The sequence below is a fragment of the Streptomyces sp. NPDC059828 genome (assembly GCF_042731955.1).
Taxonomy (GTDB): Bacteria; Actinomycetota; Actinomycetes; order Streptomycetales; family Streptomycetaceae; genus Streptomyces.
Window position 1 is genome coordinate 1 of the sequence record NZ_JBHWIW010000028.1, and the last position, 57671, is coordinate 57671.

The 57671-nt window shown below is 70.2% G+C and carries 46 protein-coding genes (1 of these 46 running past the window's edge); 20 read left to right on the forward strand and 26 right to left on the reverse strand.

Annotation, left to right across the window (positions count from 1 at the left end; genetic code table 11):
- Positions 1–283 precede the first annotated feature (283 nt).
- Entirely contained in the window at positions 284–1747 is a 1464-nt protein-coding gene (locus ACFV6V_RS18260; protein WP_385566066.1) for an alpha/beta fold hydrolase, read from the reverse strand.
- A gap of 78 nt (positions 1748–1825) precedes the next feature.
- Entirely contained in the window at positions 1826–3298 is a 1473-nt protein-coding gene (locus ACFV6V_RS18265) for an MFS transporter (RefSeq protein ID WP_385565872.1), read from the reverse strand.
- Positions 3299–3470: 172 nt separating this feature from the next.
- On the opposite strand from ACFV6V_RS18265, the gene ACFV6V_RS18270 reads away from it, so the two are divergent.
- The 5 genes from ACFV6V_RS18270 to ACFV6V_RS18290 all read left to right on the forward strand — a co-directional run bounded on the left by ACFV6V_RS18270 (position 3471) and on the right by ACFV6V_RS18290 (position 6845).
- Positions 3471–3794, forward strand: a complete 324-nt coding sequence (locus tag ACFV6V_RS18270; RefSeq protein ID WP_361279712.1) for a 2Fe-2S iron-sulfur cluster-binding protein — start codon at positions 3471–3473, stop codon at positions 3792–3794.
- Positions 3794–5059: an NAD(P)/FAD-dependent oxidoreductase gene (locus ACFV6V_RS18275; RefSeq protein WP_385565875.1), complete on the forward strand. Its 1266-nt coding sequence runs from the start codon at positions 3794–3796 to the stop codon at positions 5057–5059. The genes ACFV6V_RS18270 and ACFV6V_RS18275 overlap by 1 nt, the downstream gene beginning before the upstream one ends.
- Positions 5056–5421: a hypothetical protein gene (locus tag ACFV6V_RS18280; protein ID WP_385565877.1), complete on the forward strand. Its 366-nt coding sequence runs from the start codon at positions 5056–5058 to the stop codon at positions 5419–5421. The genes ACFV6V_RS18275 and ACFV6V_RS18280 overlap by 4 nt, the downstream gene beginning before the upstream one ends.
- A gap of 11 nt (positions 5422–5432) precedes the next feature.
- Complete coding sequence (locus tag ACFV6V_RS18285; protein ID WP_385565880.1) at positions 5433–5810, forward strand: VOC family protein; 378 nt, start codon at positions 5433–5435, stop codon at positions 5808–5810.
- 294 nt (positions 5811–6104) lie between these two features.
- A complete protein-coding gene (locus ACFV6V_RS18290; RefSeq protein ID WP_385565883.1) occupies positions 6105–6845 on the forward strand; it encodes a VOC family protein in 741 nt (246 codons plus the stop codon).
- Positions 6846–7079: 234 nt separating this feature from the next.
- Here ACFV6V_RS18290 and ACFV6V_RS18295 read toward each other — a convergent pair whose 3' ends face one another.
- From ACFV6V_RS18295 to ACFV6V_RS18310, 4 genes are all read right to left on the reverse strand, one after another.
- Positions 7080–8105: a zinc-binding dehydrogenase gene (locus ACFV6V_RS18295; RefSeq protein WP_385565886.1), complete on the reverse strand. Its 1026-nt coding sequence runs from the start codon at positions 8103–8105 to the stop codon at positions 7080–7082.
- A 51-nt stretch (positions 8106–8156) separates the two neighbouring features.
- Positions 8157–9389 (reverse strand): cytochrome P450, encoded by a 1233-nt coding sequence (locus ACFV6V_RS18300; protein WP_385565890.1) that lies wholly within the window; start codon positions 9387–9389, stop codon positions 8157–8159.
- A gap of 80 nt (positions 9390–9469) precedes the next feature.
- Positions 9470–10591 carry a hydrolase gene (locus ACFV6V_RS18305; RefSeq protein ID WP_385565893.1) on the reverse strand — a complete coding sequence of 374 codons (1122 nt, stop codon included), beginning with the start codon at positions 10589–10591 and terminating at the stop codon, positions 9470–9472.
- A 353-nt stretch (positions 10592–10944) separates the two neighbouring features.
- Positions 10945–11412: an SRPBCC domain-containing protein gene (locus ACFV6V_RS18310; protein ID WP_385565895.1), complete on the reverse strand. Its 468-nt coding sequence runs from the start codon at positions 11410–11412 to the stop codon at positions 10945–10947.
- Positions 11413–11580: 168 nt separating this feature from the next.
- Here ACFV6V_RS18310 and ACFV6V_RS18315 point away from each other — a divergent pair, with 168 nt between their 5' ends.
- Genes ACFV6V_RS18315 through ACFV6V_RS18330 form a run of 4 tightly spaced genes read left to right on the forward strand, consistent with a single transcriptional unit; the run spans position 11581 to position 14155 of the window.
- Positions 11581–12366, forward strand: a complete 786-nt coding sequence (locus tag ACFV6V_RS18315; protein WP_385565898.1) for an SDR family NAD(P)-dependent oxidoreductase — start codon at positions 11581–11583, stop codon at positions 12364–12366.
- Between the two features lie 26 nt (positions 12367–12392).
- Complete coding sequence (locus tag ACFV6V_RS18320; RefSeq protein WP_385565900.1) at positions 12393–12980, forward strand: flavin reductase family protein; 588 nt, start codon at positions 12393–12395, stop codon at positions 12978–12980.
- Positions 12977–13906 (forward strand): MBL fold metallo-hydrolase, encoded by a 930-nt coding sequence (locus ACFV6V_RS18325; protein WP_385565903.1) that lies wholly within the window; start codon positions 12977–12979, stop codon positions 13904–13906. Before ACFV6V_RS18320 ends, ACFV6V_RS18325 begins: the two co-directional genes overlap by 4 nt.
- 24 nt (positions 13907–13930) lie before the next feature.
- A complete protein-coding gene (locus ACFV6V_RS18330; RefSeq protein ID WP_385565906.1) occupies positions 13931–14155 on the forward strand; it encodes a hypothetical protein in 225 nt (74 codons plus the stop codon).
- Positions 14156–14289: 134 nt separating this feature from the next.
- Here ACFV6V_RS18330 and ACFV6V_RS18335 read toward each other — a convergent pair whose 3' ends face one another.
- Positions 14290–14745: a nuclear transport factor 2 family protein gene (locus ACFV6V_RS18335; protein ID WP_385565908.1), complete on the reverse strand. Its 456-nt coding sequence runs from the start codon at positions 14743–14745 to the stop codon at positions 14290–14292.
- Between the two features lie 118 nt (positions 14746–14863).
- Positions 14864–16534, reverse strand: a complete 1671-nt coding sequence (locus ACFV6V_RS18340; RefSeq protein WP_385565911.1) for a penicillin-binding transpeptidase domain-containing protein — start codon at positions 16532–16534, stop codon at positions 14864–14866.
- A gap of 182 nt (positions 16535–16716) precedes the next feature.
- Between ACFV6V_RS18340 and ACFV6V_RS18345 the strand changes: the two genes are divergently transcribed.
- Positions 16717–17217, forward strand: coding sequence for an AraC family ligand binding domain-containing protein (locus tag ACFV6V_RS18345; RefSeq protein WP_385565913.1), 501 nt, complete (start codon positions 16717–16719; stop codon positions 17215–17217).
- Positions 17218–17305: 88 nt separating this feature from the next.
- Here the strand turns inward: ACFV6V_RS18345 and ACFV6V_RS18350 are convergent, their stop codons facing one another.
- Positions 17306–17767 carry a DUF1772 domain-containing protein gene (locus ACFV6V_RS18350; RefSeq protein WP_385565916.1) on the reverse strand — a complete coding sequence of 154 codons (462 nt, stop codon included), beginning with the start codon at positions 17765–17767 and terminating at the stop codon, positions 17306–17308.
- 185 nt (positions 17768–17952) lie between these two features.
- The gene (locus tag ACFV6V_RS18355) at positions 17953–19485 is read right to left on the reverse strand and encodes a von Willebrand factor type A domain-containing protein (RefSeq protein ID WP_385565919.1); all 1533 of its coding nucleotides are present in this window, start codon (positions 19483–19485) and stop codon (positions 17953–17955) included.
- Positions 19486–20030: 545 nt separating this feature from the next.
- Between ACFV6V_RS18355 and ACFV6V_RS18360 the strand changes: the two genes are divergently transcribed.
- Positions 20031–20732 carry a DNA-binding response regulator gene (locus ACFV6V_RS18360; protein ID WP_385565921.1) on the forward strand — a complete coding sequence of 234 codons (702 nt, stop codon included), beginning with the start codon at positions 20031–20033 and terminating at the stop codon, positions 20730–20732.
- A gap of 51 nt (positions 20733–20783) precedes the next feature.
- On the opposite strand, the gene ACFV6V_RS18365 is transcribed toward ACFV6V_RS18360, so the two are convergent.
- Together ACFV6V_RS18365 and ACFV6V_RS18370 are read right to left on the reverse strand one after the other, a co-directional pair.
- A complete protein-coding gene (locus tag ACFV6V_RS18365; protein WP_385565924.1) occupies positions 20784–21674 on the reverse strand; it encodes an ABC transporter permease in 891 nt (296 codons plus the stop codon).
- Complete coding sequence (locus ACFV6V_RS18370; RefSeq protein WP_385565927.1) at positions 21671–24388, reverse strand: alpha/beta fold hydrolase; 2718 nt, start codon at positions 24386–24388, stop codon at positions 21671–21673. The genes ACFV6V_RS18365 and ACFV6V_RS18370 overlap by 4 nt, the downstream gene beginning before the upstream one ends.
- Before the next feature lie 333 nt (positions 24389–24721).
- Here ACFV6V_RS18370 and ACFV6V_RS18375 point away from each other — a divergent pair, with 333 nt between their 5' ends.
- Entirely contained in the window at positions 24722–25921 is a 1200-nt protein-coding gene (locus ACFV6V_RS18375) for a S8 family peptidase (protein ID WP_385565929.1), read from the forward strand.
- Positions 25922–25923: 2 nt separating this feature from the next.
- Here ACFV6V_RS18375 and ACFV6V_RS18380 read toward each other — a convergent pair whose 3' ends face one another.
- The 5 genes from ACFV6V_RS18380 to iolC form a co-directional block, all read right to left on the reverse strand.
- The gene (locus ACFV6V_RS18380) at positions 25924–26526 is read right to left on the reverse strand and encodes a DUF4291 domain-containing protein (protein ID WP_385565932.1); all 603 of its coding nucleotides are present in this window, start codon (positions 26524–26526) and stop codon (positions 25924–25926) included.
- A 141-nt stretch (positions 26527–26667) separates the two neighbouring features.
- Positions 26668–28170: a CoA-acylating methylmalonate-semialdehyde dehydrogenase gene (mmsA, locus tag ACFV6V_RS18385; RefSeq protein WP_385565935.1), complete on the reverse strand. Its 1503-nt coding sequence runs from the start codon at positions 28168–28170 to the stop codon at positions 26668–26670.
- 23 nt (positions 28171–28193) lie between these two features.
- Positions 28194–30116, reverse strand: a complete 1923-nt coding sequence (gene iolD / locus ACFV6V_RS18390; protein ID WP_385565937.1) for a 3D-(3,5/4)-trihydroxycyclohexane-1,2-dione acylhydrolase (decyclizing) — start codon at positions 30114–30116, stop codon at positions 28194–28196.
- The gene (gene iolB / locus ACFV6V_RS18395) at positions 30113–30943 is read right to left on the reverse strand and encodes a 5-deoxy-glucuronate isomerase (RefSeq protein WP_385565939.1); all 831 of its coding nucleotides are present in this window, start codon (positions 30941–30943) and stop codon (positions 30113–30115) included. The genes iolD and iolB overlap by 4 nt, the downstream gene beginning before the upstream one ends.
- Positions 30940–31941, reverse strand: coding sequence for a 5-dehydro-2-deoxygluconokinase (gene iolC / locus ACFV6V_RS18400; protein WP_385566069.1), 1002 nt, complete (start codon positions 31939–31941; stop codon positions 30940–30942). Before iolC ends, iolB begins: the two co-directional genes overlap by 4 nt.
- Before the next feature lie 201 nt (positions 31942–32142).
- Between iolC and ACFV6V_RS18405 the strand changes: the two genes are divergently transcribed.
- On the forward strand, positions 32143–33054 hold the full coding sequence (locus tag ACFV6V_RS18405) for a sugar phosphate isomerase/epimerase family protein (RefSeq protein ID WP_385565942.1): 912 nt from the start codon (positions 32143–32145) through the stop codon (positions 33052–33054).
- Positions 33055–33330: 276 nt separating this feature from the next.
- Positions 33331–33528 carry a MerR family transcriptional regulator gene (locus ACFV6V_RS18410; protein WP_361286742.1) on the forward strand — a complete coding sequence of 66 codons (198 nt, stop codon included), beginning with the start codon at positions 33331–33333 and terminating at the stop codon, positions 33526–33528.
- A gap of 62 nt (positions 33529–33590) precedes the next feature.
- On the opposite strand, the gene ACFV6V_RS18415 is transcribed toward ACFV6V_RS18410, so the two are convergent.
- On the reverse strand, positions 33591–35840 hold the full coding sequence (locus ACFV6V_RS18415) for an MMPL family transporter (RefSeq protein ID WP_385565945.1): 2250 nt from the start codon (positions 35838–35840) through the stop codon (positions 33591–33593).
- Between the two features lie 175 nt (positions 35841–36015).
- Between ACFV6V_RS18415 and ACFV6V_RS18420 the strand changes: the two genes are divergently transcribed.
- The 3 genes from ACFV6V_RS18420 to ACFV6V_RS18430 all read left to right on the forward strand — a co-directional run bounded on the left by ACFV6V_RS18420 (position 36016) and on the right by ACFV6V_RS18430 (position 39718).
- Positions 36016–36756, forward strand: a complete 741-nt coding sequence (locus tag ACFV6V_RS18420) for a TetR family transcriptional regulator (protein WP_385565947.1) — start codon at positions 36016–36018, stop codon at positions 36754–36756.
- A gap of 175 nt (positions 36757–36931) precedes the next feature.
- Positions 36932–37243 (forward strand): heavy-metal-associated domain-containing protein, encoded by a 312-nt coding sequence (locus ACFV6V_RS18425; RefSeq protein ID WP_385565950.1) that lies wholly within the window; start codon positions 36932–36934, stop codon positions 37241–37243.
- A gap of 78 nt (positions 37244–37321) precedes the next feature.
- Positions 37322–39718, forward strand: coding sequence for a heavy metal translocating P-type ATPase (locus ACFV6V_RS18430; protein WP_385565952.1), 2397 nt, complete (start codon positions 37322–37324; stop codon positions 39716–39718).
- Positions 39719–40100: 382 nt separating this feature from the next.
- Here ACFV6V_RS18430 and ACFV6V_RS18435 read toward each other — a convergent pair whose 3' ends face one another.
- Both ACFV6V_RS18435 and ACFV6V_RS18440 read right to left on the reverse strand, forming a co-directional pair.
- Complete coding sequence (locus ACFV6V_RS18435) at positions 40101–41390, reverse strand: citrate synthase (RefSeq protein WP_385565955.1); 1290 nt, start codon at positions 41388–41390, stop codon at positions 40101–40103.
- Positions 41391–41557: 167 nt separating this feature from the next.
- Positions 41558–43786: an ATP-dependent RecD-like DNA helicase gene (locus ACFV6V_RS18440; RefSeq protein ID WP_385565958.1), complete on the reverse strand. Its 2229-nt coding sequence runs from the start codon at positions 43784–43786 to the stop codon at positions 41558–41560.
- A 279-nt stretch (positions 43787–44065) separates the two neighbouring features.
- Here ACFV6V_RS18440 and ACFV6V_RS18445 point away from each other — a divergent pair, with 279 nt between their 5' ends.
- From ACFV6V_RS18445 to ACFV6V_RS18455, 3 genes are all read left to right on the forward strand, one after another.
- The gene (locus ACFV6V_RS18445; protein ID WP_385565961.1) at positions 44066–45136 is read left to right on the forward strand and encodes a LacI family DNA-binding transcriptional regulator; all 1071 of its coding nucleotides are present in this window, start codon (positions 44066–44068) and stop codon (positions 45134–45136) included.
- A 113-nt stretch (positions 45137–45249) separates the two neighbouring features.
- The gene (locus ACFV6V_RS18450; RefSeq protein ID WP_385565964.1) at positions 45250–46194 is read left to right on the forward strand and encodes a GNAT family N-acetyltransferase; all 945 of its coding nucleotides are present in this window, start codon (positions 45250–45252) and stop codon (positions 46192–46194) included.
- A 390-nt stretch (positions 46195–46584) separates the two neighbouring features.
- A complete protein-coding gene (locus ACFV6V_RS18455) occupies positions 46585–48414 on the forward strand; it encodes a glycoside hydrolase family 3 protein (protein ID WP_385565966.1) in 1830 nt (609 codons plus the stop codon).
- 96 nt (positions 48415–48510) lie between these two features.
- On the opposite strand, the gene ACFV6V_RS18460 is transcribed toward ACFV6V_RS18455, so the two are convergent.
- The 6 genes from ACFV6V_RS18460 to speB form a co-directional block, all read right to left on the reverse strand.
- Entirely contained in the window at positions 48511–49962 is a 1452-nt protein-coding gene (locus ACFV6V_RS18460; protein WP_385565969.1) for a S28 family serine protease, read from the reverse strand.
- A 110-nt stretch (positions 49963–50072) separates the two neighbouring features.
- Positions 50073–50453 (reverse strand): hypothetical protein, encoded by a 381-nt coding sequence (locus tag ACFV6V_RS18465; RefSeq protein ID WP_385565972.1) that lies wholly within the window; start codon positions 50451–50453, stop codon positions 50073–50075.
- A gap of 135 nt (positions 50454–50588) precedes the next feature.
- Positions 50589–54413 (reverse strand): ABC transporter ATP-binding protein, encoded by a 3825-nt coding sequence (locus ACFV6V_RS18470; RefSeq protein ID WP_385565975.1) that lies wholly within the window; start codon positions 54411–54413, stop codon positions 50589–50591.
- A gap of 162 nt (positions 54414–54575) precedes the next feature.
- Complete coding sequence (locus ACFV6V_RS18475; RefSeq protein ID WP_385565978.1) at positions 54576–55556, reverse strand: serine hydrolase; 981 nt, start codon at positions 55554–55556, stop codon at positions 54576–54578.
- A gap of 247 nt (positions 55557–55803) precedes the next feature.
- Positions 55804–57537: a thiamine pyrophosphate-binding protein gene (locus ACFV6V_RS18480; RefSeq protein ID WP_385565981.1), complete on the reverse strand. Its 1734-nt coding sequence runs from the start codon at positions 57535–57537 to the stop codon at positions 55804–55806.
- Positions 57538–57598: 61 nt separating this feature from the next.
- A protein-coding gene (gene speB, locus ACFV6V_RS18485; protein ID WP_385565983.1) for an agmatinase crosses the window boundary here: on the reverse strand, positions 57599–57671 show its final stretch. Its footprint extends 920 nt past the window's final position; 73 of the gene's 993 nt are visible here — the last part of the coding sequence; its start codon lies off the right edge, out of view; its stop codon occupies positions 57599–57601.

Below are 57671 nucleotides of genomic sequence, written 5' to 3' on the forward strand. Positions count from 1 at the left end.
CCCTTCAGGGCGGGGCCCGCTTCGTGCGCGGCAGGCGCCGTAGCCGGCGTCGAGGGCCCGGGAAATCCCCCGGAGAGGACCCTGGGCTGTGTGTGAGAACTCGCGTCGTCCGCCCGGAGGGCGGGGCTCGCGGCGTCTGGTGCGCGCAACGCAAGGCGGTGGGGGTTCCCCCGCCGGAGGCAGGGGGAGGTCGTCCTCGCACGGGGCGTACTCGGACGATTCAGCAACGCAGCGAGTGTGCGTGCCAGACGCCGCGAGCCAGGCGGGAGTTCTCACACACGGCCTAGTCGTCGGTCGGGACGTCCGGCCTCTGTGTGGTGCCCGGGACGCTCACCCGTGACGGCGGCAGCGTCCCGTCCACCAGGTAGCGGTCGACCAGGGCGTCCACTTCCGGGTTGCCCAGCAGACGGTAGACCTCGTGGTCCCCCGAGTCGGCCACGGTGATCAGATGGTGTCCCAGGCGCTCCGCCATGGCGACGCCGCCCGCGTAGTGGTCCAGCGGGTCGCCGTCGGCCTGGACGACCAGGCCCACCGGGTAGCCGTCGCGTGCGATGGCGGTCGGCGGCTCGGCGGGCGTGAAGGTGCGGAAGGCGCCCACCCAGGGCTGGGCGCGCAGCACGCCGTAGCCGTACGGGAAGCGGGTACGGAACTCGCGCATGTCCCGGTAGTAGACCTCGAGGTCGTCGGGCCAGGCGTGTTCCAGGGTGATGGCCTCCAGCACTCCGGTGCGCAGCTCCCCCTCGTTGTCCTGGGGCCGCCAGGTGCCCTGCTCGGCCAGGAGCCCGTGGGCCGCCTCCGCGTCACCGGCGGTGCCTGCGTCCGCCAGCCGCGCGACGAGGGTGCCGAGGTCGGCCCAGAGGGACCGGTCGGTGGCACGGGTGCCGACGGCACCGTCGAACAGCGTGCGCAACTGGGGGCCGTCGTCGAGCTTCTCGAGCCGGACGACGACCTCCTCCACCCGGGCCAGCACCTGACGCTCATCCCGGCCGAGCCCGAATCGTCCGTGCCGGTCGGCGGTCCAGTGGGCCCACTGCTCCACGTTCCGCTGGACCGCGTCGCCCTGCCACAGGAACTGCTCGCGCCAGGTCCAGTCGGGGTTGACGCAGGAGTCGAGCACGCTGCGGTCGAGCCGCTCGGGGAACATACTGCCGAACACCGCTCCCACGTAGGCCCCGTAGGCGTAGCCCACGAAGCTGAGCCGCTCCTCGCCGAGCACGGAGCGGATGATGTCCATGTCGCGTGCGGTGTTGCGGGTGCTGATGTGGGGGCGCAGGGTGCCGCCGCCCCGCTCACAGCCCAGCTCCCGCTGCCGCATGTCCTCGGCGAGCGCATCGAACGCGGAGTCCGGGGGGCGTGAGTCGAACGGCGCCCTGGGAACCGTCACTTCGGCGTGCAGCGGGGTGGACGCACCGGTGCCGCGCGGGTCGAAGCCGATGAGGTCGTACACCTCGTGCACCGGGGTGTCCGCGTAAGCGGCGGCGAGCTTCCGGCCCCGGCCCCAGTCGCCACCGGGCCCGCCGTTGACGGACAGCAGGATCCCGCGCCGGCGCCCGGGGTCGGCCGCCCGATGGCGGCTGAGGGCGATCGTGAGGCGCTCCCCGCCGGGCCTGGCGTAGTCGGCGGGCACCTCGATGGTCGTGTGCTCGACCGTGCCGCCGCCGCCGTCGTCGGATGTGTTCGTGGTCCACCGCGGCTGCTGGGCGCGGAACTCGCTCAGCGCGTCGGGCGGTGTCGTCGCGGACCGCATGGTTGCCACCGCAGAACCTCCAATTCGCGTCAGGCGGCCAGCGTCTCGTCAGCGCCTTGAGAGGTCCTGGATCCTGGATCAGCTCCGGACCGGGTGGGGTGTGGAGGGTACGCGACCGGGCACGGCGAGCGCGGCGAGCAGTCCGGCGAGGCAGAACACAGCAGCTCCACCGAGGGCCAGGCCGTATCCGGAGACCAGGGCCTCCGGCAGTGCCCGCCCGCCGCCGAGGGCCGTCTCGGCCCGGGCGGCGGACACGGCCGCCAGGGTCACCAGACCGATGGCGCTGCCGAGCTGCCGCGTGGTGTTGAGCAGGCCCGAGGCCAAACCGGCCTGGCGCGGCGGGAGTCCGGCGGTGGCGGCGTTGGTGGTGGCGTTCAGTACGCCGCCCATCCCGAAGCCGAGCAGCAGGGCCGGGCCGAGTACGTCGGCGGTGTAGCCGGAGTGCGCGTCGATCCCGGACAGCCACAGAAGGCCGGCCGCGGCGAGGGCGAGCCCGGTGACCAGCACGGGCCGCGGGCCGGTGCGGGGCACCAGCCGGGAGACGCCCCACCCGCCGAGTGCGATCCCGAGCGACAGGGGCAGATAGCTGAGCCCGGTCCGCAGGGGACTGTAGCCCAGCACCTGCTGGAGGGTGAGGGTGAAGAAGTAGAAGGTGCTGAAGAGCGCGGCGATGCTGAAGAAGGCGACGAGGTTGGCGCTGCTCACCGACCGGTTGCGGAAGATGGCGAGTGGTACGAGCGGCGAAGTGGCGAACTTCGCCTGGACCAGCACGAACAGCACCAGCAGCACGGCGCCCGTGCCGAGCGCACCCAGCACGCGGGCCGAACCCCAGCCGTAGGTGTGGGACTCCGCGATTCCGTACGCCAGGGCCATCAGCCCGGCCGTGACGGTGACCGCGCCCGGTACGTCGAGGGCGCGCCGTCCGGCGCCGCGGCCGGGGGTCTCGGGTACCACCCAGCGCACCAGGGCGAGCAGCAGCAGCCCGATGGGCACGTTCACCAGCAGGATCCAGCGCCAGGAGAACCACTCGGTGATCAGCCCGCCCGCCAGCACACCGACCGCGCCCGCGGCGCCCGACACCACGCTCCACATCCCGAACGCCCTGGCGCGTGCGCCGGGTGCGGTGAAGGTGGTGCCGAGCACGGTGAGGGTGGCGGGCGCCATGACGGCGGCGCCGAGGCCCTGGAAGGCGCGGGCGAGCACCAGGGTCGCCGGGTCGTCGGCCATCCCGCCCACGCTGCTGGCGAGGGTGAAGAGGGCGACCCCGGCGAGGAACACCCTGCGCTGCCCGAAGATGTCGGCGAGCCGCCCGCCGAGCAGCAGGAAGCCGCAGACGGCGATGGTGTAGGCGTTGTTCACCCAGTTCAGCCTGGTGGGAGCGAAGCCCAGCTCGGCGCCGATCGACGGCAGGGCCACGTTCACGACCGAGGCGTCGAGCACGTTCATGAACTGGCCCAGGCAGCATGCGAGAAGGATCAGGCGGAGGCGACGACCGCCGCCTGCCTCGGTGGGGGCGGCATCGGATGTACGCAGGCTCTCAGCGGTGGTCATACCAGGACGCTGGGCCCGGTGGATCGACGCCCGCTCGGGCCCTGGTCGACCGGGGACGGGTTCCTCCTGTGTTCGAGGGGACTTCAAGGCGCCCCCCAGCCTCCGTTGTCACAGTCGCGTGCCGCATGGGCGTACCGGGCGTACAAGCGGACGGATCCCACGAGGAGGCGCCATGGCCAAGATCAGGTACACACATCCGGACGGCAGCGAGACCGTGCTCGATGTCCCCGAGCCCAACACCGTCATGCGGGGCGCGAAGCTCAACAACGTGAACGGCATCGAGGCGCAGTGCGGGGGTTCCGCACAGTGCGGGACCTGCCATGTGTACATCGACGAGGCCAACACCCTCCCGCTGCCGCCGATGGACGATGTCGAGGACGACGTGCTGTACGGCACGGCCAGCCCACGCCGGGAGAGCAGCAGGCTCAGCTGCCAGCTTCCCGTCTCGGACGCCATCGACGGCCTGGTGGTGCACCTGCCGGAGAGGCAGAGCTGATGGCCGGGCGTCAGGTGGTCGTCGTGGGTGCCGGGCAGGCGGGCTCGGACACGGCCGCCGCCCTGCGCGCGCGGGGCTACGACGGCCATGTCGTGCTGGTGGGCGACGAGTTGCCCGTCCCTTACCAGCGTCCCCCGCTGTCCAAGGCGTATCTCGCGGGCAAGGCCGGCCCCGGCGAACTGGAGCTGCGTCCCGAGGACTTCTACGCCGCGCAGGACATCGAGCGGGTGAGCGGCGACCGGGTGACCTCCCTCGACAGGGAAGCGTCCCGGGTGGTCCTCGCCTCCGGGCGCACGCTTCCCTACGACCGCCTGGTGCTGGCCACCGGCGCCCGCCCGCGCCCGCTGCCCGTCCCGGGCACGGGCCTGGCCGGTGTGCTGTCCCTGCGCAGCCTCGCAGACGCGGACGTGCTGCGCCGTGAACTGTCCGGGGCGGCCAACCTGGTGGTCGTCGGGGCCGGTTTCATCGGCATGGAGCTCGCGGCCACGGCGACAGGACTGGGCGTCCGCACCACGGTCGTCGAGGCGGGCACCCGGATCATGGGCCGCGCGGTGACCCCTGCCGTCTCGGACTTCCTCGCCGCCGAACACGCGGAGCGGGGGGTACGGATCCTGCTCGGCACCGAGGTGACCGGCCTCGACGGCGACCGTGAAGGCCATGTCCGGGTCGTGGAGTTGAACGACGGCCGGCGCATCGCCGCCGATGTGGTCGTGGTGGGCATCGGTGTGCTGCCCGCGGTGGACCTCGCAGCGGACGCGGGCCTCGACGTGGGCGACGGCGTGATCGTGGACACGTCCCTGCGTACCAGCGACCCCGCCGTGTACGCCATCGGCGACTGCGCCCGCTTCCCCACCCCGTATGCCCCTCCCACGTCGCGCCTGCTGCGTCTGGAGTCCGTCCAGAACGCCTCCGACCAGGCCCGCTGCGTGGCGGCCGCGCTGTGCGGCGAGCCCGTCCCGTACACCGCCGTCCCGTGGTTCTGGACGGAGCAGTACGACCTGCGCGTCCAGATGGCGGGCATCACCGGCGGCCATGACCGCACGGTCACCGTCGGCGACCCGGCCGGGCGGCGGTTCTCGGTGCTCTGTTTCCGCGGGGACCGACTGGTGGGCACCGAGTCGGTGAACCGCCCGGCCGACCACATGATCACGCGCCGCCTGCTGGCCTCGGACACCCCGGGCCCGTCCCCGGACGAGGCGGCCCGGCCGGACTTCGACTTCAAGACCTGGCAGGCGAACGCGGCTGCGACGCGGACGGCGGCGTGAGGACCTCGCCTCCGGTGGACTCCGGCACGCTGACACCGGCCGGGGCCTGGGCGGTCCAGGTGGCCCGGCCCAGCGGCACCTACCCGGGCGTCCTGCACTTCACGGTGGACGGCCGGGTGTTCCTGGCGTCGGGCGGCGCGGGGAGCTGGCGTGCCACGGGTGGTGCCGGCGCCTTCGCCTTCCGGGTCGCCGAGCCGGTCTTCGACGACTCGGGCGCGTGCACCGGCTGGGTGGACATCGTGCAGCGGGCCACGCTGAACGGCGACACCTTCAGCAGCACGGGCACCTCGGTAGTGCACGACCACACGGGCGGCCCGAGCCGCCGGGCCCGGGTCGGGATATCGGCGCAACGCCCGTCGTGAGACGCTGCCTCATGATCGCCAAGCTCCAGTGCGTGGTGTTGGACTGTGCCGATGCCGATGAACTGGCCCGGTTCTACCAGTCGCTGCTCGGCGGCACGGTGAACCAGCCGGATCCCCGGTGGTCGCTCGACGACAGCTGGGCGACACTCCACACCGAGGGCGGGTTGGTGCTGGCTTTCCAGCGCGTGGCGGACCACCGGCCGCCGCGGTGGCCGGACCCCGCACGTCCCCAGCGGTTCCCTCTCGATCCGGCGGTCGAGGACCTGGACCGTGCTCAGGAGGAAGCGCTCGGCAGGGGCGCCACACTGCTCGACGCGGGCGACGGGAAGCGGAGTTGGCGGGTCTTCTCGGATCCTGCGGGCCATCCGTTCTGCCTCGTCCGGGACTGACGGAACCCGACCGGGAATTTCGCCCCGGAATTCCCATCCGCCACACGCGTTTCAGAGCTCGGCGATCCGGCCCAGCCTCGTCGCCCGCGGGCGGCCCCGACTCGGCCGGCTCGCCCGGTTTCCGGATCAGATGAACTCATGGGTGACTCAGCGCTTCATACGGCGAGTGAGCAGTCCACCCGACGGGGCTGAACGCTCTCGTCGGCGGACTGACCGGCACGGCTGGTGAGCGCGTTGATCTCTGTCGGTGACAGTACGGATGTCGTTGCGGAGCGGGTGCATAGGATCGCCGGCATGGCACTGCGACCGGCTCAGGTGAACCTCAAGGCTCTTGACGACTCGGCGGTCGGCCGGTTCTGGGCGGAAGCGCTCGGCTGGAGTGTCTACAGACCCGGCGTGACCGCCTACGTCGGACCCGTCGGCGGCTTCGTCTGGCCGGACCCGGTCGCCATCGGTATCAACGTCATCACCGTCCCGGAACCCAGGACGACGGCGAAGAACCGTGTGCACCTCGATCTCGCCACCACCTCCGCGGCCCATCAGGCGGAGTTGGTCGCGCGCCTGAAGGCTCTCGGTGCGACGCCCGCCGACGTGGGCCAGGGCGAAGTGCCGTGGACGGTCCTCGCCGACCCGGAGGGCAACGAGTTCTGCGTGCTGGAGCCTCGGGAGGTCTACCGGGACACCGGGCCGATCGCCGCGGTGGTGGTCGACTGTGCGGATCCGCGGGCCATGGCCCGGTTCTGGGACGAGGCTCTGGACTGGACCCTGCACGAGGTGGCCGACGATCACGCGGTGCTGCGCTCCGCCAAGGGTGCCGGCCCGTATCTCGAGTTCCTCCGCACGCCCGGCGTGAAGACCGTGCCGGACCGCGTCCATCTCGACCTGCTGCCGTACCCCGGTGACGACAAAGCGGCGGAGGTGGCCCGTCTGCGCGCCCTTGGCGCCGCCGACCTCGACCTGGGCCAGGGCGACGTCCCGTGGACGTGCCTGACCGACCCGGAGGGCCACGAGTTCTGTGTCCTCGCCCCGTCCTGACCCGGAGCCTTGACGACACACTGATCACGGGGAGGGAAGATCGGCCGACGGGCCTGAGCACCCGGCTCACGGGCTGCTGGAATTCCGTGGTCACCGCCCCCGTGAGAACGTCGGTGACGACGTCCAGCCTGCCGGCAGTTCCTCGACCAGCGGGACACGCACGACGAGCTCGTGAACGCCCGGGGGGTGTTCACGAGCTCGTCGCACCGGCCGAGGGCAGGTGGCGGTCGCTCCTTACAGGGGGATCGACACATTGCCCCGGTAGGCGCCCTTCAGACACGCCATCAGCGCCTCCGGGGCCGCTTCGATGCCCCCCTCGACCACGGTCTGCGGGAACACGAACCGTCCCTCGCCCAGCCAGGTCGCGAAGTGCTGGACCCAGGCGCCGATCTGCTCCGGGGTGTGGTAGCAGGCGAACGGGCGCAGCTCCAGATGCCGGGTGATCGCCGTCATCAGGTCAAGTCGGGGCAGGCCGTCCTCGCCGGCGCCGTTCTGCACGGACAGGGCGCCGCACAGGGCGAACCTGGCGTACGGGGCGGCGACCTGGATCGCGGCCTCGAACTGCTCGCCGCCGACGTTGTCGAAGAACACGTCGACGCCGTCGGGGGCGAGCTCCCGCAGCCGCTCGACCACCGGCCCGTCGTGGTAGTCGAAGGCGGCGTCGTAGCCCAGCTCCTCCACCAGGTACGCCACCTTCTCCGCGCTGCCCGCGCTGCCGATGACCCGGGCCGCGCCCCGGCGCTTGGCGATCTGCCCGGCGAGCGAGCCGACGCCCCCGGCCGCTCCGGAGACGAAGACCACGTCGCCCTCGCCGACCCGGGCGATGTCGGCCATGCCGTAGTACGCCGTGGGCCCCTGGCACAGGAAGTAGGAGGTGTCGGGGAAGACGCCCTGCGGCAGTTTGAAGAACGTGTGGGCGGGTCCGACGGCGTACTCGCACCAGCCGGTCATGGACTGCACGAGGTCGCCGACGGCGAGATCCGGGCTGTTGGACTTCACGACGGTACCGGTCTCCCCGCCGCCGATCCGCCCGCCCACCTGGTACGGGGGCAGCGGGAGCTGGCAGTCCGCACGCATCCGGTCCTGGTACGCGGCGGCGACGCCGAGGTGGTCCATCCGTACGACGACCTCGCCAGGGGCGGGGAGCGGGACCTCGACCTCGACGAGCTCGAAGTGGTCGAGGGTGAGGTCGCCCTCCAGGTGCTTGGCCAGCCGTATCTCACGGGCCTTGTCCGGGGCCGTCGCTGCTCCCGATGTCATGATCACTGTCCTCCGTACCAGGTGGGATGGTTGTGGGCCCCGGTGAGGCCCTCAGGGGGCTTTCCAGACCACCGGCAGGCTGGTCAGGGTGTGATTGATCTCGCCGGTGTGCCAGGGCAGTTCCTCCTGCGGCACGGCGAGCCTGAGGCCGGGGAAGCGACGGATGAGGCCGTCGATGGCGATCTCCATCTCCATCCGGCCGAGGTGCTTGCCCAGGCAGTAGTGCACCCCGTGGCCGAAGGAGATGTGGGGGTTGTGGGCGCGGGCCAGGTCGAGCCGGTCGGGGTCGTCGAAGACCTCTCCGTCGCGGTTGGCGGACGCCAGGCACAGCAGCACCGCGTCGCCCTTGCGGATGGTCACCCCACCGACCTCGATGTCGTCGGCGGCGATCCGAGGGAAGCCCGAGGTGTCGGTGGCGAACAGGTTGACGTGCCGCAGCAGTTCCTCGACGGCCACCGGGATGCGGTCGCGGTCCTCGGCGAGCCACTGCCACTGCTCGGGGTGGTCGGCGATCAGCGCGAGCACCGAATTGGCAAGCTGGTTGGCGGTGGTGTCGAAGCCGGCGCCGATCAGGGTGAAGCCGAAGGTCACCAGCTCCTGCTCGCTGAGCCGGTCGTCGTTGTCGCGGGCCGCGATCAGGTCGGAGAGCATGTCGTCCGTGGGACTGGCGCGCTTCTCGGCGACCAACCCGACGATGTACTCGCTCAGTTTGGCCAGCCCGGCCAGGGACTCCTCACCGCCCGCGCGGTCGTCGACCGTCGCGAAGGCCCTGGCCCACTTCTCGAAGTCCCGCAGATCCTTGGCGGGCACGCCGAGCAGCTCGCCGATGACCGTGAGCGGCAGCGGCAGGCAGAGCTGCTGCACCAGGTCGACCGGGCCCTCCTTGGCCATCATGTCGTCGAGGAGCTCGTCGGCGACCTTCTGCACTCCGGCCCGCATCCGCTCGACGCGGCGCAGGGTGAAGGCACCGGCCACCAGCTTGCGCAGCCTGGAGTGTTCGGGCGAGTCCAGGGAGATGATCATCTCGGGGGTCGTGTGCATGGTGCCGCCGATACGCGGGGCGCCCTCCCCGCAGGCCAGCGCGCGGCTGAGGCGGGGGTCGGCCGACAGTGCCCGTACGTCCTCGTACCGGGTGATGAGCCAGGTGTCGACGCCGCCCGCGGTGGGGACGCGTACCACGGGCTGTTCGGTGCGCAGGTCGGCGTACCGCGGGGCGGGGCCGCGGTAGCTCGACCCGGGGAAGGGGTAGACGTCCGACACATCGGACACGGGGCAGGCGGACATCGGATACCTCCGCGAGGTGGGGTCTGTCGTGGGTGGTCGGGGCGGCGGCGTGGGTGCTGGTCGGTGCGGCTTCGGGCCGGTCACTCCTCTTCGGGACCGAGCAGCACGGCCGAGTAGTTCTTGCGGGCCGCCGTGTCGTACTGGAGCGCGACATGGCTCGTGGCGGAGGTGATGTCACGCCAGAACCGCTGCAAGGGGTGTGCCTCGCCGAGTCCGCCGGTGCCCGCGCCGCGGACCAGCAGGCCCGCCGCCTCCTGGAGGAGCTCGGCGGCGAAGGTCGCGTTGCGCTCGTTCCTGGCCATCAGCTCCGGTGTGAAGAGCTGCTCGTCGATGACCGCGGCGTTCTGGTCGACGAGGTGGCGGGCGGCGTCGATCCGCCCCGACGCACGCACCAGGATCAGCTCACCCGCGTGGTTGCGGCGCCGTCCGGTCATGGTTCCCGCGCAGGCGGCAAGGGCACCGGTGGCCGCGCCCACCACGGGGGCGATGAAGGTCAGCCCGCCGACCGCCTGGAACGGCACCCGGTGGCAGGGCGCGGCGGAGGTCTCGTTGTGCCCGGTGAGCATGTCGGCGCGGTCGAAGGACAGATGCGCCGGTACGGTCACGTCCTCCAGCACCACGGTGTGGCTGGCGGTGGCTCGCATACCGACGCTGTCCCAGGTCTCCTGCACCGTCCACGTCCCGCGGGGCAGCGCGAAGAAGCGCAGCTGCGGCGGCCCTTCGGCACCGGTGGCGGCTGCGGCGCAGACGAGGATCCAGTCGGCGAAGTCCACCCCGCTGACGTAGCTCCACCGTCCGCTGAGCCGCCAGCCGCCGTCCACCGCCCTGGCCCGTCCTGCGGGCATCAGCCCGGTGGCGATCACGGTGTCGGGGCTTTCGCTCCAGATGGCGCGGTGCCCCTCTTCCGGCAGGTGCGAGGCGAACCGCGCCGAATAGGCGGCCAGTGAGGCGCACCAGGCGGTCGCCGCGCAGGACTCGCCGACGGCGACGACGGCACGGGTCAGCTCACCGAAGCTGCCTTCCGTACCACCCCAGCGGGAGGCCACGAAGTGCCGGGCGAAGCCGGACTGCCGGATCGACTCCGTGACCTCGGGAGCGATCCGGCGGGTGCTGTCCGCGTCGGCGGCGTGCTCGGCCGCGAGGGCGCGCAGCTTGTCGGCGGCCTCGGCCAGCCCGGTGTCCCCTTGTATGACGGCAGCCATCCTCGTGACCTCCTGTGGTGAACGCTTCGCGGTGCGCGGTCCGGTGGCTCACCCTGCCCGGGGCACCTCGAAACCGGGTGCAACGCGGCTAGGGGGCGCTTCTGCCCCTGCCGTTGCTGCGATGCGCGTCGTTCCCGCGGTGCGTGTCGTTTCTGCGGTGCGTGTCGTTCCTGCGGTGCGTGTCGTTCCTGCGGTGCGCGTCGCGGCCATACGCGCCGTACCGGCCGTACGCACGCCGTGTCCGCCGTGCCGGCCCCGTCCCGCCGTACCGGCCGTACCTTCCCCGGACATGCCTCGGGCCCCGGTCCTCGTCGACCGGGGCCCGAGGCCGCCTTCCGCGGTAACGGCCGGGCTCAGAAGAGCTTGGCGAACCGCTCCAGGGTCTCCCCCGGGCTCGGACCGTCGAGTGCCTGGAAGATCCGCTCGGCACCCGCTCCGTGCTTGTGCAGCTTGATGTGCGCCAGCTCCACGATGGTGCCGCCACCGGGGGCCGGAGCGAAGGTCACCTCGATCTCACTGGCCCGCTCGTCGTCCGGGATCGACTGCCAATTGCCGTCGAGCCGCCAGGTCATCGCCAGCCGGCGCCCCGGCTCCCACTCCAGGATGCGGCCCCAGGTGATCTCGTTGCCCTCCACATCCCACTCGTAGTAGCGCCCATCCACTCCGCCCTCGAAGGCAAGGCCCACGCGCTCCTTCTTGAGCAGGACATGGGACGGGGGCCACCAGTCCTTGGGTCGCTCGGTGAAGATCTTGAAGCTCTCGTCGGGCGATGCCGGCACCGTCACCGACTTCCGTACGTCCGGAATCGTCTGCTCCGACACGGACCCCTCCTCGCTCGCGTCACATCGATCGGTCCGGTCACCTTCCCGCCCGCCGCTCAACCCCTCGTCGACCGGGACTCGAACGGCCCCGCCTCGAGCCGGATTCGAGAACCGCGCAAGGCCCCGGCGCCACGGTCGGTCCACTTGGACGAGCGACGGGAGAGCACGATGACAGATACGGCACGACGGGTCGCCTTCGTCACCGGCGCGACCAGCGGAATCGGCCTCGCGGTGACCGAGCTGCTGGCCGGGCAGGGCATAGCCGTGTTCGGTGTGGCCCGGGGCGACGAAGACATACGCGCGCTGGTGAAGCGACTGCGGGCGGAGGGCCACGAGGTCTCCGGCACGGTCTGCGACGTCACCTCGCCGGAAGCGATCCGTACCGCGGTGCGGACGGCCGTCGACACCTACGGCCGGATCGACATCCTCGTCAACAACGCGGGACGCGGCGGCGGCGGAGTGACCGCCGAGATCGAGGACTCCCTCTGGGACGACGTGATCGAGACCAACCTCAACGGCACCTTCCGTGTCACCCGCGAAGTGCTGAGCACCGGACGGATGGGGGACGGCGGCTGGGGCCGCATCGTCAACGTCGCCTCCACCGGGGGCAAGCAAGGCGTCGAGCTGGCCGCTCCGTACTCCGCGTCCAAGCACGGCGTCATCGGCTTCACCAAGGCAGTCGGCAAAGAGCTGGCCAAGAGCGGTATCACGGTCAACGCCGTGTGCCCCGGCTATGTGGAGACGCCGATGGCACAGCGGGTGCGCCAGGGCTACGCCGGTCACTACGGCGTGAGCGAGGAGGACATCCTCGAGAAGTTCAACGCGAAGATCCCGCTGGGCCGCTATTCGACGCCGGAGGAAGTGGCGGGACTTGTCGGCTATCTGATCTCCGATGTGGCGGCTTCGATCACGGCGCAGGCGCTCAATGTCTGCGGCGGGCTGGGCAACTACTGATGCGAACCGAGACGGAAGTCCTCACCATGGCCAAGGTTTCCCCGCTCTCCCAACCGACTGAGTCCGCGCCCTCCTCGCCGTCCGCGACAGCCGTGCTGGCACCGCCCGAGATGGCCGCGTTCCGGGCGGCCATGGGCCGCTTCCCCACCGGTGTCACCCTGCTCACCCAGGGCAGCGGCGACAGCACGAGCGTGATCACCCTGAACAGCCTCACCTCCGTATCGCTGGATCCCCTGCTGATCCTGGTCTCCATCAAGGCGGACGGCCGGATGCGCCCCCGGGTCGCCGAGGCCGGCAGCTTCGCCGTCAATGTGCTGGGCAGCCATCAGCAGGAACTGGCCCAGGAGTTCTGCCGCCCGGACCGCCCGGCGGGCCTGGCGGCGATGCGCAGGCTCGGCGCGGTCGAGGGGATCACCGGGAACGCCGTACTGCCCCTGGCGGAGACGTCGTTCGAGTGCGTACTCGACGCCGAGCACGAGGCCGGGGACCACACCCTGCTGATCGGCCGGGTGGTGGCCCTGGCCACCGCTGAGGCCGGCTCCGATCCGCTCGTCTTCCACCAGGGACGCTTCACCCGCCTGCCCGTCGCCGCTGCGACGGAGGCGGCGGCATGACAGCGGTGTCCGACGTGTCCGCCACGGCGCCGCCCTCCCTGCGGCCCGTGGCGGACGGGGTGTATGCCTTCGTCCAGCCGGACGGGGGCTGGTGTCTCAACAACGCAGGTCTCGTCGTCGGTTCGGAACGCAGTGTGCTCGTCGACACCGCGGCCACCGAGGCACGTGCCCGGCGGCTGCGCGAGGAGACCGAGCGGCTGGCCCCGGGCGGAGTCGACTTCGTCGTCAACACGCACTTCCACGGTGATCACACCTTCGGCAACGGGCAGTTCGCCCCCCGCTCGGTGATCGTGGCGCACGAGGGCTGCCGCTCCGACAGCGCCGAGGCCGGGCTCGGGCTGCGGAGCCTGTGGCCGGACGTGGAATGGGGCGAGACCCCGCTGGTCCTGCCGTCACTCACGTTCCGCGACTCGCTCACCGTGCACGCGGGGGATGTGCGTGTCGAGCTGCTCTCGGTGGGGCCCGCCCACACTCCCGACGATGTGGTGGTGTGGATACCGGAGCGTTCGGTGCTCTTCACGGGCGACGTGGTGTGGTCGGGCGTCACACCGTACGTCCTGATGGGGTCGATCACGGGCTCGCTGCGCGCCCTGGGGCGGTTGCGGGAGCTCGGAGCCGCGACGGTGGTACCTGGCCATGGGCCGGTCGGCGGCGGCGAGCTGATCGATGAGACGGAGGCGTATCTCCATTGGGTCCAGCGGCTGGCGCAAGAGGGTCTGCGCCGGGGCATCGGCCCGCTGCGCGCGGCCGAGGAGGCGGACACCGGCGCGTTCGCCGGGCTCGTGGACTCCGAGCGGCTGGTGGGCAATCTGCACCGCGCGTACGCGGAGCTCGAAGGGCTCGCGCCCGGGGCGCGTATCGATGTACTGGCGTCCTTCAAGGAGATGGTCGCCTACCACGGCGGACTGCCCGCCTGCCATGCCTGAACTACACGCTGAGAGGAGCCGTCGATGACGATCCTGCTGGAACGGACCGTGCGAGAGGTTCTGCCCCCGCTGGAGCTGACGGTGGGACACACTCTGCCCCCGCTGCCTCCGCTGACGACACTGGCGCCGACGGTGGCACCACCGCGGAACCCGGCGCCCCGTACCACGCCGGCCTGGGTGCCCCTGCTGCTGGCGGGTGATCCGGACGACGACGGCAGCGAACCACATATCTGCCGTGGCATCGACTGACTGGATGACGTGCGCAGACGGGCGAGCACCCCGGTACCTCGGTACTCGGTACGGGGTGCTCACCCGTTTCTGCCGCTCTTGTTGATCTTGCTTCTCTCGCTTCTCTTGCTTCTACTCTTGCTTCTACGGCTTCGTCACGTTGAGGACGCGGCCGGTTCGTCGCGGTGGATCACCCGCGAGCGGGTCAGCAGCCTGCCATCCACCCGGACGAGGACATCGTCGACGGTGAACGTGGGCTGGAAGCTGACGTTGCCCTCGCGGTTGGTCTGGGTGACGAGGGTGTAGTACGAGACGCGCAGGAGGTCCGCGTCCGCCTGGTCGACCTCGATCAACAGATGGTCGAACCAGTGGCGGACCGCGATGTCCTGGTAGCGCGGGAGGTTCGCCTTCATTCCGGCGATCATCTCCTCGCGGCCCTGCTGACGGTGGCCGCCCGCGTGGACGACCTCTCCGTCATCGGTGAAGGTGTCCGCGAACCCCTCGATGTCGAGGGCGTCGACCCGGCGCATCTGGTGGGCGTAGAAGGTCTGGACCTCGGCGTAGACATCTCCGGTGACCTGGTGCCGGAGTGTCCCGACCGGCTGAGGCATGGCAACTCCTCTCGAGACGCTGCCCTCATGGCCGCGCGACTGCGCCCAGGCTGCCGAACGCGCCTTCAGCACCAGTGGAGACCGGCTCGGAACCGCAGGTCCCGGGGTTCTCGCCTCATCAGCCGACCGCCTTCAGGAACCGGGCGGCGATGGGCCCGGCATCGGCGCCCCCCGAGCCGCCGTCCTCCACGAGCACCGCCCAGGCCAGGTTCCGGCCGCCCTGGTAACCGATCATCCAGGCATGGGTGTGCGGAGGGGTCTGGTCCCCGTACTCCGCCGTACCGGTCTTGGCATACGCCTCGCCCGGTACGTCCCCCAGTACCCGGGCTGTGCCCTCGGTGACCGTGGCGCGCATCATGGTGCGCAGGGCGGACAGAACGGCCGGGCCGAGTCGCTCCGTCGCGTGGTGCGGCTTCTTCACCGCGGCGGGCACGAGCACCGGCTGACGGAAGGTGCCATCCTTCACGGTCGCCGCGATCGAGGCCATCACCAGGGGTGACGCCTGGACCCGGGCCTGCCCGATGGTGGCCGCGGCCTTGTCGTTGTCGCTACTGGCGATGGGGACGCTGCCGTCGTAGGTGGCCACTCCCACGTCCCAGGTGGCGCCGATTCCGAAGGCCTGCGCCGTGTCGTGCAGCGAGGCCTTCTCCAACTTGGTGCGGGCGTTGACGAAGAAGGTGTTGCAGGACCTGGCGAACGCGTCCGCGAACGTGGCACCGCCCGGCATGCTGAACTGGTCGTGGTTCTCGAACCGCTGCCCGTTGACATGGGCGAACACCGGGCAGTCGACGGGGTCGGCCGGGCTCATGCCGGCCTTCAGCAGAGCGGCCGCGGTGACGACCTTGAAGGTGGAGCCGGGTGGGTAGCGTCCTTCCAGTGCACGGTTCATGCCACCGGGTCGGTTGGCGGCGGCGAGGATGCGACCGGTCGCCGGATCGATGGCCACGATGGCCGCGTTCTTCCGTACGCCGTCCAGGGCTTCGGCGGCGGCTTCCTGAATCCTCGGGTCGATGGTGGTCCGCACCGGCACTCCGCCCTTGGCGCCGCCGCCGTTGCCGTTGCCGTTGCCGTTACCGAGCCTCTTCACGGCACGCCCGGAGGCACGGTCCACGATCACGACGGACTTCATTCCGGCGGCTCCACCGGTGAGCTGTCGGTCGTAGCGGGCTTCGAGGCCGGACACGCCCCTGCCGCTCCTCGGGTCGACCAGTCCGACGATCGAGGGCGCGCGCAGGGTGTCGCCGCGGGTGTCGAGCACAGCGGCACGTGCCTGCGTCTGCAGGGCCAGGGTCTGGCCGGCGGCAAGACGGGGGTGAATCAGCGGAGTGGTGAACTCCACCTGCCATTCCTCGCCCCGCTTCAGCAGGAGCCTGGCCTTCGACTCCCAGGTGTAGTCACCGGCACCGGGGATCGTCATCGCGACGGTGAACGGAATCCGAACCTCTCTGCTGCCCTGCTTGCGGCCCTTCCGTGCCGTGAACTCCGCCTTCGACGGCTTCAGGTTCGTCATGACGGACGTGATCAGGGACTCGGCATAGGCGGGGGTGCCGGTGTACGACCCCGCCTGCCGTGCAGCCCCCGTCTCCCAGGCGTCCAGGAACCCCTGCAAGCGGGCGGTCGCGGCGCGCACTTGAGGATCCTCGGCATGAACGACCAGGGTGGAGTAGGCCCAGTGGCCGATTCCCGCCACGGCTGCGAGCGCCACCACAGCCGTGACCGCAATACGCGATCGACGCCACCGCCTGCGTCCTGACGGAGAGTAGTCCCGGTATACGCTGCCGCGAGCCATGCGCGCATCCTAGGGTCGCGGTCCCCTGGCTCTCCGTACTGCCGCGCGATGTCGGGCGGGGACTTTCCGCCCGGGCACCGCCCCGATGGCCGCCCTGGGGTCGGCCGACAGCGGTAGCATCCCTTCTCTGGCTTCGGGGGTCCCGAGAGGACCGCGTGGGGATTGAGCGCTGGAGGAACCACATGGCATCCCTTTCCGGGCCGGGTGTGCTCGCACGGCTGGCCGAGCTGAGCCGGGACGCGTCCCAGGATCAGGGCGGAGCTCTGTGGCGGCTCGCGGCAGGCGGACGTCAGCTGGACGCCAATCTCGTACGGCTGCTCCCGGACACCCATGTCGCCGAACACGTCGAACCAGCCCTGGACGTAATGCTGTACGTCACCGCGGGCAGCGGGCAGCTACGCATCGACGGTATGCGGCAGGACCTCACCGAGGGTTCGGTGGTGTGGCTCCCCCGCGGCAGCCGCCGGGCGCTGCACGCCGGTCCCGAGGGCCTCATCCAGCTCAGCGTCCATCGACGACGCCCGGGGCTGGCCATCCAGACTCCGACCACGGGCGCGGAGGAGGAGGGTGGAGAGCGCGCTTGTCTGCTGGACCGCGTCTGCCGGGAATGCGGCCGTCTGGCATCGGAGTCGGACGCCCGCTACTGCAGCCGCTGCGGGGAACGGCTTCCCGACGCGGCCTGATCCAGCTGCTTCCGAGCCCTGTCCGGCAGGAGCCACACCGGGCCGGACCAGGTTGGGTCCGGGTCCAGACTGGGCCGGTCCAGGCCGGTCACACGAGCGAGCTCCACACGATGAGGACGAACGACGCCAGGCTGAGCCCCGTGCGGACCGTATGGAAACGGTTCCACTTGGCCTCGAAGGCCGCCCTCACCTCGGAGTCGGGTGAACTCCCGGATGATGCGAGCGCGTTGTTCAGAGGGACGTTCCCGGTGATCGTGATCAGGTGGTTGACGGACGCGCACACCACCCCCGCCAGAAGGAGCCACGTCTGAGCGGCTGAACGGCCCTCGGCCGGCACGGCGAGGGCCGCCACCGGAAACACGATGATGGCCACAAAGACCGCCATGAACACCGACCGCGGCACCTCCTCGTTGATCCGCCTCATGGCCGGGACGAACTGCTCGTCCGAAAGCTTCGCCAGCGCGGGCATGACCCCGGTCTGGAAGATCAGCATGAAGCCCGCGTACAGGCCGGTGGAGATGAGGGCGAGGGCGAGCAGCAAGGAGGCCATGACGCACATCATGGCGCCCCCAACGCCCTCCCGCAGCCTCTCCTGCACCGCGCGACCGGGCCTGGAGCGGTGGCCGGGGCAGGCGCCCCGGCCACCATCCGCCTGGTCAGCGGTCAGCGCTCAGCGACGGCCAACGGGAAGCAGGTGCCGTCGGACATCAGCGCCGAGACGCCGGCCATGACGAGTCATTGGGCCGTCAACTTGTCCGCCTGGCGAATCGACTTCGCCAACTGCTGCACGGACGCGTCCTCCGTCGTCCTCGCCAGGCCCTCCGCCCGCTCGGCGAGCTCACCCAGGCGGAGAGCACCAGGTGTCTCCGCGCCCCGCAGCGCTTGGGCGAAGTACGCGGCAGTGGCACTGACCCGCAGCCGCGGAGCCGACTCCGACGACCAGAGGTCGCGCTGGAGCACCGCCGCCTCCACCGCGCCGGTCGCCTCGTGGGGTGCCCGGGTCCGGGGGTCGAGCCAGCGCACGGTGGCCGTGGCTATGTGTCCGCTCGCTCCTTCCCGAAGCCGCACCGCATAGAGCGCGGTCACCGTGTGCCCCGGGCCCACCTCACCTCCGTCCACCTGGTCGTCGCGGAAGTCGTCGTCGGCCACAGCCCTGTTCTCGTATCCGATCAGTCGGAACTCCTTCACTGTCTGGGGGTCGAACGCGACCTGCGCCTTGGCATCCCGGGCGCGCAGCTCGGCATGGGCGGGAAGCTGGTCGACGAACACCTTTCTGGCCTGCGCCGGCGTGGACACATAAGTGGTGTGTCCATCACCCCGGTTGGTAAGACGCTCCATCAGCTGGTCGCCGTAGTCGCTGCCTACCCCCACGCCGAACAGCGTGATCCCGTACTCCCGGCGCGAGGTGTCGATCCGCTCGAGGATCGCGTCGGCGTCGGTGTCACCGGTGTTGGCGAGCGCGTCGGAGAGAAGCACCACCCGGTTGTTGGCCCCCTTTCTGCGCCCCTCGACGGCGACGTCGTAGCCAGTGCTGACACCGGCGCCCACATTGGTGGAGTCCCCCGGTTCGAGTCCGTCGATGATCTGGTGGATGTGGTCCCGCTGGCCGCCGAGCCGGCTCATCGGCAGCCGGGTCTCAGCCTCTCCGCTGAACGTCACCAGCGCGATCGAGTCGTCGTCCCGCAGTTGGTCGGTCAGGAGTCCCAGGGATTCCTTGACCAGGTCGAGCCGTCCGGGTTCGGCCATCGACCCCGAGACGTCGACGACGAACGTCATAGCCGCCGGAGGACGCGCAGCGGTTCGGCTGGAGGTGCGAGTGGCCAGCCCCACGCGCACCAGCGACCAGTCCCCGTTTCCGTCCGCTCCCTTCTCTGCCGTGTTCTCCATCCGAGCGCCATCCACGGTCACGGTGAAGCCGTCCCCCTTTGGCCGCGGATAGTCCTGACGGAAGCTGTTGACGAACTCCTCAGGACGCACGGCGGCCGGGTCGGGCAACCGCCCTTCACCGAGTGCGCGCCTGGCGTACCCGTACGAGGCCGTGTCCACGTCGAGCGCGAACGTGGACAGATAGTCGGCCGGAGGTGCGAAATCCCCCTGCTCTTCGCCCTTTTGCTCGCCCTCACGCCCCCTTTCGCTGTCACCCTCGGCCGCGCGCCCTCCTCCGTCGGGCGGCATCGGAGCCGGCTGTCCACGCTCGGCCCGGTGCGCACCATCACCGCGTGAGGCGCGGTCGGCCTGCCCGCCCGTCCCGCAGCCAGTCAGCACCATGGATCCGGCCAGCAGCGCGACGAGCGCTGCTCTGGTTGTCCGTGCGCGTGCCCGCGCGATCACCCGCCCTGCGGCACTTGCTTGATTCGTCCTTGCGCAGAGATGCATCTTCCGCCCCCTGAATCGTCAGCACTGTGAATGTGACGTTCGAGAAGGCGTGTTGGAGCATGCGAACGCGTTGCGGAAGAATCTCAATGCGGCAACGGCGGCAACAACGGCGCCGGAGGCCCGCGTCCACCCCGCCCGCCCTGGCGACCGGCCCTCCATCGCAGCACTCGTTCCATGGGACTTCTCCCTTCTCGGAATCTCCGACCGTTCGAATCTCTGAATCTCTGAATCTCTGAACCGCTGAATCTCCGAATCTCTGAAGCTCTGACTCTCCGAGCAGATCGCCGATCACGTCCGCCCACCCAGAGTGACGGCAGGCCCGGCTCGGACGGAAGTGAATGGCAAGGACTCGCCATCCCCTGAACTGGGGGTTGTCACGATGTGCAGTCGCGTGAGTACATGGAGTGGCAAGGCGTCAGGAACGGGGGTGGCCAGTCGTGCCGCATGTCATCACCAGGCCAAGGCGGCCCGTCGCGCGCAGGCCCGTCCAGCCCGGGGTGCTGGGGCTCGGCCGGCCGTTCCGAGGGCTGGATGAGGTAGGCGCGGCGCTCACCGGGCTCGTTCAGTCCGTTCGCCATGAGCTGCTCACGTTCGACGACCCGGCGGGCTCGCCCGGCGTTCCCGAACCGTTCCGTGCGCTTGCCGGCACATGCGTCCACGCGTCGGTGACAGCGGCGATGGAGCGGGCCACCGTCCGCCGTGTCGTCCCGCGTCACGCGCTCCCTCGACTACCACCGCCGGACCAGCTGGGCGGCCAGGCACGGGTGACGGACTCGATCCCGTTCAAGCTGGTGGTCGCGGACCGCACCGCCGCGGCGCTGCCGCTCGATCTGCGACTGCACTGCAACGGGCTGCTGCTCATCCGGGACCCCGTGGTCGTCCAGGCGCTGGTGCGCACACACCAGCTCTGGTGGGAAGGAGGCGACGAGATCCAGGCCGCCGACGAGGGCTCCATGCCCGCCCATCTTCGCCCGGTGCTGGACGCCTTGCTGGCCGGGCTCACGGATGAGACGGCCGCGTCCCGGCTCGGCATATCGGGCCGGACGTACAGCCGCCGTGTCGGAGAGCTCCTCACCACGCTGGGCACCACGAGCCGCTTCCGCGCCGGAGCGGAAGCAGCACGTCGCGGCTGGATCTGACGAAGACGCCCCAGGCCGGAAGGAGAGCGAGAGGGGAAGGAGCCGAACGACTCAGGACACGATGTCCTTGCGGGCGAAGCCGCGGAAGGCCAGGGCGATGAGGACCACGGCGTAGGTCAGGGACACGGCTGCGCCTTTCACCATCCCACCCCACTCCAGTTGCGGCTGGAGTGCATCCACCCAAGCGAACTGCCAGTGCGCGGGAAGGAGGTCACGCCAGGACCCAAGTGCCGTGACCGCGTCCAGGACATTGCCCATGATCGTCAGTCCGACCGCACCGCCGACCGCACCGAGCGGCGCGTCGGTCCTGGTCGACAGCCAGAACGCCAGCCCGGCTGTGACCAGTTGGGAGACAAAGATGAAGGCAACGACCAGAGCGATCCGTGGCAGCGCGTCAGCTGCGGCCAGAGAGCCTCCGGTGGGCAGCTTCAGCGGCCCCCAGCCATAGGCGATCGTGCCCGCCGCGAGCGCGACGAGCGGGAGCAGCAGCATCGCTGCGGCGCTGAAGGCCAGGGCCACAGCCAGCTTCGACCACAGCAGCCGCGCTCGCGGCACCGGTGCCGCGAGCAGATAGCGAAGGGAGGACCAGCTTGCCTCGGACGCGACGGTGTCCCCGCAGAACAGCGCCACCGGCACCACCAACAGGAATCCCGCCGAGACAAAGAGGCATGTGGCGGCGAAGTTGGCACCGGACGCGGTCGCCGTGTCCATGAGGTTGATCCGGCTGCCACCGCGTCCGCCGTCCCCGTCCGGAGAACCTCCGATGGCGAAGGCCGCGATCAGGATGAACGGCAGGGCGGCCAGGATCGCGCCCATCACCAGGGTGCGCCTGCGCTTCAGTTGCCGTACGGCCTCGACGCGCAGCGGCAGCGTGCGCCGCGCCCGGTAGCCGGGGGCGGTGTCCCCCGTCGGTTCGGTGCGCGTGGTGTGCACAGTGCTCATGCGGATTCCCCTCCGATCAGCGTGAGGAACGCGTCCTCCAGTCGCCGGTGCGGGCCGGCACCGCTTACCGGCACCTCGAGCCGGACGAGTTCGGCGATGAGGGCCGCGGGGCTCGCCCCGTCCAGACGGACCAGCAGCCCGCGACCGTCGTCGGTGCGTACGGCGGAGCCCACCCCTGGGAGGGAGGCGATCTTCTCCACCAGTGGCTCGGACACCTCGACCGCGGTGGTCACCAGCAGGGTGTCCCCTGCCCCGGTGATCTCCGAGACGTGACCAGCCTGCACAAGCCTGCCGCGATCCATGACCACCAGATCGGTGCACGACTGCTCGACCTCGGCCAGGAGATGGCTCGAGACGATGACGGTCCGGCCCCCGGCCGCGTACCGGATCATCACATCCCGCATCTCACGGATCTGGGGCGGGTCGAGGCCGTTGGTCGGTTCGTCCAGGATCAGCAGATCCGGCAGACCGAGCATCGCCTGGGCGATGGCGAGGCGCTGTCGCATGCCCTGCGAGTAGGTGCGTACAGCGCGGGCCAAGGCGTCGCCGAGTCCCGCGATCTCCAGCGCCTCCTCGATGTGTGAGTCCTCGGAGGGGCGGCCAGTGGCCTGCCAGTACAGCTCGAGGTTGTCGCGCCCGGACAGATGAGGAAGGAAGCCGGCGCCTTCGACGAAAGCGCCGACGCGGGAGAGCACGGGCGCGCCGGGCTTGATGACGTGGCCGAAGACACGGATTTCGCCCTCGTCGGGTGCGATCAGGCCCATCAGCATGCGCAGCGTGGTGGTCTTGCCGGCGCCGTTGGGGCCGAGGAGGCCGAGGACCTGGCCCTTCTCGACACGGAAGGACAGGTCCCGCACGGCATAGCGGTCGGCGGACTTCGCGTAGCGCTTGGTCAGCCCCGTGATCTGGAGGGGGACGTCCGCGAGTCCGGGGTCGGGTGGAGGCGCGGTGGTGCGGCGCCGGGCGGTGAGCAGCAGCGCCGCGGCGAGGAGCGCACCGGTGACGGGCAGCCCCCACACCCACCATGGCAGCGCGGCGGGTTGGGTGCTGAGGCCCGGCGCGGTGGGCACGGTGAGTGGTCCCGTGACCGAGACGGTGTAGGTGGCGGGGGCTGCCGGTGAGGCGTAGCCGAGGTCGGTGGCGGCGATGACCAGGCGGAGCCGGTGGCCCGTCTCCACCTCGTGGTCCACCGCGGGGAGCGTCAGCTCGACGGGCTTTCCGTTCCTGGCGCCCTCGATCCTCACGGGCGCGACGAGTTGGGCGGGCAGCACCTGGCTGCGTCCGTCAGGGCCGACGTCGTACACCTTGCCGAAGAGCACTGCCTCGCCGCTGTCGGATGTCACCGTGAGGCGCACGGTGGGCGAGCCGGTAATGGTCAGGGGCTTGTTCAGCGGCCGGGACTCGAAGCGGGCGTACTGCCCGGGGAAGTCCATGGAGAGTCCGGCACCGAGGGAGGACAGCTGGGAGAGTCCGCCGGCGATGCCGGGTACCGCGGAGATACCGGGCGGTCCCGCGCCGGCCGGATTGCGGAAGGGCTGGGTCCGGCCGTTGAGTTCGATGGGGCGTCCGCCTGCGCCCAGTCCGGGGTAGCCGGCGGCGGTGGCGCCGCGCAGGGTGGCCCGGCCGTCGGTGGAGTCAACACCTCCTGTGCGGCTGACACGAAAGGCAGGCCCGGTGTCCGCGGTGGTGTCGCCGTTCAGATGGCGGTCGAACCAGGCGGAGACCCGCCGCTGGACGCGTGCGGCTTCCATGTCCCCGCCGTCGTGTCCGCCCGCGATCCAGTCGACGGCGACAGGCGCGCCGTTGTCCTTGATCACCGCGGCCATCCGATCGGCATGCCCGAGCGGGAAGAGGGAGTCGGACTGCCCCTGGACGATCAGCGTGGGCACCTTGATCCGGTCACCGACGGCGGACGGGCTGCGCGCCTCCAGCAGGGCGCGGGCCTCCGCGTCGGGTTTCCCTGAGGTGGCGACGCGCTCGTACATGTCGCACAGCACCGGCTGGAAACGTCCACAGGCGGCCGCGCCCGACGGGGGTGGCGTGGCGTCACCAGCCTGTTGGGCGGCGCCCGCCCCACCGGTGGTGAAGAACATCCCTGCCCACAGCTTCTTGAACACCCCCTCCGGGAACAGTGCGTCGGCGAGGTTCCAGTAGGTGATCTCCGGGGCGATCGCGTCGACCCTGCGGTCATGGCCCGCCGCGAGGAGCGAGATCGCTCCTCCGTAGGACGCTCCGGTGACGCCGACGCGTGGGTCGCCCTCGGCGTCCAGGCGTACCTCCGGCCGTCCGGCGAGCCAGTCGATCAGCCGCGAGACGTCCTTGACCTCGTGGTCCGGGTCGTTGAGTCCGATCTGCCCGGTGGATGCCCCGAAGCCGCGCGCGGTCCAGGTCAGGACGGCGTATCCGTCGCGCGCCAGCGCCTCTGCCCGGGCCCGCACCGAGTCCTTGCTTCCCCCGAAGCCATGACCCAGCAGCACGGCGGGCCTCCGGGCGCCACCGTCGCCCGCGGTGAAGTACGAGGTGTCGATCCTCGCTCCCGGCATGTTGAGCATCCGGTCCTCGCGGTGCACCTGTGGCACATCCTCGGCGGCGACAGCCGTCCATACTCCGCCGCCGCAGAGCACGGCGACGGTGGCGATGCCCGCGAGCCATCGCCTTCGTCCTCGCCCTTGGCGCCGGACCTCGGCTGCCCGCCGGGGGAGTCGGATCGTCATGGTGAAACCCTAAGCGGACCCACGCCCCACCTGCGGCTGCCCCCAGGCGGAGCTCGACGCCCTCCTCGGGTCGTACCGGGCGCCCTACCCGTACACCAGACGCGGTACACCTCCCTGAATGCTGCCTCCGGCCCCGGCGCCGACCCAAGCGGAATCAATCCGTCCGCGATGTCGGGCGATGTCCGCCAAAGTGCGCACGGCACACCGGCATTGAATCCAACGCACCAGTAACAACCCCTTGTGCGTGCCGATCACCGCACGACACTCTGTCCCGCACATCCGCGGAGCCGAGCGGGTGTTTTGTCGTGTTCCGATCAAAGAAAGGCGCACGAGATGAGATTCCCTGTCCGCCGGTCCATACGGACGGGTGCGGTGTTCTCCGCGCTCGCCGTGACCACCGGCCTTCAGTTCGCCGTCACCCCCACCGCGCAGAGCGCGTCGATCGGCGATCTCCGTCTCGCCCCCACTGCCACCGCTGTGCAGAACAGCTGGATCGTCGTCCTCAAGAGCGGCCACACCCAGGTCACCGAGCTCGCCGCCGAAAATGACGTGACTCCCCTGCGCACCTACAGCTCAGTCCTCAAGGGCTTCTCCGCCGCCATGACAAAGGCGAAGGCCGCCCATCTCGCTGCCGACCCACGCGTGGCGTATGTCGAACAGAACGCCGTCATCCGCCTCAGCGAGACCCAGTCGAAGGCACCCTGGGGCCTCGACCGCCTCGACCAGCGTGAGCTGCCGCTGTCCACCACCTACAGCTACGGCACGACGGCGTCGAACGTGAACGCGTACGTCATCGACACCGGTATCCGCACCTCGCACAACGAATTCGGCGGACGCGCGAGCGTCGGCACGGACACCGTCGGCGACGGCCGCAACGGACAGGACTGCCAGGGCCACGGCACCCATGTCGCGGGCACGGTCGGCGGCAGGACCTACGGTGTCGCCAAGAACGTGAAGCTGATCGCGGTCCGCGTGCTGGACTGTGAAGGCTCGGGAACGACAGCGGGCGTCATCGCAGGCGTCGACTGGGTGACCGCCCATGCCACCAAGCCCGCAGTCGCCAACATGAGCCTGGGCGGCACGGCCAGCCCCTCGCTCGACGACGCCGTCAAACGCTCCATCGCCTCAGGCGTCAGCTACGCCATCGCAGCGGGCAACGGCAACTTCCTCGGGTTGCCGGCCAACGCCTGCAACTACTCCCCCGCCCGCGTCCCCGAGGCGATCACGGTGGGCGCCACGGACAACCGCGACCGGCGAGCGTCCTTCTCCAACTTCGGCACCTGCCTGGACCTGTTCGCGCCAGGTGTGGACATCACCTCAGCCTGGAAGGACAGCAACACCGCGACCAACACCATCTCCGGCACCTCGATGGCCACCCCGCACACCGCGGGCGTCGCCGCCCTGTATCTCGCGACCCATCCCACGGCAACCCCGGCCCAGGTCCGGAACGCCCTGGTCAACGCGGCGACCAGCGGCAAGGTCGTCGATCCCCGCGTGGGCTCACCGAACAGGCTGCTGCACTCGCGGTTCTGACGTCACCCCTCGCGCCGCACCAGATGCCCGAGGAGCTCCTCCCCCGCCGGGTAGGGCAGCTCCTCGGGCAACAGCCGTCCGGCACCCTCGAGGTCCCCTGCCCGCACCAGCCGATGGATCTCGTGGGCGAGGGGCGTCACATCCTCGATGGCCACGGTCCACTCGTCCGCATACCGCGCCGACGCCTCACCCCCGAGCCCCAGCTGAAGCGAGCGGTAGGGCAGTGGGGCAAGGCGCAGGTCACGCTCGGGATCCCACTGGACCCGGGACGGAGCCTGCCCCAACTGCCGCTTCCACTGCGCCTTGTCGGGGTGCAGCCCGGAGACGTAGTGCGACAGACAGGCGTGGCGCAGCGCCCACTCGAAGCCCTCGCGGTCGATTTCGACGGCCAGCACCGTCTGCTGGCCCGGCTTTCCCGCCCAGCCGCAGCGGTACATCATCCACAGGAACGAGGGCTTGATCCACGTCATCCGGTCCCGCTTCCACGCGGCCGGGAAGCGCCCGTCGCGGGCCGCGGGAATGCCGATGGCCGGATCGTACGCCTGGTAGACGGTGACCGTGGACGCGGTATGGACGGCACGGATCTGGTGCTTCGGGACGGTCATGGCCGTTGAACCTACCGTCGGGAAATCCGCTGGTCACCCCGATTAGGCGCCGGCGGCAGGGTGAACGCGTCCCACTGAACATCCAGGCGGCCGGTACGGGTGAGGGTTCCGTACCGGCCGCCTGGAGTCCACCAGCGGTGGTCAGTGATTGCGGGGGAAGCCCAGGTCCACGCCGACCGGGGCCTCGGACGGGTCGGGCCAGCGCGTGGTGACGACCTTGCCGCGGGTGTAGAAGTGCACCCCGTCGTTGCCGTAGACGTGGTGGTCGCCGAAGAGCGAGTCCTTCCAGCCGCCGAAGCTGTGGTAGCCGACGGGCACCGGGATCGGGACGTTCACTCCGACCATGCCGGCCTCGATCTCCATCTGGAAGCGGCGCGCTGCGCCACCGTCGCGGGTGAAGATCGCGGTGCCGTTGCCGAACGGCGAGGCGTTGATCAGCGCGACGCCCTCCTCGTACGTGTCGGCACGCAGCACGCACAGCACGGGGCCGAAGATCTCGTCACGGTAGGCGTCGGAGTCGGTCGGGACCTTGTCGAGCAGGGACAGACCGATCCAGTGGCCGTCCTCGAAGCCCTCGACCGTGTAGCCCGTGCCGTCGAGGACGACCTCGGAGCCCTGGTCGGCGGCGCCGTGGACGTACGAGGCGACCTTGTCGCGGTGCGCCTTGGTGATCAGCGGGCCCATCTCGGAGGCCGGGTCGTTGCCGGGGCCGATCTTGATCTTCTCGGCGCGCTCGCGGATCTTGCCGACGAGCTCGTCGCCGATCGAGCCGACCGCGACCACGGCGGAGATCGCCATACAGCGCTCACCCGCGGAGCCGTAGGCGGCGGAGACGGCGGCGTCCGCGGCGGCGTCCAGGTCCGCGTCCGGGAGGACCAGCATGTGGTTCTTGGCCCCGCCGAGCGCCTGGACCCGCTTGCCGTTGGCCGAGGCGGTGGTGTGGATGTGGCGGGCGATCGGCGTGGAGCCGACGAAGGAGATCGCCGCGACGTCCGGGTGCTCGAGGAGTCGGTCGACCGCGACCCTGTCACCCTGGACGACGTTGAAGACGCCGTCCGGCAGGCCCGATTCGGCAAGCAGCTCGGCGATCTTCAGCGAGGCCGAGGGGTCCTTCTCGCTCGGCTTGAGGATGAAGGTGTTGCCGCAGGCGATGGCGATGGGGAACATCCACATCGGAACCATCGCGGGGAAGTTGAACGGCGTGATGCCGGCGACCACGCCGACCGGCTGGCGGATCGCCGCCACGTCGACGCGGTTCGACACCTGGGTGGACAGCTCACCCTTGAGCTGGGTGGTGATCCCGCAGGCCAGATCCACGATCTCCAGGCCGCGGGCGACCTCGCCGAGCGCGTCCGAGTGGACCTTGCCGTGCTCGGCGGTGATCAGCTCGGCGATGGCGTCACGGTTCGCGTCCAGCAGTGCACGGAAACGGAACAGGATCGTGGTGCGCTGGGCCAGCGACGCCGTGCCCCAGGTGGCGTAGGCGTCCTTTGCGGCGGCCACCGCCGCGTCGACCTCCGCCACGGAGGCGAGCGCTACCTCCCGGGTCACGGCACCGGTCGCCGGGTCGGTGACCGGTCCCCAGTTGCCGGACGCACCCTCGACGATCTTGCCACCGATCCAGTGGTTGACGTGCTTCGTCATGGTGGAAAGCTCCTTCAAGTCCTTCAGAGATGGCGACGTCGGGCTGCGACCTGGCGGTCGTACTCCTGCCGGGCCTTGACCGCCGACGGTCGGGTCGCGGTCTCGGCCACGGGAACATCCCACCACGCCTGAGCGGGCGGCGGGCCCGACACAGTGTCTGCCGTTTCGGTCTCGACGTAGACACATGTGGGACGGTCCGCCGCACGAGCCTCGGCGAGGGCTTCTCGCAGGTCACGTACGGTTTTGGCGCGGATGACACGCATCCCCAGGGATGCGGCGTTGGCCCCGAGGTCCACAGGGAGCGGCCTTCCCGTGTAGCTGCCGGTGCCGGGGACACCGTCGTGCGGGTGCTCCCGGTAGCGATACGCCGTGCCGAAGCCCTCGCAACCGACGGCCTCGGACAAGCCCCCGATCGATGCATACCCGTGGTTCTGAAGGATCACCACCTTGATCGGGATGTTCTCCTGCACCGCCGTCACGATCTCGGTGGGGTTCATCAGATAGGTGCCGTCGCCGACCAGCGCCCACACCGGCCGCCCCGGGGCTGCCATGGCCACGCCGATCGCCGCGGGGATCTCGTATCCCATGCAGGAGTACCCGTACTCGACGTGATACTGATCGCTGGCACGGCTCCGCCAGAGCTTGTGCAGGTCACCGGGGAGCGACCCCGCCGCGTTGATCACGATGTCGTCCGCGGTGACCAGGCCGTCGAGCACCCCGAGTACCTGTGGCTGGGTTGGCCGGGCCTCCGCGTCACGCACCTCGAACGCGGCGTCGACGCGGTGCTCCCAGCGTTCCTTGTCGTCGGTGTACTCCGTCTCGTAGCCGTGCTCCACTCGGTGGTCGCGCAGGGCGGCGGTGAGGGCTTCGAGCCCCGCGCGGGCATCGGCCACCAGCGGGAACCCAGCGAGCTTGTGGGCGTCGAAGCCCGTGATGTTGAGGTTGACGAAGCGGACCCCGGGATGGGCGAAGAGGGTGGCGGACGCGGTGGTGAAGTCGGAGTAGCGGGTGCCGACCCCGATGACGAGGTCGGCGGCACGGGCCAGTGCGTCGGCGGTGGCGGTGCCGGTGTGGCCGATGCCCCCGACGTCGGCGGCATGGTCGTAGCGCAGCGAGCCCTTGCCCGCCTGGGTGGAGGCGACAGGGATCCTGGTCGCGTCGGCCAGGTGCTTCAGCGCCTCCTCCGCCCCGCTGTGGTGCACTCCGCCGCCCGCGACGATCAGTGGCCGGCGGGCGTCGGCGATGGCCCGGACCGCCACGGCCAGTGCCTCCGGGTCGGGCTGGGGGCGGTGCACCCTCCAGACGCGTGCGGCGAAGAACTCCTCGGGCCAGTCGTACGCCTCGGCCTGCACGTCCTGCGGCAGTGCGAGGGTGACCGCGCCGGTCTCGGCGGGGTCGGTGAGGACCCGCATGGCGGTGAGGACGGCCGGGATGAGGGCTTCGGGCCGGCTGATCCGGTCGAAGTACCTCGACACGGGGCGCAGGGCGTCGTTGACGGAGACGTCTCCCGCGTACGGGACTTCGAGCTGCTGGAGTACGGGATCGGCCGGACGGGTCGCGAAGGCGTCACCCGGGAGCAGCAGCACGGGCAGCCTGTTGATGGTGGCGAGGGCCGCGCCGGTGACGAGGTTGGTGGCGCCGGGTCCGATGGAGGTGGTGACGGCGTGCGTGGAGAGCCGGCCGCACTGGCGGGCGTAGCCGACGGCCGCATGGACCATGGCTTGTTCGTTGCGGCCCTGGTAGTACGGCATGTCGGGACCGCTCTCCAGCAGGGCCTGGCCGATCCCGGCCACGTTCCCATGGCCGAAGATGCCCCAGGTGGCGCCGATCAGACGGCGGCGGTGGCCGTCGCGCTCCGTGTACTGGCGGGCCAGGAAGGCGACCAGCGCCTGGGCGGTGGTCAGGCGGCGGGTGCCGGGGCGGGGCGTGATCGGTCCCGTGCTCATCGGTAGCCCTCCGTGTGGTCGGGGTGGAAGCGGATCCGCCATTCACGCCCGGGCCCCGGGCCCGCCATGACGTTCAGGTAGTACATGTCATGTCCAGGCGCGGCGATCGACGGGCCGTGCCAGCCGTCCGGCACGAGCACGGCGTCGCCGCTGCGCACCTCGGCGAGCAGGTCCGTACCACCGGGGCGCGACGGCGACACCCGCTGGTAGCCGAAGCCGTGAGGTCCGTCGATCTCGAAGTAGTAGATCTCTTCCAGTCTGGTCTCCTCGCCCGGTCGGTGCTCGTCGTGCTTGTGCGGTGGATACGACGACCAGTTGCCGCCAGGGGTGAGCACTTCGACGGCGATGAGACGGTCGCATTCGAAGGAGTCGGCGGCGGCGAAGTTGTGCACCGTGCGGGCGCAGTCGCCCGTGCCGCGGTGCTCGACCGGGACCTCCGAGGCGGGGCCGTAGCGGGCGGGGAGCCGGCGCTCGCACTTCGCTCCGGCCAGGGCGAAGCGGCCTCCCGCGCCGGAGGCGATCTGTGCGTCGGTGTCACGCGGTAGGTAGGCGAAGTCGGTGACTCCGGCGAACGCGTCTTCCCGGCCCAGCAGTTCCATGGTCCGGTCCGCGAGCCGCACCGTACAGCCACCGCTGAGGGGAAGCACGATCCATTCGCTGTCCCCTGTGCTGAGCCGATGGGAACCGGCCGGAGGCAGCTCCAGCGTCCGCAGGGCGGAGTAGCCCCATCCGGCCGCCTGGGGGCTGATGTCGAGCGCATAGGGTCCTTCGGCGGCGGTGCCTGCCCGCAGATGCCGGTTGTGTGCCGGGCTGTCGGTGGGGTTCATGCGTCACCGTCCGATGCCTGATCCGCTGTGCCGACGGGGGATGCGGGGCCGGGCCCGGGGCCCGGTGTGCGTCCTTCGATCAGGGCGTCGACCTCGGACGGGTAGGGCATGGCGGAGGAGCAGGCGAGCCGGGAAGCGACGATCGCGCCCGCGGCGTTCGCGAACCGCATGGTGTGTTCCAGCTCCCAGCCGGCCAGCAGTCCGTGGACCATCGCTCCGCCGAACGCATCGCCCGCGCCGAGCCCGTTGACCACGTCGATCTGCACGGGAGGTACTTCCGCCGTGGTTCCATCCCGGTGCAGGGCGAGCACGCCCTTGGGTCCCTGTTTCACCACGGCCAGTTCGGCCCCGGCGTCGAGCAACGCGCGTGCCGCCGCGTGCGGTTCACACTCTCCCGTCGCGATCTCGCACTCGTCGAGGTTGCCGACGGCGACGGTCGCCCGCATGAGCGCCTCTGTGTAGAACGGGCGCGCCCGGCCGGGGTCCGTCCAGAACATGGGCCGCCAGTCCAGGTCGAAGACCGTGATGGCCGCACCCGCCGCGGACTTCGCGCGGTGCTCCAGTGCGGCAAGAGTCGCGGACCTGCTGGGTTCGTCGCAGAGTCCGGTGCCGGTCATCCAGAAGACCCGCGCGTCGGCGATCGCGGCCAGGTCGAGTTGCCCGGTGCGCAGTTCGAGGTCCGGGGCCTTGGGCTGGCGGTAGAAGTACAGCGGGAAGTCGTCCGGGGGGAAGATCTCACAGAAGGTCACGGGTGTGGGCAGCCCGGGGACGGCCGTCACCCATCGGTCGTCGACCCCGAACTCCCTGAGCGCCTCGTGGAGGTACGCGCCGAAGGCGTCCTGTCCGGTGCGTGTGATCACGGCTGCCCGGCGCCCGAGCCGCGCCGCCGCGACCGCCACGTTCGTGGCGGAGCCGCCGAGGAACTTCCCGAAGGTCTCGACCCGCGCCAGGGAGACCCCCGTCTGCAGGGGGTAGATGTCCACTCCGATCCGGCCCATCGTGATCACGTCGTACGGCTGAGGCGACCTCGATGGCTGCGACGATTGAGAGGGATGAGGCGGCTGAGGCATACGGGTCCCTTCGGTTCCACGTCGGCTGCACCCCGGTCTAACCCCCGTTCCCGAAGGCTGTCAACATTTTGTCCTTACATTCGGACGAAAGCTTGACACCTTTCCGAAGCGGCCGGAAAGCTGACCGCCATGACCTCCTCCGCCCCTTCGCTCCACCGCATCCGGATCGGGTCGGCCCCTGACTCCTGGGGTGTGTGGTTCCCCGAAGACCCGCAGCAAGTGCCCTGGCGGCGCTTCCTCGACGAGGTGGCGCAGGCGGGCTACGAGTGGATCGAGCTCGGCCCCCACGGCTATCTCCCGACCGACCCCGCCCGGCTCACCGAGGAGACCGTGTCACGCGGACTGAGGGTCTCCGCGGGAACCGTGTTCACCGGGCTGCATCACGGGCCCGCCGTCTGGGACGAGACCTGGGCCCGTGTCGCCGATATCGCCGCGCTGACCCGGGCGATGGGTGCCGGGCACCTTGTGGTCATCCCCTCTTTCTGGCGCGACGACAAGACAGGTGCGGTACGGGAGGACCGGACACTCACCGCAGAGCAATGGCACCACCTCACCACCCAGACGGAGCGCCTGGGGCGGGAGGTCCGCGACCGCTTCGGGTTGCGCATCGTGGTCCACCCGCACGCGGACACCCACATCGACAGCGAAGAGAACGTCAACCGCTTCCTCGACGCGACCGACCCCGGTCTGGTGTCCCTCTGCCTGGACACCGGGCACTACGCCTACTGCGGCGGTGACAGCGTCAAGCTCATCGAGACCTACGGCGAGCGGATCGGATATCTCCACCTCAAGCAGGTGGATCCGGAGATCCTCGCCTCGGTCGTCGCAGACGAGGTGCCATTCGGACCGGCGGTGGCGCGGGGCGTGATGTGCGAACCGCCGTCCGGTGTCCCGGCGCTGGAGCCGGTGCTCGCCGCGGCCGGGCGGCTGGACGCCGAACTGTTCGCCATCGTCGAGCAGGACATGTACCCCTGCCCTCCCGACAAACCCTTCCCGATCGCCGCACGCACGCGACGCTTCCTGCGCTCCTGCGGAGCCTGAGCGAAAGGCGCCCCACCGGGCAGCGCCCGGCATTCCGGTCTCGTACTCCCGTGCGTCAACTGCCGGATGACGGAGACTTCGTCACATCGATGGCCGTCTCGTCACACATGTCTCCATTACGCGGGCCTTCCGTCACAGGCTCTCGACAGCCGCTCCCTCCTCCTCGGTGCGATTCGTTCATAGGACACCGGCTCGGTGATCACCGGTGCTCGCGTCGCAGCCCGTCCGGCGGCTTCCTCTGGCCGCCACTGCGGCGCGCGCAGGGAGGTGCCTCATATGACGGACAATCGACTGTGGTCCTACAAGGACATCGCCGCACACATCCGGGTGCAGCCGGACACGGTTCGCTCCTATCGCAAGCACGGACTCCTACCGCCGCCCGACCATGTCGAGGCGGGAAAGCCGTACTGGTACGCGGATACCATCCGCATCTGGGTCGCCAACCGTCCCGGCAATAGATCCCGCAGGGAGTGAACAGGCTCAGGAACAGGCGGGCCCCGCCACAGCGGGGCCCCGAACCTTCGCCCGGACAGGCCCTAACCCACCGGGGCGCTGTCCCGGTCCAGGTCACTGAGCGGCGCCTCCTCGGAGGCCCCCTTCGCCGGCGCGGGCTCGGATATCCCGCCCTCGCTGATGCCGAATCTGGCGTGGAAGGCCCGCAGCGGAGCCGGTGCCCACCAGGTCGCACGGCCCGTCAGCTTCATCACCGAGGGCACCAGCAGGCTGCGCACCACCGCCGCGTCCATCAGCACGGCCAGGGCGATTCCCAGGCCGAGCATCTTGGTGTTGGTCACCCGCGAGGCTCCGATCGCCACCATCACCACGGCGAGGATCACCGCAGCGGCGGTGATCAGCCCACCTGTGCGTCGCAGGCCGTAAGCCACCGCGTGCTCGTGGTCCCCCGTGCGGTCGTACTCCTCCTTGATCCGCGAGAGCAGGAACACTCCGTAGTCCATGGAGAGGCCGAAGGCGACACAGAACATCAGGACGGGCAGGGTGGTCTCGATATCACCGGTCGAGGTGAAGGCAAGCGGCCCGGAGAGATGGCCCTCCTGGAAGATCCACACGACTGCCCCGAACATCGCCGTGAGGCTCAGCCCGTTGAGGACGACCGCCTGGAGAGGGATCAGCACGCTGCCCGTCAGCAGGAAGACCAGCAGCAGGGTGACGACCGCGATGATGGCCGCCGCCCAGGGCAGCCGCTCTCCGATGGCCGCCTTGGAGTCGACCAGCATCGCCGCCGCACCCGCGACCGACGTCTCGAAGGGGGCCGGCTGCGCACGCAGCTCCCGCACCAGATCCTGGGTCTGCTGACCGACGGCCTTCTCCTCGGGCAGCACCGTGAAGGACGCGTTCGTCCCCGAGACCAGGGGCCCTTCCACCCGCAGCACTCCGGGAAGACCCTCGATGCGGGCGCGGTATTCGGCGTACTGCGCCCCCGTGGCCGCCCCCTCGGCGAACACCTCCAGCCCACCACCGGGGCTGCCGGGGAATCCATCCCTGATGTGCTGCTGCACCACACGCGACTCGGCGTTGGTCGGCAACTGGCGGTCGTCGGCCGGGCCGAACTTCGCCCCCAGGAAGGGCAGCCCGAGGAGCACCAGAACGGCGGTCGTGAGCACCGCGAACACAGGAGCCCTGCGCATCACCAGGGCGACCACCCGTCCCCACCGGGTGCCTTCACCACTGTCCGCGGATCGGGCGGGGGCCTGCTTGCCGCTGCGCGCTCGCAGCAGACGGCGCAGGTCCAGCGCGTTCACCCGCTCCCCCAGCAGCATCAGTACGGCGGGCAGCAGGATCAGTGCCGCCGCCGCGGCCAGCAGGACCACGGCGATCCCGGCATACGCGAACGACCGGAGGAAGTACTGCGGGAAGACCAGCATCGCGGCCAGCGAGACCGCCACCGTGAGCGCGGAGAACAGGACCGTGCGACCGGCGGTGCGCAGGGTGATGCCCACGGCCTGACGGGTCGCCGCCCCGGCTGCGAGCTCCTCGCGGAACCTGCGCACGATGAAGAGGGCGTAGTCGATGGCGAGCCCGAGACCCATGGCCGTCGTGAGGTTCAGTGCGAACACCGAGACGTCGGTGAAGACGGTGAGGCCGTTCAGGATCGCGTTCGTACCGAGGATCGCGACCACACCGACCACCAGCGGCAGCAGCGCGGCGACCGCACTGCCGAACACCATGACGAGCAGCACCAGGGTCACCGGCAGGGCGATGATCTCGGCCCGCAGCAGGTCCTCCTGGATGATCGTCTGCATGTCGTGCATGACCGCGACCGGGCCGCCGATGGAGACCTCCACGGGACCGTGCGTGCCCCGGTAGCCGGGCGCGATACGCTCCAGCACCTTTCCGGCCGCCTTCTCGTCGCCCTCGACCCGGGCTGCGATCAGTGCCTCGCGGCCGTCCTCGGAGCGCAGCGCGGGCGATCTGCCCTGCCAGTACGAACTGACACCCCTGACACCCTCCTCGCCGGAGAGCCGCTGCATCAGGCGCGCCGCCTCGGCGGCCACGGCGGGGTCATCCACACCCTTGCGCCCGCTGTCGACGAGCAGGAGCAGGTTGGGCCGTGCATCGGGAAACTCGCGATCGAGTGCCTTGGCGGCATAGCTCGACTGCGAGTCCGGATCCTCCCAGCCACCGCTGCTCAGACGGTCTGCGGCCCCACTGCCCGCGAACACGGCGAGCGCCGTGACGACCAGCGCGAGGAGCAGCGACAGCCGTGGGCGCGCTGTGACGAAGCGTGTCCAGCGGCCAAGGCGCGGTCCGCTGTTGACTACAGACATGGTGCGGTGTCCCCTTCACCGAGACCGGTGCGCCGCAGCTGGCACGCGGGCAGGCATCACTGGTCGGCCATTGCCATAGACTGACAAACACGAGTCATCACTCGCGTTTCACCAGAATGCGAGCGACCTCTCGTGTTTGTCAACCGTGATCGGAAGCCGGGGATCGGTGATGCACATGCCGGACAAGCCCAAGAGGGGACAGAAGGCGGCGGACGGGACATCGACGCGATCCACAGCGGACGCGGCGGAAGAGCACGCCCAGACCACCGACTCCACTCAGCCGCGCCGCCGCCAGGCCCGTGGTGAGCGCCGTATCGCCCAGCTCCTGAAGGCTGCGGCGGACGTCTTCTGCCGTAGCGGCTACACCGCGGCCAGCACCAACGCCATCGCCCGAGAGGCGGGAGTCTCGCCCGGCACGCTGTACCAGTTCTTCCCCAACAAGGAAGCCATCGCCGTGGAGCTGGGCGGGCAGCTGCTGCAACGCTGGCGTGAGTCCTACGGGACGGTCTTCGAGGAGCTCGACACCACGCTCCCACCGGACCGCCTGCTGGACTCGTTCCTCGATCCGCTCATCGCGTTCATCTGCGAACACCCGGCCTTCACCGTCCTCATGCACGGTTCCGAGATCCCGGGCCGGATCACCGAGGAGCACGATGCCGTGCACTCGGCGCTGCTCGTCCGGGTCGAACAGATCCTCGGGGAACTGCACCCCGCGTCCCCGCCGGACGTACTCCACAGGACGGCGAACTTCGTGTTCGCCGTGGTGAAGTCCGGCCTCGAGCTGATCCTCGCCCACGAGGGAGCCGAGCGGGCGGGCTACATCACCGAGCTGAAGACCGCGCTGCTGCGGTATCTGTCACCACTGTTCGACGCCGGAGCCCTGGCGGCAGCGGAGCGTCCGGACAGGAGCGGGTGAGGGAGGCGCGCGGGCGGCACGAAGGACGGGCAGCGGAAGAGCTCGCGTTTATACCCCCTAGGGGTATAGTCTGATGAGCATGGGGTGTCCCGGCATTCCCAGGAGCCCCTGACGCACCACACTTGTTGCACGATGTGGTCGCGGAACACGACACGCCCTCGATGAGGAGAACGCCATGACCGCCGAGACGACGACCGAAACGCCCGAGGCCACCGGCTCCTGCTGCTCCCCCGGCGGCTCATGCCACGACGGCGCGGCGGATATCGGTCTGGGCGCGACCACCGCGGTCTACGAGGTGAAGGGCATGACCTGCGGCCACTGCGAAGGGGCGGTGTCGAGCGAGATCTCCGAGATCACGGGCGTGATCTCGGTGGAAGCGGCGGCTGCGACCGGACGGGTCACCGTCGTCTCCGAGGCTCCGCTCGACGAGTCCGAGGTGCGCGCCGCCGTCGACGAGGCGGGCTTCGAACTCGTCGCCCAGCCCTGACCTGACACCACCGTGCTTCCGGCCTGGCCGCACCCGTACCCCTGGTGCGGCCGGTCCCGCGTTTGGAGCAACAGCCATATGAGCAGCACCGCAACTGACCACTCGGCCGCAGCCACGCCCCGGATCGAACTCCTGATCGGCGGCATGACCTGTGCTTCCTGCGCGGCCCGGGTCGAGAAGAAGCTCAACCGCATGAGCGGCGTCACGGCGACGGTGAACTACGCCACGGAGAAGGCGCGCGTCTCCTACAGCGCGGGCACGGAGGTGCCCGACCTGATCGCCGTGGTCGAGAAGACCGGCTACACGGCGACGCCCGTGCCCGCACCAACCGCCGACGCCCGTGCGGACACCGGCGCCGCCACGGAACCCGCCCCCGAGCCGCCGTCGCCGCCCACCATGCAAGCGAGCACCCCGGCCGCCGGCGAGCAGGATTCCGCCGCGCCGAGGAGCCTGCCCGACGCAGCACCCCCCGCCGCGCCCGCGCCCGCCGCGGCCGAGACCAACGCCGCGCTCGTCCTCGCCGGTCTGCGGCAGCGGCTCACCGTTTCCGCGCTGCTGGCCGCCCCCGTCATCCTGATGGGAATGATTCCGGCCCTCCAGTTCGAGAACTGGCAGTGGCTCTCCCTCACGCTGGCCGCCCCGGTCGTGGTCTGGGGCGGGCTGCCGTTTCACCGCGCCGCCTGGACCAACCTCCGGCACGGCGCGGCCACCATGGACACCCTGGTCTCACTCGGCACGCTGGCGGCCTTCACCTGGTCGCTGTGGGCCCTGTTCTTCGGCCATGCCGGGATGCCCGGCATGCGTCACGGCTTCGATTTCACCGCCTCGGCAGCCGGCGCGGACAGCTCTTCGGCCATCTACCTCGAGGTCGCCGCGGGCGTCATCACCTTCCTCCTGCTCGGCCGCTACCTGGAAGCGCGGGCCAAGCGGAAGGCCGGCTCCGCCCTGCGCGCCATGCTGGAACTCGGCGCCAAGGACGTCGCCGTGCTCAGGGGCGGTACGGAGGTACGCGTGCCTGCCGCCCAGCTGTCCGTGGGCGACCTGTTCGTCGTACGCCCCGGGGAGAAGATCGCCACCGACGGCACCGTGGTCGAGGGCTCCTCGGCCGTCGACCCGTCGATGCTGACGGGCGAGTCGGTGCCGGTGGACGTGACCGTCGGTGACGATGTCACCGGCGCCACCGTCAACACATCAGGACGGCTCCTCGTCAGGGCGACCCGTGTCGGCGCCGACACCCAGCTGGCCCGGATGGCGCGGATGGTCGAGGACGCCCAGAACGGAAAGGCCGCGGTACAGCGTCTTGCCGACCGCATCGCGGCCGTCTTCGTACCGGCCGTGCTGCTGATCGCGCTGGGCACCCTGGTGGTCTGGCTGCTGACCACCAACGACACCGCAGCCGCCTTCACCGCGGCCGTCGCCGTGCTGATCATCGCCTGCCCCTGCGCGCTGGGACTGGCCACGCCGACCGCCCTGATGGTGGGGACGGGGCGCGGCGCACAGCTCGGGATCCTCATCAAGGGTCCCGAAGTCCTGGAGTCGACCCATGTGGTCGACACCGTCGTACTCGACAAGACCGGAACGGTCACCACCGGCCGGATGCGGCTGCGCGACGTCCTTGTCACCGGCGCCGCCACCGAGGAGGAGCTGCTGCGGTTCGCCGGAGCCCTGGAGAACGCCTCGGAGCACCCCGTCGCACGGGCCGTCGCGGCCGGCGCTCAGGACCGGCTGGGCACCGGCGGCCTGCCGGCCCCCGAGGCGTTCGAGAGTGTTCCCGGCCTCGGTGTGCGCGGCGTGGTCGAGGGCCGCGCCGTCCTGGTGGGCCGGGCTCCTCTTCTCCGGGAAGCGGGCATCGAGCCGCCACCCGAGCTCACCGACGCCTCTTCGGCTGGCACTGCGGTCGCCGTCGCCTGGGACGGAAGCGCCCGCGGGGTGCTGGTCGTGGCCGACGAGGTGAAGGAGACCAGCGCGGAGGCCGTCACCCGGCTGCGTGCCCTGGGCCTGCAGCCGGTCCTCCTGACGGGTGACAACGGCACGGTGGCCCGGGCGGTCGCCGCCGAGGTCGGTATCGACGAGGTCTACGCCGAGGTGCTGCCGCAGGACAAGGTCGCCACGGTACGGCGACTCCAGGCCGCGGGCCGAAAGGTCGCCATGGTGGGTGACGGGGTGAACGACGCGCCGGCACTGGCCGCCGCGGACCTCGGTCTGGCCATGGGGACCGGCACCGACGCCGCCATCGAGGCGGGGGATCTCACGCTCGTGAGCGGGGATCTCCTCGTGGCCGCGGATGCCATCAGGCTCTCCCGGCGCACTCTCGCCACCATCAAGGGGAACCTCTTCTGGGCCTTCGGCTACAACGTCGCGGCCCTGCCGCTGGCCGCCGCCGGACTGCTGAATCCCATGATCGCCGGATTCGCCATGGCTTTCTCATCCGTTTTCGTGGTCAGCAACAGCCTTCGTCTGCGATCCTTCACGTGATACACAGGACCTTCACAAAGAGATCCAGATCACAGATATTTGTGGGTAACCATTCGGGCTCTTCGCGAGTCTAAGTGGGCGATGCCAGAACGTCTTGGGGGACGTTCACGGGATGTCTTGGGGGACGTCCCAGGCAAGCGTTGGCCGGGGCACGTAGACCGGGGAGCTTTGAGCGGCCCTCCCGACATACGTACCCCGGCAGACCGCGCGAAGAGCTTCTGCTGAGTACCAAGCAGCAGACGCCCGGCCCGGATCCCGTGGGGGGAATCCGCACCGGGGATATGGGAAGCGCCCCGTTCGCCGACCCGTGGGGGGATCGGCGGCGGGGCGCTTCTTCGCTACTGCTTCGTCCAGATGTTCGAAAGTGAGCGCACGCGTCGTGTCAGCGGGCCTCTACGGGCACGAAGTCGCGCAGGACCTCGCCCGTGTAGATCTGGCGGGGACGACCGATGCGGGAACCGGGCTCCTTGATCATCTCGTGCCACTGGGCGATCCAGCCGGGCAGCCGGCCGAGCGCGAAGAGCACCGTGAACATCTCGGTCGGGAAGCCCATGGCCCGGTAGATCAGACCGGTGTAGAAGTCCACGTTCGGGTAGAGCTTGCGCTCGACGAAGTAGTCGTCGGAGAGGGCGTGCTCCTCGAGCTTGAGCGCGATGTCGAGCAGCTCGTCGGACTTGCCGAGGGCCGACAGCACGTCGTGGGCGGCAGCCTTGATGATCTGGGCGCGGGGGTCGAAGCTCTTGTACACCCGGTGGCCGAAGCCCATCAGGCGGACGCCGTCCTCCTTGTTCTTCACCTTCCGGATGAAGGTGTCGACATCGCCACCGCTGGTCGCGATGCCCTCGAGCATCTCCAGCACCGACTGGTTGGCGCCGCCATGCAGCGGGCCCCACAGGGCGGAGATACCGGCCGAGATCGAGGCGAACATGTTCGCCTGCGAGGAGCCGACCAGCCGCACGGTGGAGGTCGAGCAGTTCTGCTCGTGGTCCGCGTGCAGGATGAGCAGCTTGTCGAGGGCGGCGACAACGACCGGGTCGAGCTCGTATTCCTGCGCCGGGACCGAGAAGGTCATCCGCAGGAAGTTCTCGACGTACCCGAGGTCATTGCGCGGGTAGACGAAGGGGTGACCGATCGACTTCTTGTACGCGTACGCCGCGATCGTCGGGAGCTTGGCGAGCAGCCGGATCGTGGAGATGTTCCGCTGCTTCTCGTCGAAGGGGTTGTGGCTGTCCTGGTAGAACGTCGACAGCGCGCTCACCACGGACGACAGCATCGCCATCGGGTGCGCGTCGCGCGGGAAGCCGTCGAAGAACCGCTTGACGTCCTCATGCAGCAGGGTGTGCTGGGTGATCTCGCCCCGGAAGGCGGACAGCTCGTCGACCGTCGGGAGCTCACCGTTGATCAGCAGGTAGGCCACCTCGAGGAAGGTGGAGCGCTCCGCCAGCTGCTCGATCGGGTAGCCGCGGTAGCGCAGGATGCCCTGCTCGCCGTCGAGGTAGGTGATCGCGGACTTGTAGGCGGCAGTATTGCCGTAACCGCTGTCCAGGGTCACCAGACTGGTCTGCGCCCGGAGCTTCCCGATGTCGAAGCCCTTGTCGCCAACGGTGCTCTCGACCACCGGGTAGGTGTATTCACCGTCCGCGTACCGCAGTACTACAGAGTTGTCGCTCACGTCATCCCTCACCGACGTAGTGCCTCTTCTTCGAGGTGCCCTGACTGTCTCTACCATCCCCCATTCGGCAGAGGAGAGTGCACTCGGGGTCGACCAAAGGGCCGACTGGCGGCACTCAGTGCCGTCAACCTTCTCATCCTGCCCCCTTCGCCCCAGTTCCGGAAGCGTTAGGTGATCTTTCCCACGGCCCTGTCACCCATCAGCCGGTGATCAAGCGCGGTAAACCGCCTGCCTGCGGAAACGGTGCGCACGGCCTGTCCAATGGCCTTGCGGGAGCCGACGAGCACCACGAGCTTCTTGGCGCGGGTGACCGCCGTGTACAGGAGGTTCCGCTGGAGCATCATCCAGGCGCTGGTGGTGACCGGAATCACCACCGCCGGATACTCGCTGCCCTGTGACCGGTGGATCGTCACGGCGTACGCATGCGCGAGCTCGTCCAGCTCGTCGAAGTCGTAGGGCACCTCCTCGTCCTCGTCGGTCAGCACGGTCAGCCGCTGTTCGACCAGATTGAGCGAGGTCACCACACCGACCGTGCCGTTGAAGACTCCGTTCCTCCCCTTCTCGTAATTGTTGCGAATCTGGGTGACCTTGTCGCCCACACGGAACACCCGGCCGCCGAAGCGCTTCTCCGCCAGGTCGGGCCGAGCCGGGGTGATCGCCTGCTGCAACAATCCGTTGAGAGTCCCCGCGCCGGCAGGCCCCCGGTGCATGGGGGCGAGTACCTGTACGTCACGACGGGGGTCCAGGCCGAACCGCGCGGGGATGCGCCGGGCGGCGACATCCACGGTGAGCCGCCCCACCTCCTCGGTGTCGTCCTCGACGAACAGAAAGAAGTCATCGAGACCCTGGGTCAGCGGCGGTGTCCCGGAGTTGATGCGGTGAGCGTTGGTGACCACACCTGACTGCTGCGCTTGCCGGAAGATCCGGGTCAGCCGAACGCTGGGGACCGGCCCCGAGTCCGCGAGGAGGTCCCTGAGCACCTCACCCGCGCCCACACTGGGCAGCTGGTCCACATCCCCCACCAGCAGCAGGTGCGCACCGGGGGCCACGGCCTTCACCAGCTTGTTGGCGAGCAGCAGATCCAGCATGGACGCCTCGTCGACGACCACCAGATCGGCGTCGAGCGGCCGGTCCCGGTCATACGCCGCGTCACCACCGGGCTTGAGCTCCAGCAGCCGGTGCACGGTGGACGCTTCGGCTCCCGTGAGCTCCGAAAGACGCTTCGCCGCACGCCCGGTGGGCGCGGCGAGCACCACCTTCGCCTTCTTGGCCCGTGCGAGCTCCACGATCGAGCGCACCGTGAAGGACTTGCCGCAGCCCGGCCCTCCGGTGAGCACCGCCACCTTGCGGGTGAGCGCGAGCCGCACGGCCTGCTGCTGCTCCGCCGCGAGCTCGGCACCCGTCCGATCGGCGAGCCAGGCCAGCGCCTTGTCCCATTCGACGTCCTGGAACCCCGGCATCCGGTCCCCGTCCGTACGCAGGAGCCGGAGCAGCTGGGCGGTGAGGGACAGCTCGGCACGGTGGAACGGCACCAGGTAGACGGCGGTGACCGGGTCACCCCCCTCGGGATCCGGGACCTGTTCGCGTACGACGCCCTCCTCGTCGGCCGCGAGCTCGGCGAGGCAGTCGATGACCAGGCCCGTGTCGACCTGGAGCAGTTTCACCGCGTCGGCGATCAGCCGCTCCTGGGGAAGGAAGCAGTGTCCCTGGTCCGTGGACTGCGACAGGGCGTACTGGATTCCGGCCTTGACCCGGTCGGGGCTGTCGTGAGGTATGCCGACGGCCTGGGCGATCCGGTCAGCGGTCAGGAAGCCGATGCCCCAGACATCCGCGGCGAGGCGGTACGGCTGGTTCTTCACCACGGAGATCGAGGCGTCTCCGTACTTCTTGTAGATGCGCACGGCGATGGAGGTCGAGACGCCGACCCCCTGGAGGAAGACCATGACCTCCTTGATGGCCTTCTGCTCCTCCCATGCCGCGCCGATCATCCGGGTCCGCTTCGGTCCGAGGCCGGGGACCTCGACGAGCTTCCCGGGCTCCTGCTCGATGACGTCGAGGGTGTCCGCCCCGAAGTGGTCGACGATGCGCTCGGCGATCCTGGGTCCGATCCCCTTGATGAGCCCCGATCCGAGATAGCGGCGGATCCCTTGGATCGTGGCGGGGAGGACCGTGGTGTAGTTCTCCACCGTGAACTGCTTGCCGTACTGGGGGTGGGAGCCCCAACGGCCTTCCATGCGCAGCGACTCGCCGGGCTGCGCGCCGAGAAGTGAGCCGACCACCGTGAGGAGGTCTCCGCTGCCGCGGCCGGTGTCGACGCGGGCGACCGTGTACCCGTTCTCCTCGTTGGCGTAAGTGATCCGCTCGAGGACCCCTTCGACGACTGCCAGGTTGGACATGAGCCGACGCTACCGTCCGGGTCCGACAGCGCGTACGGCCTGTGGGCAACTCTGAGCCCCCGCGGTGCGGCTGGGCCTCTTTTGCCGCCAGCTCAAGGGGCCCGGCCGTACGGCCGGGCCCCGTTCACTCCCCCATCGTCGGGCCCTTCAGATCCCCCCGGATCCCCCCTTGAGCCCTGACGACGACTACGACTCATGTCACGCCAGAAGGGTTGCACGATTGCGAGCTGTTATTTTTTCGGGATTAAGGGCATGGCCCGATCTCCCCCGGAGGTAGCGATGACAGTCACGCTGGCGGATGTGGCGGCCCGCGCCCGGGTGTCTCCGGCGACTGTGTCCCGGGTCCTCAACGGCAACTACCCCGTGGCCGCGACCACTCGGGACCGGGTGCTCCGGGCCGTCGACGAGCTCGACTACGTACTCAACGGTCCGGCCCGCTCGCTCGCCGCGGCCACATCCGATCTCGTCGGCATCCTCGTCAACGACATCGCCGATCCGTTCTTCGCGACCATCGCCGGGGCGGCGCAGACAGCGATCGGGGAGGGCGCGTCCGGGCGCGGGGGCGGGGAGAAGCTGGCGGTGGTCTGCAACACGGGCGGCTCGGCCGAGCGCGAGCTGACATATCTCACCCTGCTGCAACGGCAGCGTGCGGCGGCGGTGATCCTCACCGGAGGAGCGCTGGAGGACCCGGACCATACCGCCGCGATGTCGGTGAAGCTGGCGAAGCTCGCCGCCGCGGGCACGACCGTGGTGCTCTGCGGGCGCCCGCCCCTGCCGGACGGGCCCGGGACCGCGACGCTCTCCTTCGACAACCGCGACGCAGGACGGCGGCTCACCGAGCATCTGATCGCGCTGGGGCATCGCCGGATCGGCTACATCGCGGGACCTGCGCAGCGGACGACGACACGGCACCGTCTCGAGGGGCACCGGGCCGCCCTGGCCGGGGCGGGGGTCGGCGAAGGCGAGGGACGGGGCGGGAATCGTCTCACGGTGCACGGATCGTACGAACGCCGCTCGGGCTACGACGCGGCACAGGAGTTGCTGCGCCGCGACCCGGGCCTCACGGCGATCGCGGCGGCCAACGACACCGTCGCCCTCGGCGCCTGCGCCGCACTTCGCGAGAAGGGCCTGCGTGTTCCGGAGGATGTGTCGGTGGCGGGCTTCGACGACCTGCCGTTCTCGGTGGACGCGGTTCCGGCGCTGACGACGGTGCGGCTGCCGCTGTACGAGGCAGGGGTACGGGCGGGCCGGCTGGCCGTGGGCACGGAGGCACCGCCGCCGGGCGGTGTCGCGATGATCGGCGCCGAGCTGATGGCACGGGCCTCGACGGCGCCGCCACCGGCGACGTGACGGGACCGTGAGCTCGGATGGGCCCGGGGCGCCGCGAGTTATCCACAGGCCTTGTCCGGCGTTGCCGCTCGAACCTAGCCTTGACTCAGTCAAAGGAAAGGTCGGGGTGGATCATGACAGTTCAGGACATTCGCGCGTTCAACCGCTTCTACACGAACCTCATCGGCGCTCTCGACTACGGCAAGCAGCTGCACACGCCCTTCACCCTGACCGAGTCGCGGGTGCTGTACGAGCTGGCGCATGCTCCGCGCACCGACGCCGCGGATCTGCGCCTGGAACTCTCCCTGGACGCCGGATACCTGAGTCGCCTCCTCGGCAGGTTCGAGCGGGACGGACTGGTCGAACGGGCTCCCTCGGAGCCGGACTCACGACGGCAGCGCATCACGCTCACCGACCGGGGACGTGAGGCGACCGCGCTGCTGGACGAGCGGTCACGGGAGGCCGTCGGCCGGCTGCTGACCGATGTGGCGGAGGACGACCGGCCACGGCTGAGCGAGGCGATGCGTACGGTGCGGGACATACTGGGCGAGGTCCGCCCCCGACCGGACGGCCGTCGGGGAGAGCTCGTGCTGCGTGATCCGGTCCCCGGTGATCTGGGCTGGATAGTCCAGCGCCACGGCGCGCTGTACGCAGCGGAGTTCGGCTGGAACACCGACTTCGAAGGACTGGTCGCCCGGATAGTCGCGGACTTCGCCCAGGACCACGATCCGCATCTGGAACGGGTGTGGATAGCCGAGCTGGACGGGCGGCCGGCCGGTTCGGTGATGTGCGTACGGGACGAGGCACCGGCCACGGCGCGGCTGCGGCTGCTGCTGGTCGAGCCGGAGGCCCGGGGGCACGGTCTCGGGGACCGGCTGGTGGGTGCGGTCGTCGACTTCGCCCGCGAAGCCGGTTACCGCGAGCTGGTGTTGTGGACGAACGACGTCCTCACGGCGGCCCGCAAGATCTACCAGCGAGCCGGATTCACGCTTGTCACGGAGAAGCCCCACCGCTCCTATGGCGCCGAGCTCGTCGGTCAGGACTGGCGGCTTGCCCTCCAGGAAGGTGCCGCCGGTTGAGTCTCACAAGCCATCGGCGCTGCTGACGGCGAGGCGGGAGCACCCGGAGTCACCGGACAGGACCGGGGGTGGGCGCGACATGGCAAGCGCCGGGAACCCGCGGCACACCGGTGCCGTCCAAGTGCCGCGCCGCGGGTGGGGCCCTGGCCGGGCCCCGGGCTTCGCAGAGCGGTGTCGGCGCTCGCTGCTGGTCGCGATCGCCGACTCACCCCTACCGGCCGCCCTGCGTTCGACGGCGCGGTCCGTCACCGGTGTCCCCCCTCCCTGACACCGGTGGCGGCCCATGACGCGCCGTCTGCCCGGGTGCCTCTTCCGCTCGCATACCGTGACAGGCGTTACTTTTCCTACCGGCATGGCTTCTTGGAAGCGTCCTTCGTGGAAGGAGCACCAGTGCAGGACCGGACCACCCCCTCAAGACGAACCGTCCTCGCGGCGACGGCCGCTGCCGCCGTGACAGCCGCAGGCGCCTCGGCTCTCACGCTCGCCCCCACCCCTGGCTTCGCCGACTCCCGGAGCCGCCTCGAGCAGCTCATCTCCCGGATGAGCTTGGAGGAGAAGGTCGGCCAGCTCTTCGTGATGCGGGTGTACGGGCACTCCGCCACCACCCCGGACCCGGCCGATGCCGATGCCAACCTCCGGGAGATCGGGGTCCGGAACGCCGCCGAGCTGATCCGGCGCTACCACGTGGGCGGGATCATCTACTTCGCCTGGGCGCACAACACCCGGGACCCGCAACAGATCGCCGGTCTCTCCAACGGCATCCAGCGGGCGGGCCTCGAGCAGGCCACACCCATCCCGCTGCTCATCTCCACGGACCAGGAGCACGGCGTTGTCGCGCGTGTCGGCAGACCCGCGACGCTGATGCCGGGCGCGATGGCGCTGGGGGCGGGCGGTTCGCGTGCCGATGCCCGCGAGGCCGCACGGATCGCAGGTGCGGAGCTGGCGGCGACGGGTATCAACCAGAACTACGCGCCCGTGGCGGATGTGAACGTCAACCCGGCCAACCCGGTCATCGGTGTCCGGTCCTTCGGCGCCGATCCAGACGCCGTCGCCGGGTTGGTCGCCGCCCAGGTGAAGGGGTACCAGAGCGCGGGAATCACCGCGACCGCCAAGCACTTCCCGGGCCACGGCGACACCATGGGCGACAGTCACTACGCCCTGCCCACCATCCAGCACACACGTGAGCAGTGGGACGAGCTGGACGCCCCGCCGTTCCGGGCTGCGATCGCCGCTGGGGTCGGATCGATCATGACCGCGCATATCGTGGTCCCTTCGCTCGACCCGAGCGAGGATCCGGCGACCCTCTCCCGCCCCATCGTGACCGGCATCCTGCGTGAGGAGCTCGGCTACGACGGCGTCGTCGTCACCGACGCCCTCGACATGGCGGGGGTCAGGCAGAGATACGGTGACGACCGCGTCCCGGTGCTCGCGCTCAAGGCGGGTTGCGACCAACTGCTGAACCCGCCGAAGCTGGATGTGGCCTGGAGCGCGGTCATCGAGGCCGTCAGAAGCGGTGAACTGACCGAGCGGCGCCTCGATGAGTCGCTGATGCGCATCCTCCAACTGAAGACGAGACTGGGCCTGCTGCGCCATCCGTTCGTGTCCCCTCGAGAAGTGGTCCGCACCGTCGGGGCCAGGGCCCATCTCACGGCCGCCGACCGGATCGCCGGACGGACCACCACTCTGCTGCTGAACGAGAAGGGGCTGCTGCCGCTGTCCCGCCGGAGCCATCCCCGGGTCCTGGTCGTCGGCGCCGATCCGGCCTCGCCCTCCGGGACCACCGGGCCACCCACGGCCATCATCGCCAGGGCCTTCACCGCGCTGGGCTTCACCGCCGCAGCCCGGCCCACCGGCATCACACCCACCGGGGCGAACGTCAATGAGGCGGTGGCGGCAGCGGTCGGCGTGGACGTGGTCGTCGTGGTTACGTACAACCTCACGGCGGACAGCCCGCAGCGCACCCTGGTGTTCCGGCTTGCCGAGACCGGCGTGCCCGTGGTCACGGTGGCCGTCCGCAATCCCTATGACGTCGCGCAGTTGACCGGATCCGGTATCGCGGCCTCCCTGGCCGCATACGGCTGGACGGATGTGGAAGTGCGCGCCGCCGTGCGGGTGATGGCCGGGCGTGCCGGGCCCGAGGGCACACTGCCGGTTCCCGTGCCGCACGCGGAGGACCCGGCGCAGGTGCTGTATCCGACCGGATACGGGGTGATGTATTGACGTTCGGCGCCCGCGGAGGAGCAGACGGCCGCGCCCGGCCGGGTGTGGCACACCGTCGGCAGGGCGCGGCCCGCACGCGAAAGGTGCCGCTTGCCGCTACGGCCGTAGCGCGAACGGCTCCCGCTCATCGACCTGCTTGTCGAGCCTGGCGTCGTAGGGCGCCAGACGCTTCGCCAGGGCCGGGTTCTGCTGGACGGCCGCCGGGGCGACACCTGCCCAGTCCAGGATCCGCGCGGTCGCCTTGGCCCGGTCGGCCTCGGGCAGCCCGGCGACGGAGGCACCGTGGTTGCCCCCGGGCTCGGTGAAGACATGGGCGTCACGCGCCCCCTTACCGGGGCGGAACCGCTCCGCGCCCCAGGGGTCGTTCTCGCCGTACACCCAGATCATGTGCTTGGCGTGGTGACGGACCCAGCCGTCGATGTCACGCATCGCGTGCCGGTCGAAGGTCTTCATGGGTATCTCGCGGGGGACGTACACCCGCGGCGTGAAGTAGCCCGGGTAGCGCAGCAGATCCGCCAGCTGCGGCTGGCGCAGTGTGGGCGCCCCGAGCTGGGTGCCCGCCTGGTAGTAGTACGGGGTGTAGGACTCCAGGCCCGAGTCGGTGTAGGAGGCGAAGCCGGATATCGAGTCCAGCGAGTCGAAGAGTTCCTGGTCGCTCGCGGTCGCCGCGGCGGGCAGGGAAGCGCAGTCGGCAAGCAGGCTGTACTGCCAGAAGGCCCAGGCGTAGTCGGAGACCAGGCTCTCGAAGGCCTTGTCGAGCGACCCGATGGTCCGGAAGGTGCCGCCGTTGTCCTTGATCCAGGCACGGTATCCGGCGGTGAGCGCGGCGCGGCGCTTGCCGAGGGCCTCGCGCTGGATGGCGGTGAGGCGGTCGCGGCACTCCTTGGTCCCGACCTGCTCGAAGAACCGGTCATAGGCGGCGTCCGCACGGTCGTTGGCGTCGTTCGGGGCGACATAGGCAACCACGCCGTCCATGTCGCGCGGGTAGAAGCGCTCGTAGTACGTCGCCGTCATACCGCCCTTGGATGCGCCGGTGGCGATCCACTTCTTGGTGTAGATCTGCTTCAGCGCGGTGAAGACCCGGTGCTGGTCGCTCGCGGCCTGCCAGATGTCGAGCTTGCCCCAGTCGGCGGGCTGTGGCCGGGACGGAGTGAAGAATCGATACTCCATGTCGACCTGGTTGCCGTCGACGATCTGCGTAGGCTCGCGGCGGCGCGGGCTGGTGCCCACGTTGTAGCCGCTGGTGTAGAAGACGGTCGGACGGGCCGTGTCCTTGTGCAGCACGGTGATGCGCTGCTGGAACGTGCCCTTGGACGGGCGCCGGTGGTCGACCGGCTGGGTGTAGTCGAGCACGAAGTAGCGGTGGCCGGCGTACGGCTTCTCCTCGATCAGGCTCATCCCGGGGATCGCGAGGATCCGGTCCTTGATGTCCTGGGACGCTCCTGCCGGGCTCGCGCCCGGTTCGGCGGCGGTGGCCGCGGTCGTCGTCGCCCCGAGCATGCCAGTGAGCATGACAAGCGACAACAGCCATCTCAGCGCCTTGCGCATGCGCCCTCCCCTTAGTTCACAACGGTCGCGGTGAACCTAGCGAGAGCAACACCCATACCGCCAGACCCAGTTGACGCATCTGGCCAGGGGGCTCGGAAGACGCGGTTGACTCAGACGAGGAGCCAGCCAGTCGTGGCACCCACACCGGCGATGGCACCAGAGGCGCGGACGACACGGTGCAGCGCGTACACGGTCACCGGCCCCGCCTGCCTGGTGAACCGGCCCTTGTCCACGGCGGCGCGCGCCCCGCGAGGCTGGAGGCTGACCGACATCGCCCGTTTCGCACCGGGCCGCTTCGCGACGGTCATGGCGCACACATAGGCACGGTCCTTGTAGAGCCGCAGCTCTCCGGTCGCGAACTTCACGGTCTTGACGGGACGGCCGGAGCACCCGGAGGCCGCTTCCGCCATCTGGACACCGGGGCCGGCCGTCAGCAGGGTCCCCGCGACCACGAGCGCCGCACCGGTGTGCGCCACCAGTCTTCCGAACACTCTTGCTCCCCTCCCACGCCAGGCCGTACTGACGTACGACGCAACGATGGCCCGGACGGTTGCGGTCAGCTCGTCACCTCACGATCAGGTCGTCACACGACGATCAATTTTCGTCACGCCACCGCCACGCCGGAGTCAGGCCGGCGTGGGCTCCGCGGCGCCGATGAACGTCCGCCACAGCGCGGCATAGCTCCCGTCCTGCGCCAGGAGCTCCTCGTGCGTACCGTCCTCGACGACCCGCCCGTGGGCCATCACGACGACGCGGTCGGCGCGCGCGGCCGTCGTCAGCCGGTGGGCGACGACCAGGGTGGTGCGGCGCCCCGTGAGCCGGTCGGTGGCCTGGTTGACCTGAGCCTCCGTCGCCAGATCAAGGGCCGCCGTCGCCTCGTCCAGCAGCAGCACATCCGGGTCGACCAGCTCGGCGCGGGCGAGCGCGATCAGCTGGCGCTGACCGGCCGACAGATTGCGTCCGCGCTCGGCCACCTCGTGCAGATAGCCGCCCTCGAGTGTGGCGATCATGTCGTGCGCACCCACGGCCCGCGCCGCGGCCTCCACCTCGGCGTCCGTCGCCTCCGGGCGCCCGTAGGCGATGGCATCACGCACCGTACCGGCGAAGAGGTACGCCTCCTGCGGGACGATGCCGATCCGGTGCCGGTACGCCGTGAGGTCCACGTCGCGCAGATCGGTGCCGTCGGCGGTGACCCGGCCGCTCGTCGGGTCGTAGAACCTGGCCACAAGCTTGACCAGCGTCGACTTCCCCGCTCCGGTCTCACCGACGAACGCGACCGTCTGCCCGGCCGGGATCCGCAGGTCGATCCCGGTCAGCGCGCCTTCGTCCGGCGTCTTTTTTCCGCCGGCCCCAGCCGCGGCATCCACCTCGGCGCCCGCCAGGGATCCATAGGCGAAGCTCACGTCCTCGAAGGCGATCTCACCGCGCAGCGCCGGCACGTCGAGCGGCTGCTCGGCCTGCGCCGTGGACGTCGGCTCACGCAGCAGCTCCTGGATGCGCCCCAGCGACACCGTGGCCTGCTGGTAGCCGTCGAAGACCTGCGACAGCTGCTGCACCGGTGCGAAGAACAGATCGATGTACAGCAGATACGCGACCAGCGCACCCGTCGTGAGCGTGCCCGCCTCGATCCGCCCGGCCCCGACCACCAGCACCGCGGCCGCGGCCACGGAGGCCAGCAGCTGGACGAAGGGGAAGTACACGGAGATCAGCCACTGGCCGCGCACGCGCGCCGCGCGGTAGCTGTCGCTGCGCTCCGTGAACCTGCGGTTGCCCGACTGCTCCCGGCGGAACGCCTGGACGATGCGCAGTCCGCTGACCGACTCCTGGAGATCGGCATTGACGACGCTGATCCGCTCACGGGCGAGCTCGTACGCCTTCACGGACTGCTTGCGGAAGAACACCGTGCCGACGATCAGCACCGGCAGGGTCGCGAACACCACCAGGGCCAGCTGCACATCGATCACGACCAGCACGCCCATGATCCCGAGGAAGGTCACCACGGAGACGAAGGCGGTGACAAGACCCGTCTGGAGGAACGTGGACAGGGCGTCCACGTCCGTTGTCATCCGGGTCATGATCCGGCCGGTCAGCTCACGCTCGTAGTAGTCGAGCCCGAGCCGCTGGAGCTGCGCGAAGATCTTCAGCCGCAGCGCGTACAGGATGCGCTCGCCGGTACGGCCGGTCATCCGTGTCTCACCGATCTGCGCGGCCCACTGCACGAACACGGCGACGAGGCCGAGCGCGGAGGCCGCCCAGACGGCCCCCAGCGCCGCCCGCTCGACACCGTCGTCGATTCCGTGCCGGATCAGCACCGGCAGCAGCAGCCCCATGCCCGCGTCCACCGCGACCAGGAGCAGGCTGACCAGGAGCGGCGGCCCGAAGCCCCGCAGCAGTCTGCGCAGCCCGTACGAGCCGGACTCCTCCGGCAGCACCGCACGCGCCTCGTCGACCCGGGGTGTGTCCTCGGCCGGCGGCAGCGCGGCGACCTGGGCCAGCAGCTCCGGCGTGGCGCCGGTGACCTCGTCCTGTTCGGCCTCTTCCTTGCGGACCCACAGCGGCGGGGTGATACCCCGCTCGGCGTCGAACTCGGCGTCCATCTCGGCCCGCAGCGTGCGGTCCTCGGGGATCTCGACCTGGCGGGTGTGCCCCGGGGACACCCCGCCCAGCTCGTCGGGGTCGGTGAGCAGCCGCCGGTACAGCGCGGACCGCTCCTGCAACTCGTCATGCGTACCGATGTCGGCGAGGCGGCCGTCGTCCAGCACGGCGATCCGGTCGGCGAGGCCGAGGGTGGAGCGCCGGTGGGCGATCAGCAGTGTCGTCCGGCCCGCCATGACACTGCGCAGTGCCTCGTGGATCTCGTGTTCGACCCGCGCGTCCACGGCCGAGGTCGCGTCGTCCAGCAGCAGCAGACGGGGGTCGGCGAGGATGGCACGGGCCAGTGCGACGCGCTGGCGCTGGCCACCGGACAGGGTGAGCCCGTGCTCGCCGACCTTGGTGTCGTAACCGTGGGGCAGCTCGGCGATGAAACGGTCCGCCTGGGCGGTACGGGCCGCCTGGGCGACCTCCTCGTCCGTCGCGTCCGGCTTGCCGTACGCGATGTTCGCGCGGACGGTGTCGGAGAAGAGGAAGCTGTCCTCGGGCACCAGGCCGATGGCGGCGCGCAGCGACTCCAGGGTGAGCTCGCGGACGTCATGGCCGCCGACGAGCACGGCGCCGTGGGTGACGTCGTAGAAGCGCGGCAGCAGCAGCGAGACCGTGGATTTGCCGCTGCCGGAGGCACCGACCACGGCCACGGTCTCACCGGGCCTGATCTCCAGCGAGAAGCCGTCGAGCACCTGCCGGGCCGCACCACCGGTCGCGGATCCGGATACGGACCCAGCCCCGTCGCCGGGCCCGGAGCCAGCCCCGGACCCGTAGGAGAAGCTGACGTTGTCGAACTCCACCGACGCCGGGGCATCGGCCGGAAGCTCCTTGGTGCCGTCCTTGATGCTCGGCTCCGTGTCGATGAGTTCCAGGACCCGCTCCACACCCGCCCGTGCCTGCTGGGCCACGGTCAGCACCATCGCCAGCATCCGCACCGGGCCCACCAGCTGGGCGAGGTACGTGGAGAACGCGACGAACGTACCGAGCGTGATCTGCCCGCGGGTGGCCAGCCAGCCGCCGAGCGCCAGCATGGCCACCTGCCCGAGTGAGGGCACGGCCTGGAGGGCGGGGGTGTAGCGCGCGTTCAGCAGGATGGTGCGCAGCCGGCCGGCGAAGAGCCTGCGGCCGGCTTCCTTGAGCTTTCCGGTCTCCTGCTCCTCCTGTCCGAAGCCCTTGACGACACGGACCCCGGCGACCGCCCCGTCCACGACGCCCGCGACGGCACCGGCCTGCTGCTGGGCGTACCAGGTGGCGGGGTGCAGCCGGGCGCGGCTGCGCTTGGCGATGAACCAGAGGGCCGGGCCGACGGCGATCGCCACGAGGGTGAGCGGCAGCGACAGCCAGGCCATGATCACGAGAGAGATCACGAAGAGCAGGATGTTCCCGATCGTCATCGGGAGCATGAAGAGCAGCCCCTGAATGAGCTGGAGATCGCTGGTGGCCCTGCCCACCACCTGGCCGGTGGACAGCTCGTCCTGGCGCCGCCCGTCGAGCCGGCTGATCGTGCCGTACATGTCGGTGCGCAGGTCGTGCTGTACGTCGAGGGCGAGACGGCCGCCGTAGTAGCGACGCACATACGTGAAGACATAGACGGCTACCGCGGATGCGACGAGCAGGCCGATCCAGACCGCGAGTGACCGGGTGTGGTCACTGACCACATCGTCGATGACGACTTTGGTGATCAGCGGCACCAAGGCCATCACGGCCATACCGCCCAGGGACGACCCGAGTGCGAGCACCACGTTGCGCCGGTAGCGCCAGGCGTAACCGGTCAGCCTTCGCGCCCACCCTTGTGCTTCCCCCGCCACGTGTGCCTCCCGGGCTCCGGAAAATCATGCTCGTCTGCCGGAAGGCTGCAACGCGGGCGGGGACGGTTTTCATCCCGCTTCCGGCCTTGGAAGTGGGAGGAAACAAAGTACGGTCCCTGGTCCTAGGACCAGGGACCGTACCGAGGGTAGGCGCGGGCAGCGTTACCGTGCTGCCGGATACGCCGTGACCATGTCGCGTGCCGGGCGCTCCGGAACCGCCGGGACCGCCTCCTGCGGGGTGGTCGTCGGGTTGTAGCGCAGGCCCGCCGAGCTCGTGGGGCTGAGGTCCTTGTGGACCGCACGGGCGACGGCCTGGATGGTGTTGATGCCGTCGTTCATGGTGGTGTTGTCCTGCGTGAGCACGGTGAGCTGGTAGTTGTGCGCGCTGCCGGTGAAGGCTCCGATCGAGTGCACCCGCCAGCCGTGGGTGGACCGCTGCAGCCAGCCGTTCTTGACGTGGATCTTGGCGGTGGAGGGCGCACCGGCCGGGACTCCCCAGCGCTGCGACGCCACGACGGAGTTCATCAGCTGGAGCACATAGGCGCGCGAAGCGTCGGTGAGCACCGTGTTCTTCGCCGTGAGCAGGGCGAGCAGCCGCTGCTGGTCACGGGCGGTGATCTGGGTGAGTCCCCAGTAGCCGTTCGCGCCGGGGACGGTCTTGGGCATGCCCGCGGCGGTGAGGAAGGCCTTGACCTTGGTCGCGCCGAGCTGGCGCCACAACGCGGTCGTCGCGTCGTTGTCCGACTTGGTGATCATGGCTGTGGCACGCGACTTCTCCGTGCCCGTGAGCTGGCGGCCGGTCTTCTGCGCGTCCCACAGCAGGGTGGCGAGCACGGTCACCTTGACCACACTGGCGGAGTCGAACTTCTGATCGGGGCGAAGTATGCAGCTGGTCTTGGTGACCCTGTCGTTGACCAGCACGGCGGTCGTGGAGGCACGATCCTTGACCGCGGCCGTGATGTCCTTGACGAGCTTGGCCGCCAGACCTGCTTGCTGCGAGGTGCACGCGACCGCGGGCGTGGCGGCGGTGGCGGTGCCCTGTGTGGCCGTGACGGCGACCGGCACCAGTACGCCGAGAGTGGCGGTCACGCAGAGAACCCCACGACTGCGGAGGGGTACGGAGTGTCTCTTCACGACTCTCATGACTCCGCAGCATCAGAAAGGTTGTACGACAAAAGCGGTCGCATGTTGTGACGTGTACCACTGACGCGACAGGCTCCGGCCTCGTCCGGAGGACGACCCACCGTCAGGCGTACGGAGCGGGCACCGGCTTAGACATCGGCTCACCGGTGCACCTCCTTTAGAGGCGCACCGGTCTCTCAGGCCGGCCTTCCCAGCCGGCCTTGCGCACCAGCTCTCTGAACCGGCTTCCTGAGCCGGTCTTCAGAGGTCAGAGGTGCGTCGGCGCGAACATCCTCAGCAGCGCCGGCAGCACCACCACCGAAGGTCCGGACCGCGCGAGGGACTTGGCCAGGTCCTCGCGGAGCGACCCGGGCGTGGTGCGCACCGCGGGCACCCCGAAGGACTCGGCGAGCGCCACGAAGTCCGGGCGGGTCAGCTCGGTCCCGGTCGCCTCGCCGAAGGAGTCGGTCATGTACTCGCGCAGGATGCCGTAGCCGCCGTCGTCCACGATCAGCCAGGTCACCGGCAGGTCGTACTGCTTCGCCGTCGCCAGCTCCGCGATCGAGTACATCGCCCCGCCGTCTCCGGACACGGCGAGCACCGGCGTGCCGGGATCCGCCACCGCTGCGCCGAGCGCGGCCGGGAAGCCGTAGCCGAGGCCGCCCGAGCCCTGGGCGGAGTGCATGGTGTTCGGCTGCCGGGGGTCGAAGGCGGACCAGGCCCAGTAGGCCAGGATGGTCATGTCCCAGAAGCTCGGCGAGTCGTCCGGCAGTGCCTCCCGCACCGCGGCAAGTACCTCCTGCTCCAGCGTCAGATCCTGGCCGGCGATACGTTCCCCCACCTTCGCCAGCAGCGCGGAGACCCGCTCGGCGCCCGACCGCGCATCCCCGGCCCGCTGCCCGTCGGAGCCGGAACCGGGGTCGCCGCCGGAACCAGCCGGGGACCCCAGCGTCTCCAGCAGCGCGGAGAGCGCGATGCGCGCGTCGGCGTGGATGCCGAGCGCGGGATGGTTGGCCTCCAGCTTGCCGAGGTCGGCCTCGATCTGGATCACCCGGCCGCGGGGCGCGAAGGTGTGGTAGTTCGAGGACAGCTCGCCAAGCCCCGAGCCGACGACCAGCAGGACATCCGCGTCCTCGAGGAAGTCGGTGGTGTGCCGGTCCTCCAGCCAGGAACGCAGCGACAGCGGGTGCTTCCAGGGGAAGGCCCCCTTGCCGCCGAAGGTGGTCACGACCGGAGCGTCCAGCCGCTCGGCGAGCGCGCGCAGCTTGCCGGAGGCGTCGGAGCGTACGACACCGCCGCCCGCGATGATCGCCGGGCGTTCGGCTCCGCGCAGCAGATGTGCGGCGACGGCGGTCAGTTCGGGGCGCGGGACCAGATCGCGCGGGGTCGCGTCCACGGCCGTGACGACCGGCAGGTCGGTCTCGGCAAGCAGCACGTCCTGCGGGATCTCCACCCAGACCGGACCGTGCGGAGCGCTCAGCGCGGACTCCCAGGCGGCGGCGAGCGCGGAGGGGATCTGCGAGGCGGCACGCACGGTGTGCACGGACTTCACGACGTCGCGGAACGAGGCCTGCTGGTCGCGCAGTTCGTGCAGATAGCCGTGGCGCCCGCCGCCGAGTCCGGCGCGAGGCACCTGGCTGGAGATCGCCAGCACCGGGGCGGAGGCCGCCGCCGCCTCCTGGAGCGCGGCGAGCGAGGTCAGCGCCCCGGGACCGGTCGACACCAACAGCGGCGCCGCCTCGCCGGTGATCCGCCCGTAGGCGTCGGCGGCGAAGCCCGCGTTGTTCTCGACGCGCAGGCCGACGTACCGCAGCGGCGAGCGGCGCAGGGCGTCGAACATGCCGAGCGCGTGCTGGCCCGGCAGACCGAACACCGTCGTGGCCCCGAGGCCCTTCAGGGTCTCGATGACCAGATCGCCGCCCCTGCGCCCGGCCGGCGGATTGAGCGCGGCCTCGGTCTGCGCCTCGCTCGGGCGCAGTACGAGATCGTGGTCGTGGGTCATGGCTGTCCGGTGTCCCTTCGTGCTGCCCGCCGGGCGCAGCGCGCTTCCGCTTGCCTCGCGTCTACTTCGCGGTCTGCCCCGCGCCGCCGTCGGCACGGCCTGCGGCGATCTGACGGGCCATGATCGTAGTCAGC

Excerpts from the sequence above, each read along its gene's own strand:
- ACFV6V_RS18260 (WP_385566066.1), bottom strand. The coding sequence starts at position 1,747 with ATGCGGTCCGCGACGACACCGCCCGACGCGCTGAGCGAGTTCCGCGCC.
- ACFV6V_RS18265 (WP_385565872.1), bottom strand. The coding sequence starts at position 3,298 with ATGACCACCGCTGAGAGCCTGCGTACATCCGATGCCGCCCCCACCGAG.
- ACFV6V_RS18270 (WP_361279712.1), top strand. The coding sequence starts at position 3,471 with ATGGCCAAGATCAGGTACACACATCCGGACGGCAGCGAGACCGTGCTC.
- ACFV6V_RS18275 (WP_385565875.1), top strand. The coding sequence starts at position 3,794 with ATGGCCGGGCGTCAGGTGGTCGTCGTGGGTGCCGGGCAGGCGGGCTCG.
- ACFV6V_RS18285 (WP_385565880.1), top strand. The coding sequence starts at position 5,433 with ATGATCGCCAAGCTCCAGTGCGTGGTGTTGGACTGTGCCGATGCCGAT.
- ACFV6V_RS18290 (WP_385565883.1), top strand. The coding sequence starts at position 6,105 with ATGGCACTGCGACCGGCTCAGGTGAACCTCAAGGCTCTTGACGACTCG.
- ACFV6V_RS18295 (WP_385565886.1), bottom strand. The coding sequence starts at position 8,105 with ATGACATCGGGAGCAGCGACGGCCCCGGACAAGGCCCGTGAGATACGG.
- ACFV6V_RS18300 (WP_385565890.1), bottom strand. The coding sequence starts at position 9,389 with ATGTCCGCCTGCCCCGTGTCCGATGTGTCGGACGTCTACCCCTTCCCC.
- ACFV6V_RS18305 (WP_385565893.1), bottom strand. The coding sequence starts at position 10,591 with ATGGCTGCCGTCATACAAGGGGACACCGGGCTGGCCGAGGCCGCCGAC.
- ACFV6V_RS18315 (WP_385565898.1), top strand. The coding sequence starts at position 11,581 with ATGACAGATACGGCACGACGGGTCGCCTTCGTCACCGGCGCGACCAGC.
- ACFV6V_RS18320 (WP_385565900.1), top strand. The coding sequence starts at position 12,393 with ATGGCCAAGGTTTCCCCGCTCTCCCAACCGACTGAGTCCGCGCCCTCC.
- ACFV6V_RS18325 (WP_385565903.1), top strand. The coding sequence starts at position 12,977 with ATGACAGCGGTGTCCGACGTGTCCGCCACGGCGCCGCCCTCCCTGCGG.
- ACFV6V_RS18330 (WP_385565906.1), top strand. The coding sequence starts at position 13,931 with ATGACGATCCTGCTGGAACGGACCGTGCGAGAGGTTCTGCCCCCGCTG.
- ACFV6V_RS18335 (WP_385565908.1), bottom strand. The coding sequence starts at position 14,745 with ATGCCTCAGCCGGTCGGGACACTCCGGCACCAGGTCACCGGAGATGTC.
- ACFV6V_RS18340 (WP_385565911.1), bottom strand. The coding sequence starts at position 16,534 with ATGGCTCGCGGCAGCGTATACCGGGACTACTCTCCGTCAGGACGCAGG.
- ACFV6V_RS18345 (WP_385565913.1), top strand. The coding sequence starts at position 16,717 with ATGGCATCCCTTTCCGGGCCGGGTGTGCTCGCACGGCTGGCCGAGCTG.
- ACFV6V_RS18350 (WP_385565916.1), bottom strand. The coding sequence starts at position 17,767 with ATGGCCTCCTTGCTGCTCGCCCTCGCCCTCATCTCCACCGGCCTGTAC.
- ACFV6V_RS18355 (WP_385565919.1), bottom strand. The coding sequence starts at position 19,485 with ATGGTGCTGACTGGCTGCGGGACGGGCGGGCAGGCCGACCGCGCCTCA.
- ACFV6V_RS18365 (WP_385565924.1), bottom strand. The coding sequence starts at position 21,674 with ATGAGCACTGTGCACACCACGCGCACCGAACCGACGGGGGACACCGCC.
- ACFV6V_RS18370 (WP_385565927.1), bottom strand. The coding sequence starts at position 24,388 with ATGACGATCCGACTCCCCCGGCGGGCAGCCGAGGTCCGGCGCCAAGGG.
- ACFV6V_RS18375 (WP_385565929.1), top strand. The coding sequence starts at position 24,722 with ATGAGATTCCCTGTCCGCCGGTCCATACGGACGGGTGCGGTGTTCTCC.
- ACFV6V_RS18380 (WP_385565932.1), bottom strand. The coding sequence starts at position 26,526 with ATGACCGTCCCGAAGCACCAGATCCGTGCCGTCCATACCGCGTCCACG.
- mmsA (WP_385565935.1), bottom strand. The coding sequence starts at position 28,170 with ATGACGAAGCACGTCAACCACTGGATCGGTGGCAAGATCGTCGAGGGT.
- iolD (WP_385565937.1), bottom strand. The coding sequence starts at position 30,116 with ATGAGCACGGGACCGATCACGCCCCGCCCCGGCACCCGCCGCCTGACC.
- iolB (WP_385565939.1), bottom strand. The coding sequence starts at position 30,943 with ATGAACCCCACCGACAGCCCGGCACACAACCGGCATCTGCGGGCAGGC.
- iolC (WP_385566069.1), bottom strand. The coding sequence starts at position 31,941 with ATGGGCCGGATCGGAGTGGACATCTACCCCCTGCAGACGGGGGTCTCC.
- ACFV6V_RS18405 (WP_385565942.1), top strand. The coding sequence starts at position 32,143 with ATGACCTCCTCCGCCCCTTCGCTCCACCGCATCCGGATCGGGTCGGCC.
- ACFV6V_RS18410 (WP_361286742.1), top strand. The coding sequence starts at position 33,331 with ATGACGGACAATCGACTGTGGTCCTACAAGGACATCGCCGCACACATC.
- ACFV6V_RS18415 (WP_385565945.1), bottom strand. The coding sequence starts at position 35,840 with ATGTCTGTAGTCAACAGCGGACCGCGCCTTGGCCGCTGGACACGCTTC.
- ACFV6V_RS18420 (WP_385565947.1), top strand. The coding sequence starts at position 36,016 with ATGCCGGACAAGCCCAAGAGGGGACAGAAGGCGGCGGACGGGACATCG.
- ACFV6V_RS18425 (WP_385565950.1), top strand. The coding sequence starts at position 36,932 with ATGACCGCCGAGACGACGACCGAAACGCCCGAGGCCACCGGCTCCTGC.
- ACFV6V_RS18430 (WP_385565952.1), top strand. The coding sequence starts at position 37,322 with ATGAGCAGCACCGCAACTGACCACTCGGCCGCAGCCACGCCCCGGATC.
- ACFV6V_RS18440 (WP_385565958.1), bottom strand. The coding sequence starts at position 43,786 with ATGTCCAACCTGGCAGTCGTCGAAGGGGTCCTCGAGCGGATCACTTAC.
- ACFV6V_RS18445 (WP_385565961.1), top strand. The coding sequence starts at position 44,066 with ATGACAGTCACGCTGGCGGATGTGGCGGCCCGCGCCCGGGTGTCTCCG.
- ACFV6V_RS18450 (WP_385565964.1), top strand. The coding sequence starts at position 45,250 with ATGACAGTTCAGGACATTCGCGCGTTCAACCGCTTCTACACGAACCTC.
- ACFV6V_RS18460 (WP_385565969.1), bottom strand. The coding sequence starts at position 49,962 with ATGCGCAAGGCGCTGAGATGGCTGTTGTCGCTTGTCATGCTCACTGGC.
- ACFV6V_RS18475 (WP_385565978.1), bottom strand. The coding sequence starts at position 55,556 with ATGAGAGTCGTGAAGAGACACTCCGTACCCCTCCGCAGTCGTGGGGTT.
- ACFV6V_RS18480 (WP_385565981.1), bottom strand. The coding sequence starts at position 57,537 with ATGACCCACGACCACGATCTCGTACTGCGCCCGAGCGAGGCGCAGACC.